At 53.7% G+C, this 57,671-nt stretch carries 52 protein-coding genes, 1 other RNA gene and 1 pseudogene (1 of these 54 running past the window's edge); 37 read left to right on the top strand and 17 right to left on the bottom strand.

Annotated features, from left to right (window positions below; translation table 11 throughout):
* From L6990_RS00260 to secA, 7 genes are all read left to right on the top strand, one after another.
* Window positions 1–285 carry the 3' portion of a hypothetical protein gene (locus tag L6990_RS00260; RefSeq protein ID WP_237202081.1) on the top strand. It extends 807 nt beyond the left edge of the window, so only the last 285 of its 1,092 coding nucleotides appear in the window; its start codon lies off the left edge, out of view; it ends in the stop codon at window positions 283–285.
* A 79-nt stretch (window positions 286–364) separates the two neighbouring features.
* The gene (gene mtrA / locus L6990_RS00255; RefSeq protein WP_237202080.1) at window positions 365–1,051 is read left to right on the top strand and encodes an MtrAB system response regulator MtrA; all 687 of its coding nucleotides are present in this window, start codon (window positions 365–367) and stop codon (window positions 1,049–1,051) included.
* Between the two features lie 84 nt (window positions 1,052–1,135).
* The gene (gene mtrB / locus L6990_RS00250; protein ID WP_237202079.1) at window positions 1,136–2,752 is read left to right on the top strand and encodes an MtrAB system histidine kinase MtrB; all 1,617 of its coding nucleotides are present in this window, start codon (window positions 1,136–1,138) and stop codon (window positions 2,750–2,752) included.
* Window positions 2,739–4,424 carry an LpqB family beta-propeller domain-containing protein gene (locus L6990_RS00245; protein WP_237202078.1) on the top strand — a complete coding sequence of 562 codons (1,686 nt, stop codon included), beginning with the start codon at window positions 2,739–2,741 and terminating at the stop codon, window positions 4,422–4,424. Before mtrB ends, L6990_RS00245 begins: the two co-directional genes overlap by 14 nt.
* A 108-nt stretch (window positions 4,425–4,532) precedes the next feature.
* Complete coding sequence (locus L6990_RS11970; protein WP_369127816.1) at window positions 4,533–5,366, top strand: ComF family protein; 834 nt, start codon at window positions 4,533–4,535, stop codon at window positions 5,364–5,366.
* Window positions 5,367–5,534: 168 nt separating this feature from the next.
* Window positions 5,535–6,179, top strand: a complete 645-nt coding sequence (hpf, locus tag L6990_RS00240) for a ribosome hibernation-promoting factor, HPF/YfiA family (protein ID WP_237202077.1) — start codon at window positions 5,535–5,537, stop codon at window positions 6,177–6,179.
* A gap of 208 nt (window positions 6,180–6,387) precedes the next feature.
* Window positions 6,388–9,030, top strand: a complete 2,643-nt coding sequence (gene secA / locus L6990_RS00235; protein ID WP_237202076.1) for a preprotein translocase subunit SecA — start codon at window positions 6,388–6,390, stop codon at window positions 9,028–9,030.
* Window positions 9,031–9,115: 85 nt separating this feature from the next.
* Here the strand turns inward: secA and L6990_RS00230 are convergent, their stop codons facing one another.
* Together L6990_RS00230 and L6990_RS00225 are read right to left on the bottom strand one after the other, a co-directional pair.
* The gene (locus L6990_RS00230) at window positions 9,116–9,616 is read right to left on the bottom strand and encodes an Rv3235 family protein (RefSeq protein ID WP_237202075.1); all 501 of its coding nucleotides are present in this window, start codon (window positions 9,614–9,616) and stop codon (window positions 9,116–9,118) included.
* Window positions 9,617–9,626: 10 nt separating this feature from the next.
* Window positions 9,627–10,475: a LysM peptidoglycan-binding domain-containing protein gene (locus tag L6990_RS00225; RefSeq protein WP_237202074.1), complete on the bottom strand. Its 849-nt coding sequence runs from the start codon at window positions 10,473–10,475 to the stop codon at window positions 9,627–9,629.
* 131 nt (window positions 10,476–10,606) lie between these two features.
* Here L6990_RS00225 and L6990_RS00220 point away from each other — a divergent pair, with 131 nt between their 5' ends.
* Window positions 10,607–11,158, top strand: a complete 552-nt coding sequence (locus tag L6990_RS00220; protein ID WP_237202073.1) for a hypothetical protein — start codon at window positions 10,607–10,609, stop codon at window positions 11,156–11,158.
* A 21-nt stretch (window positions 11,159–11,179) separates the two neighbouring features.
* Here the strand turns inward: L6990_RS00220 and L6990_RS00215 are convergent, their stop codons facing one another.
* On the bottom strand, window positions 11,180–11,407 hold the full coding sequence (locus tag L6990_RS00215) for a helix-turn-helix domain-containing protein (RefSeq protein WP_237202072.1): 228 nt from the start codon (window positions 11,405–11,407) through the stop codon (window positions 11,180–11,182).
* 208 nt (window positions 11,408–11,615) lie between these two features.
* Between L6990_RS00215 and L6990_RS00210 the strand changes: the two genes are divergently transcribed.
* From L6990_RS00210 to L6990_RS00200, 3 genes are read left to right on the top strand one after another with little or no spacing between them, the layout of a single operon-like run.
* The gene (locus L6990_RS00210) at window positions 11,616–12,254 is read left to right on the top strand and encodes a hypothetical protein (RefSeq protein ID WP_237202071.1); all 639 of its coding nucleotides are present in this window, start codon (window positions 11,616–11,618) and stop codon (window positions 12,252–12,254) included.
* Window positions 12,254–13,636, top strand: coding sequence for an AAA family ATPase (locus L6990_RS00205; RefSeq protein WP_237202070.1), 1,383 nt, complete (start codon window positions 12,254–12,256; stop codon window positions 13,634–13,636). Before L6990_RS00210 ends, L6990_RS00205 begins: the two co-directional genes overlap by 1 nt.
* A gap of 44 nt (window positions 13,637–13,680) precedes the next feature.
* On the top strand, window positions 13,681–15,225 hold the full coding sequence (locus L6990_RS00200; protein ID WP_237202069.1) for a sensor histidine kinase: 1,545 nt from the start codon (window positions 13,681–13,683) through the stop codon (window positions 15,223–15,225).
* A gap of 95 nt (window positions 15,226–15,320) precedes the next feature.
* Here L6990_RS00200 and L6990_RS00195 read toward each other — a convergent pair whose 3' ends face one another.
* Complete coding sequence (locus L6990_RS00195) at window positions 15,321–15,569, bottom strand: WhiB family transcriptional regulator (RefSeq protein ID WP_135013289.1); 249 nt, start codon at window positions 15,567–15,569, stop codon at window positions 15,321–15,323.
* Between the two features lie 283 nt (window positions 15,570–15,852).
* Between L6990_RS00195 and L6990_RS00190 the strand changes: the two genes are divergently transcribed.
* The gene (locus tag L6990_RS00190; protein WP_237202068.1) at window positions 15,853–16,224 is read left to right on the top strand and encodes a hypothetical protein; all 372 of its coding nucleotides are present in this window, start codon (window positions 15,853–15,855) and stop codon (window positions 16,222–16,224) included.
* Here L6990_RS00190 and L6990_RS00185 read toward each other — a convergent pair.
* On the bottom strand, window positions 16,184–19,930 hold the full coding sequence (locus tag L6990_RS00185) for an FtsK/SpoIIIE domain-containing protein (RefSeq protein WP_237202067.1): 3,747 nt from the start codon (window positions 19,928–19,930) through the stop codon (window positions 16,184–16,186). The genes L6990_RS00190 and L6990_RS00185 overlap by 41 nt on opposite strands.
* Before the next feature lie 233 nt (window positions 19,931–20,163).
* Here L6990_RS00185 and glf point away from each other — a divergent pair, with 233 nt between their 5' ends.
* The 15 genes from glf (at window position 20,164) to ssrA (ending at window position 32,900) form a co-directional block, all read left to right on the top strand.
* Window positions 20,164–21,351 carry a UDP-galactopyranose mutase gene (gene glf / locus L6990_RS00180; RefSeq protein ID WP_237202066.1) on the top strand — a complete coding sequence of 396 codons (1,188 nt, stop codon included), beginning with the start codon at window positions 20,164–20,166 and terminating at the stop codon, window positions 21,349–21,351.
* An 11-nt stretch (window positions 21,352–21,362) separates the two neighbouring features.
* Window positions 21,363–23,390, top strand: a complete 2,028-nt coding sequence (locus L6990_RS00175) for a glycosyltransferase (RefSeq protein WP_237202065.1) — start codon at window positions 21,363–21,365, stop codon at window positions 23,388–23,390.
* Complete coding sequence (locus L6990_RS00170; protein WP_237202064.1) at window positions 23,387–24,268, top strand: ABC transporter permease; 882 nt, start codon at window positions 23,387–23,389, stop codon at window positions 24,266–24,268. Before L6990_RS00175 ends, L6990_RS00170 begins: the two co-directional genes overlap by 4 nt.
* 21 nt (window positions 24,269–24,289) lie before the next feature.
* A complete protein-coding gene (locus L6990_RS00165) occupies window positions 24,290–25,048 on the top strand; it encodes an ABC transporter ATP-binding protein (protein ID WP_440480476.1) in 759 nt (252 codons plus the stop codon).
* A gap of 336 nt (window positions 25,049–25,384) precedes the next feature.
* Window positions 25,385–26,620 (top strand): CpaF family protein, encoded by a 1,236-nt coding sequence (locus L6990_RS00160; protein ID WP_237202415.1) that lies wholly within the window; start codon window positions 25,385–25,387, stop codon window positions 26,618–26,620.
* Window positions 26,620–27,477: a type II secretion system F family protein gene (locus L6990_RS00155; RefSeq protein ID WP_440480475.1), complete on the top strand. Its 858-nt coding sequence runs from the start codon at window positions 26,620–26,622 to the stop codon at window positions 27,475–27,477. The genes L6990_RS00160 and L6990_RS00155 overlap by 1 nt, the downstream gene beginning before the upstream one ends.
* Window positions 27,474–28,406 carry a type II secretion system F family protein gene (locus L6990_RS00150; RefSeq protein WP_237202061.1) on the top strand — a complete coding sequence of 311 codons (933 nt, stop codon included), beginning with the start codon at window positions 27,474–27,476 and terminating at the stop codon, window positions 28,404–28,406. The genes L6990_RS00155 and L6990_RS00150 overlap by 4 nt, the downstream gene beginning before the upstream one ends.
* 40 nt (window positions 28,407–28,446) lie before the next feature.
* A complete protein-coding gene (locus L6990_RS00145) occupies window positions 28,447–28,656 on the top strand; it encodes a hypothetical protein (RefSeq protein WP_237202436.1) in 210 nt (69 codons plus the stop codon).
* A 4-nt stretch (window positions 28,657–28,660) separates the two neighbouring features.
* Window positions 28,661–29,041, top strand: coding sequence for a TadE/TadG family type IV pilus assembly protein (locus tag L6990_RS00140; RefSeq protein ID WP_237202060.1), 381 nt, complete (start codon window positions 28,661–28,663; stop codon window positions 29,039–29,041).
* Window positions 29,022–29,522 (top strand): hypothetical protein, encoded by a 501-nt coding sequence (locus tag L6990_RS00135; protein WP_237202059.1) that lies wholly within the window; start codon window positions 29,022–29,024, stop codon window positions 29,520–29,522. The genes L6990_RS00140 and L6990_RS00135 overlap by 20 nt, the downstream gene beginning before the upstream one ends.
* Before the next feature lie 29 nt (window positions 29,523–29,551).
* Entirely contained in the window at window positions 29,552–30,019 is a 468-nt protein-coding gene (locus L6990_RS00130) for a pilus assembly protein TadG-related protein (RefSeq protein ID WP_237202058.1), read from the top strand.
* A 93-nt stretch (window positions 30,020–30,112) separates the two neighbouring features.
* Window positions 30,113–31,237, top strand: a complete 1,125-nt coding sequence (gene prfB, locus L6990_RS00125) for a peptide chain release factor 2 (protein WP_237202057.1) — start codon at window positions 30,113–30,115, stop codon at window positions 31,235–31,237.
* Between the two features lie 2 nt (window positions 31,238–31,239).
* Window positions 31,240–31,728 carry an SsrA-binding protein SmpB gene (gene smpB / locus L6990_RS00120; protein WP_237202056.1) on the top strand — a complete coding sequence of 163 codons (489 nt, stop codon included), beginning with the start codon at window positions 31,240–31,242 and terminating at the stop codon, window positions 31,726–31,728.
* 29 nt (window positions 31,729–31,757) lie between these two features.
* Entirely contained in the window at window positions 31,758–32,360 is a 603-nt protein-coding gene (locus tag L6990_RS00115; protein WP_237202055.1) for a DUF4190 domain-containing protein, read from the top strand.
* A 164-nt stretch (window positions 32,361–32,524) separates the two neighbouring features.
* Window positions 32,525–32,900: a transfer-messenger RNA gene (gene ssrA / locus L6990_RS00110) on the top strand.
* A gap of 100 nt (window positions 32,901–33,000) precedes the next feature.
* Here the strand turns inward: ssrA and L6990_RS00105 are convergent.
* A complete protein-coding gene (locus tag L6990_RS00105) occupies window positions 33,001–33,393 on the bottom strand; it encodes a hypothetical protein (protein ID WP_237202054.1) in 393 nt (130 codons plus the stop codon).
* Window positions 33,394–33,609: 216 nt separating this feature from the next.
* Between L6990_RS00105 and L6990_RS00100 the strand changes: the two genes are divergently transcribed.
* The gene (locus L6990_RS00100) at window positions 33,610–34,107 is read left to right on the top strand and encodes a DUF4190 domain-containing protein (protein WP_237202053.1); all 498 of its coding nucleotides are present in this window, start codon (window positions 33,610–33,612) and stop codon (window positions 34,105–34,107) included.
* 39 nt (window positions 34,108–34,146) lie between these two features.
* On the opposite strand, the gene hisN is transcribed toward L6990_RS00100, so the two are convergent.
* The 4 genes from hisN to L6990_RS00080 form a co-directional block, all read right to left on the bottom strand.
* On the bottom strand, window positions 34,147–34,947 hold the full coding sequence (gene hisN, locus L6990_RS00095) for a histidinol-phosphatase (protein ID WP_237202052.1): 801 nt from the start codon (window positions 34,945–34,947) through the stop codon (window positions 34,147–34,149).
* Between the two features lie 9 nt (window positions 34,948–34,956).
* The gene (gene rsgA / locus L6990_RS00090; protein WP_237202051.1) at window positions 34,957–36,045 is read right to left on the bottom strand and encodes a ribosome small subunit-dependent GTPase A; all 1,089 of its coding nucleotides are present in this window, start codon (window positions 36,043–36,045) and stop codon (window positions 34,957–34,959) included.
* Window positions 36,045–37,379, bottom strand: a complete 1,335-nt coding sequence (gene aroA, locus L6990_RS00085; RefSeq protein WP_440480474.1) for a 3-phosphoshikimate 1-carboxyvinyltransferase — start codon at window positions 37,377–37,379, stop codon at window positions 36,045–36,047. Before aroA ends, rsgA begins: the two co-directional genes overlap by 1 nt.
* A 157-nt stretch (window positions 37,380–37,536) precedes the next feature.
* Window positions 37,537–38,070: a DoxX family protein gene (locus L6990_RS00080; RefSeq protein WP_237202050.1), complete on the bottom strand. Its 534-nt coding sequence runs from the start codon at window positions 38,068–38,070 to the stop codon at window positions 37,537–37,539.
* A 233-nt stretch (window positions 38,071–38,303) separates the two neighbouring features.
* Between L6990_RS00080 and L6990_RS00075 the strand changes: the two genes are divergently transcribed.
* Together L6990_RS00075 and rsrA are read left to right on the top strand one after the other, a co-directional pair.
* Window positions 38,304–38,939 carry a sigma-70 family RNA polymerase sigma factor gene (locus tag L6990_RS00075; RefSeq protein ID WP_237202049.1) on the top strand — a complete coding sequence of 212 codons (636 nt, stop codon included), beginning with the start codon at window positions 38,304–38,306 and terminating at the stop codon, window positions 38,937–38,939.
* 25 nt (window positions 38,940–38,964) lie between these two features.
* Window positions 38,965–39,249 (top strand): mycothiol system anti-sigma-R factor, encoded by a 285-nt coding sequence (gene rsrA, locus L6990_RS00070; protein WP_237202048.1) that lies wholly within the window; start codon window positions 38,965–38,967, stop codon window positions 39,247–39,249.
* A 64-nt stretch (window positions 39,250–39,313) separates the two neighbouring features.
* Here rsrA and L6990_RS12045 read toward each other — a convergent pair whose 3' ends face one another.
* The 3 genes from L6990_RS12045 to L6990_RS00060 form a co-directional block, all read right to left on the bottom strand.
* Window positions 39,314–39,388 carry a 50S ribosomal protein bL37 gene (locus L6990_RS12045; protein ID WP_369796768.1) on the bottom strand — a complete coding sequence of 25 codons (75 nt, stop codon included), beginning with the start codon at window positions 39,386–39,388 and terminating at the stop codon, window positions 39,314–39,316.
* 171 nt (window positions 39,389–39,559) lie between these two features.
* Window positions 39,560–40,159 (bottom strand): GDSL-type esterase/lipase family protein, encoded by a 600-nt coding sequence (locus L6990_RS00065; protein ID WP_237202047.1) that lies wholly within the window; start codon window positions 40,157–40,159, stop codon window positions 39,560–39,562.
* Window positions 40,160–40,340: 181 nt separating this feature from the next.
* The gene (locus L6990_RS00060) at window positions 40,341–44,093 is read right to left on the bottom strand and encodes a multifunctional oxoglutarate decarboxylase/oxoglutarate dehydrogenase thiamine pyrophosphate-binding subunit/dihydrolipoyllysine-residue succinyltransferase subunit (protein WP_237202046.1); all 3,753 of its coding nucleotides are present in this window, start codon (window positions 44,091–44,093) and stop codon (window positions 40,341–40,343) included.
* A gap of 487 nt (window positions 44,094–44,580) precedes the next feature.
* On the opposite strand from L6990_RS00060, the gene L6990_RS00055 reads away from it, so the two are divergent.
* From L6990_RS00055 to L6990_RS00035, 5 genes are all read left to right on the top strand, one after another.
* Window positions 44,581–45,924 (top strand): hemolysin family protein, encoded by a 1,344-nt coding sequence (locus L6990_RS00055; RefSeq protein WP_237202045.1) that lies wholly within the window; start codon window positions 44,581–44,583, stop codon window positions 45,922–45,924.
* On the top strand, window positions 45,921–47,006 hold the full coding sequence (locus L6990_RS00050; RefSeq protein WP_237202044.1) for a hemolysin family protein: 1,086 nt from the start codon (window positions 45,921–45,923) through the stop codon (window positions 47,004–47,006). Before L6990_RS00055 ends, L6990_RS00050 begins: the two co-directional genes overlap by 4 nt.
* Before the next feature lie 149 nt (window positions 47,007–47,155).
* The gene (locus L6990_RS00045; protein WP_237202043.1) at window positions 47,156–48,112 is read left to right on the top strand and encodes a metal ABC transporter substrate-binding protein; all 957 of its coding nucleotides are present in this window, start codon (window positions 47,156–47,158) and stop codon (window positions 48,110–48,112) included.
* Between the two features lie 5 nt (window positions 48,113–48,117).
* Window positions 48,118–49,002, top strand: coding sequence for a metal ABC transporter ATP-binding protein (locus L6990_RS00040; RefSeq protein ID WP_237202042.1), 885 nt, complete (start codon window positions 48,118–48,120; stop codon window positions 49,000–49,002).
* Window positions 49,003–49,004: 2 nt separating this feature from the next.
* Window positions 49,005–49,913 carry a metal ABC transporter permease gene (locus L6990_RS00035; protein WP_237202041.1) on the top strand — a complete coding sequence of 303 codons (909 nt, stop codon included), beginning with the start codon at window positions 49,005–49,007 and terminating at the stop codon, window positions 49,911–49,913.
* Between the two features lie 44 nt (window positions 49,914–49,957).
* On the opposite strand, the gene L6990_RS00030 is transcribed toward L6990_RS00035, so the two are convergent.
* Complete coding sequence (locus L6990_RS00030; protein ID WP_237202040.1) at window positions 49,958–50,371, bottom strand: Fur family transcriptional regulator; 414 nt, start codon at window positions 50,369–50,371, stop codon at window positions 49,958–49,960.
* Between the two features lie 175 nt (window positions 50,372–50,546).
* Here L6990_RS00030 and L6990_RS00025 point away from each other — a divergent pair, with 175 nt between their 5' ends.
* Window positions 50,547–51,197 (top strand): MBL fold metallo-hydrolase, encoded by a 651-nt coding sequence (locus L6990_RS00025; RefSeq protein ID WP_237202039.1) that lies wholly within the window; start codon window positions 50,547–50,549, stop codon window positions 51,195–51,197.
* An 11-nt stretch (window positions 51,198–51,208) separates the two neighbouring features.
* On the top strand, window positions 51,209–51,634 hold the full coding sequence (locus L6990_RS00020) for an HIT family protein (RefSeq protein WP_237202038.1): 426 nt from the start codon (window positions 51,209–51,211) through the stop codon (window positions 51,632–51,634).
* Window positions 51,635–51,853: 219 nt separating this feature from the next.
* On the opposite strand, the gene hrpA is transcribed toward L6990_RS00020, so the two are convergent.
* The 3 genes and pseudogenes from hrpA to L6990_RS00005 all read right to left on the bottom strand — a co-directional run.
* Complete coding sequence (gene hrpA / locus L6990_RS00015) at window positions 51,854–56,251, bottom strand: ATP-dependent RNA helicase HrpA (protein ID WP_237202037.1); 4,398 nt, start codon at window positions 56,249–56,251, stop codon at window positions 51,854–51,856.
* 111 nt (window positions 56,252–56,362) lie between these two features.
* Window positions 56,363–57,076 (bottom strand): purine-nucleoside phosphorylase, encoded by a 714-nt coding sequence (gene deoD / locus L6990_RS00010; protein WP_237202036.1) that lies wholly within the window; start codon window positions 57,074–57,076, stop codon window positions 56,363–56,365.
* A gap of 176 nt (window positions 57,077–57,252) precedes the next feature.
* Window positions 57,253–57,671: pseudogene (locus L6990_RS00005) on the bottom strand (hypothetical protein); the annotation flags it as partial.

Genomic DNA, 57,671 nt, shown 5'->3' with positions numbered 1-57,671 from the left:
GGTCGCCCTACTCGTGACTGGGAGCAGGTAGCCAGGATGGTAGAAGCGGGAGCCCGCCCTCTCTTTGAGACCGTCTCACCGCATACCCGCCAGCCGGTGGGTCAGTTAGCGCGTGATTTCTGGGTTCGCTGGAGAGACGTTGGGTTAGCCAAGAACCTGCTGAGCAGTATCACCCTTACTGATTTACCAGGTTTGGAAGAACAGAGCCCAGAAATTGCCACAACCGTGCTGGGGCACCTAACGGAGACCGCCCGTGCCCTCTCAGAAATTGCCCAGGACGCTTAGGAGCTGGTCTACCGAGGCAGATGCGGAGACACCGGTTAGACTGGTAGCTGATCTATCTTGAATTTCGAAGGAGCGCACAGTGAACGCAACCATTCTCGTCGTTGATGATGATGATGCCCTGGCAGAGATGGTGGGAATCGTCCTAGCCCAGGAGGGTTACGACGCTGTCTTTTGTGACGCTGGTGATCGCGCCATCGAATCTTTCATCACTCATCAGCCTGATCTCATTCTTCTGGATTTTATGCTCCCCGGTATGGACGGAATTCAGGTCTGTACCCAAATTCGTGCTGAATCAGATGTCCCCATCATCATGCTGACCGCTAAGGGCGACACCGAAGACGTGGTCAAGGGCCTAGAAGCTGGTGCAGATGACTACATCACTAAACCCTTTAAGCCCGCTGAATTGTTGGCCCGCGTCCGTGCACGCCTTCGCCCGCGAGAAGACCGCTTCATTGAGCCGATCTGCGTCGGTTCCCTTCATATTGATCTCGCCGGCCATACCGTTTCCCGCGACGGTGAGAACATTTCCCTCACCCCGCTGGAGTTTGAGTTGCTAGCTAACCTTGCCCGCCAGCCGGGGCAGGTAATGACTCGTGAGACCCTGCTGAGGAATGTGTGGGGCTATGAGAAAACCGTAGATTCTCGTCTGGTTAATGTTCATATTCAGCGCCTGCGAGCCAAAATCGAAAAGGACCCGGAGAACCCCGAGATCGTGCTTACCGTGCGAGGCGTGGGCTACAAGGCCGCCGCAAACGGGGCACGCTAAACGGTGGCTCTCTCCCTGGGTACCTCGGGCGCTGAGCGGGGTCGCTTCCACTGGCTGGGGCGGCCCCTTCACCGTCTTAAAAAAATGTGGCAGCAATCCCTTCAGTTTCGCGCTGTGCTCACTGCTGCACTGCTGCTCCTTATCTCCTTCATGTTTGTTGGGTCCTTTATTTCCCACCAGATTGCTAACTCCCTGTTTCGAGGCAACCTGGAGCAAGCTTTAGAGGAATCATCGAGCGGCTTCAGCAACGTCCAAACCCTGCTAAATGCCTCTGACGCTACCGGCCGTACTGAAATCCAGCGGGACGTTGCCCGGTTCTTGACGGTGCTGGAAACCACCAGTGCGGATCGAAACCGTGAGTGGGTGCTTCTGCAAGACATCAACGCCACCACGCAGGGCTTCGTGTCGGAGCAGAGCCAATCAGGTAACACAACAGCCGCCGATATTCCAGAAGAACTAGCGCAAACGGTTAGCTCTGGGCGGGGTATTTACTGGCAGTCTTCGGCAAGTGTAGGGCCGGACGGAAGGACGGTTCCTACCCTGGTTGTGGGTACTAAGATTTCAATTCCTCAGAACCCTGATTACGCTTTCTACCTGGTCTACGATTTGTCTTCTTCCCAGAACACGGTGAATTACATCAACGTGGTGGTATGGATTGGTTTCGCCATCCTGCTTCTGGTGGTTCTTTCCATTGTGTGGGCCATTTCCCGAACCGTGATTCGTCCTATCAGTTCCACTGCAATCACGGCAGAAAAGCTTGCTGCTGGTGACTTGGATCAGCGTGTACTGGTACGCGGTGAACACGAAACTGCCAGGCTTGGTATGTCCTTCAACCGCATGGCTGACTCACTGCAGGATCAGATTTCCCGCCTTGAGACGCTGTCCACTATGCAGCAGCGATTCGTCTCCGATGTTTCCCATGAGCTTCGCACGCCGCTCACCACTGTGCGTATGGCGGCTGAGATGCTGCACGATAGCCGAGACAACATGGAACCCATTTATAAGCGTTCCACCGAGTTGCTCTATAACCAGGTGGATCGCTTTGATAACCTGCTGGCAGACTTGTTGGAGATTTCACGCTTTGATGCCGGCAGCCAGACTCTTGATCCGGTTTCGGTGGATTTCATGGCGGTCCTCAGCGAAGTGCTCAAGGCGGTCGAGCCGCACTTGCAGCGCACGGGCACCGAGTTGACCGTTCACACCAACTACTCTGAGATTATGGCGGATATGGATCATCGCCGTATCGAACGCGTTATGCGTAACCTCATCTTCAACGCTGTTGAGCACAGTGAGGGCAAGCCCATCGATATTTATATTGATGCTACCGACACTGCTTTGGGCGTTGCGGTGCGTGACCACGGTATAGGTCTGAGCTCGGAGGAAACGGAGCAGGTCTTTAATAGGTTCTGGCGAGCAGATACGTCCCGCAAGAGGACGCTGGGCGGAACTGGGCTGGGGTTATCGATTGCTGCCGAGGACGTCCGCCTGCACCAGGGAACCCTGGAGGCCTGGGGTATTAAGGGGCAGGGGGCCTGCTTCCGCATGACCATTCCCCTGAAGGAAGGCGGAGTAATGGGGGCTTCACCCGTCCTCATTAGCGGGCACCCCACCCCGTCACCCGTTGAAGTTGAGTTTGGTGCTGACACCTCCACCCATCGACTAGGAATAGAGCAGGAGCAACACCCAGATGCGACCTCTTAACCGTAGAGACCTCCTATCGGCGTCTTTGGTCTCAGCGGCAGCCGCTCTAACGGGCTGCGCTGCGATTCCGACCGATGGAGAAGTTAACCATTACGCTGACCCTCGGAATACAGCTTCACCTACCGAAGCCATCGATACTCCCGCTGGCCCTGTGCCGGGGGCGACACCCACTGAAATCATCGATGGGTTCCTGCACGCCGGTGTTGGGGCTAATGATGATTACAGTGTTGCTCGTCTTTTCCTCACCGAATCTCTGGCCCAGTCTTGGAGACCTGACGGGCAGACCCTCATCTACAACTCGTCGGTTACGACCGAAGAAACTGGGCAGGACACCTTCACGGTGACCGTCCCAACCTCCACTCTTGTCGACGGTAGGGGCCTTGCTACGTCCTATACCGAAGCTACAGAAAATGAACTTGAGTTTTCTCTTCGGCAGGTAGAGGGGGAGTGGCGTATTTCTACTGCTCCAGATGGAACTGTTTTGAGTAGAACTGAGTTCGGTGAGGTTTTCAGCCCTTTCACACTCTACTTCTACGATCCAACCTTTACTCAGGCTGTGCCTGATGTGCGCTGGTTCGTAGAACGCCCTACCGTCGCAACGTCTCTTGTGAGGGTCTTGCTTGAAGGCCCGGCACCTTATCTTGAAGGTGGCGTGATTACAGCGATCCCTCCTAACACCAGTTTGACCCGAAACTCAGTGACGGTGGAAAACGGCAGGGCGGACGTCCAGCTGTCGGGCGGCCCCTCTCTGCAGTCTGCGAGTGCACTCGACTTGGAACGTCTGCGTACGCAGCTCACCCAGACTCTCTCTAACTTAGCTTCTATTACCTCAACCCAGCTGAGCATTAATAATCAGGTAATTAATACTCAGGATCTTGAAAATTACCGGGAGCCAACAATTAATGCTGAGGTGCCTCCATTTGTGTTGGGGGTTGAGAATAACCGTTTGGTGATGCGCGATAATTTGTCTGCGAGTGAGAACCAGAGTTTTGTTTTTGCGCAAAGTGGTGTTGCCCCAGCCCAGCCTGCTATGAACTACAGCCGCACTTCCTTTAGCTTTACGGCTACTGACAGATCTGAGCTGTGGTTAGCTACGCTTTCTGAGGCCCACGTGGTGCACCGGGGGGTAGGCATTCTTCAGCCGAGCTATGATCATCAGAACTGGTTATGGATTGCTCAAGAGGACGGCAGTGTGCGGGCCTTAGCTGCGGGCCAGCGGGGAGCTGAACCCAGAGCGCTTGAAACGTGGCTGCACGGCCAGACGCTTTTGTCGTTAGCGGTAGCCCGTGACGGTGCCCGTGTTGCTTTGGTGACCTCAACAGATGGTGCTACTTCAGCTTGGATTTCAGCGATTCGACGCGCTGAAGACGGGGCGCCGCTGGAGTTGTTGGACCCAGTTCAGGTTGGCACCGTCATCAGCCCTGACGGTGTGGAGTGGGTGAGTGATGAAGACGTGATTCTTTGGAATACCACCACAGCTGAAACCGAGATGGTCTCTTTGACCGGTCAAAGCACCCGGTATGACAACCTGCCTGACATTGAGCATATTGTGACCGGTAGCGGTGTTGATCAGGTGGTTGCTACTAGTAAGACGGGCACGCTTTTCATCGTGGCTGGTAACGGTTGGACTCGCATTGAATCCAGCCTGTCGGCGCTTAACTATTCGGGCTAAGCGTTATTTAGTCCCAATGTGGCGGTAACCGGTTTATTGGTTCGCACCACTTATCCACTTTTCTAGCTGTCGCTTGTGGTTGAGGCCCTGGGGCGCCATTCTAGCGGTATGAAAAGTATTGATGCTTTAGCTGGCTGGGCTACCAGAGGTGGGCGGTCGCTTGATGAACTGGCAGAACTCTTCGCACCGCGGTTCTGCGCTGTGTGTAGGTCCTATGGGGAGCCTATGCGAGGAAGAAGGGCACTGTGCCCCAGGTGCTCGAGACTTTTGAATATAGCTACCTTGAATCTTGCGATGACGGAGCTGACCTACGCTCCCTGCCCGGTAGCAAGCTCCGGGGAGTACGAGTACGAGCTGGCTCATTGCCTCTTGAGTTTCAAAAATGCTGCGCGTACTGATCTGGTATCCCATCTGGGTTCTGCGCTAGCTAGGTCGCTGACTTTTCTGTGCCAGGAGGTTGGCCTTGCCCAGGTTGCGGGGAAGGCTGCATCGGTTTATCTCATCCCTATCCCCTCCAGCCGGCAGTCGGTAGGACGCCGGGGTTTCGCGCCTGCGTCCGAGCTCACGAGGGCTGCTAGCAAGCTTTTGCCTTCGACATATCCAGAGGTAAGTTTTACCGTTCTTGAAGCTTTACGCCCTCTTTACACTGGCGAAGGGGCTAAAGGACTAGCTGGTAGTGCTAAAGGTGCCCAGAAGCAATTGGGGCAGCAAGCAAGGTACTGGAGAATGCAGGGGAGCCTGCGAGTGCGCCAACCTATGCTGAGTTGGGCTGGGCGTTATCTGGATTTATCCGGCCGAATCTGCATTATCTGTGATGATGTTGCCACCACGGGTGCTTCTATCGCTGAAGCGTATAGGGTTCTATCGGAGGCTGGTGCTTGCGTGGTGGGTGCGGCCGCTGTTGCGAGAGTTCAACGACGTTCGGAGCTACTTGCGTCTTAGGTTGTCCCCAAAGAAATGAAAAAATGAAGAAAATTTCCCAAAAAGATCGCGGAGAATGACTTACGCCACAAACAGGCGTACAGTTAAAGCAAGGAATCAGCCAGACAAGATTCCCCGGATCGAAGCCTTCACAAGCTGAGATTCAACCCCCAGACCGTGGAGGGAATTGTGGAACTCAACGTACAAGGCCGCAACGTCAAAATTAGCGAACGCCTGCAAGAATACGTCGAAAGTCGAGTCGTCAAGTTCGAAACGCTCGGCGATAACGTTACTGACATCGAAGTCAAATTTACTAAAGAAGGCCATGGCGGCCCCCGCTCAATCCGTGTTGAAATCACTGTCATTGGTCGTGGACCCGTGCTTCGTGCAGAATCAGAGGGCGAAGACAAATTCGCTGTCTTTGACGATGCCTTTGGCAAACTTCTTGAGCGTTTACGCCGGGCTCGTGACCGTCGTAAAGACCGACGCGTAGGTGGCAAGCATCCTGTCTCGGTGGCTGAAGCTACCGGTTCCATCCCCGTAGTTGCTGAAGGTCAGGCGGTTGCGACCACTGAGATTCATGTTGACGATGTACCTGTCGAGGAGGCCGCATTCGCCGGTGAATACAACCTCACCGATGAGGTCTCTTCTCCCATCGAAATCCGTAAGAAGAGCTTCCCTGCTGATCGGCTAACTTCCGAAGAGGCCGTTGATCGCATGGAGCTGGTAGGTCATGATTTCTTCATCTATGTTGATAAAGAAACTGGCGCACCGTCCGCAGTCTACCGCCGTAAGGGCTGGTCCTACGGTGTCATTGCTCTCGACGCTGAGTAAGAACTCCTAGGTTATTTCAAAGCCTAAAATATATAGCTGGCCCCCAACCTCTAGGGTGGGGGTCAGCTTTTTAACCGGCAGAACACGCGGGCATCTCTAAGCGCTGGGCAAAAGCTCATCAGAACACCGGTGGTGCACTAGTATTATGTGAATGACTGTGTGCAGATTGTATGCAGCTGCCGGCCCACCTACCTAGGAGCAAACTTCAGTGGCATCTCTTCTGGAAAAGCTACTCCGCAGCGGAGACAAAAGAATCCTCAAGCAGCTGCGTGCTTACACCGATGCAGTAAATTCACTCGAAGATAGCTTTGTCGCCATGAGCGACGAAGAACTCCGCGCTGAAACAGACTCCTTCCGTCAGCGTGTTGAAAATGGGGAAAGTCTGGACCTTCTACTCCCAGAGGCTTTCGCTGTGGTTCGTGAGGCATCTAAGCGCACGCTGGGTAAACGTCATTATGATGTTCAGCTGATGGGCGGTGCTGCTCTCCACCTGGGCAACATCGCCGAAATGAAAACTGGTGAAGGCAAAACCCTGGTTGCCACCGCCCCTGCTTATCTCAATGCACTCTCAGGCAAGGGCGTTCACGTCATTACCGTTAACGATTACCTAGCTGAATACCAGGCGAACCTCATGGGTCGAGTTTTCCGATTCCTGGGAATGGAAACTGGCGTTATTCTTGCTAACCAGAGCCCCGAAGTGCGCCGAAAGCAGTACGAAGCTGACGTTACATACGGCACCAATAATGAATTTGGCTTCGATTACCTACGCGACAACATGGCGTGGACTAAAGAAGAGCAGGTGCAGCGCGGGCACAACTTTGCGATCGTCGATGAGGTTGACTCAATCCTGATCGATGAAGCTCGTACGCCGCTGATTATCTCCGGCCCAGCTATGGGCGAGGCTAACCGCTGGTACGGCGAATTTGCTCGCATCGCTAAGCGCCTTGTTCTTGATGAGGACTATGAGGTCGATGAAAAGAAGCGTACCGTTGGTGTACTCGAAAGCGGTATCGATAAGGTCGAAGACCACCTCGGTATCGAGAATCTTTATGAATCGCAGAATACCCCGCTCATCGGTTTTCTAAACAATGCCATCAAGGCTAAAGAGCTCTTTAAGGGCAACAAGGACTACGTTGTTATGAACGGCGAAGTCATGATTGTCGATGAGCACACCGGGCGTATTTTGGCGGGACGCCGATACAACGACGGTATCCACCAGGCAATTGAAGCCAAGGAAGATGTCGAGGTGAAGCCCGAGAACCAAACCATGGCGACCGTGACGCTTCAGAACTACTTCCGCATGTACGACAAACTCTCTGGCATGACCGGTACCGCAGAGACCGAAGCAGCTGAGTTTATGAATACCTATGAACTGGGTGTTGTTCCTATTCCCACCAATAAGAGCATCCAGCGTATTGACCAGCCTGATAAGGTCTACAAAAACGAAATCGCTAAGTTCAATGCGGTGGTTAAGGATATCCAGGAACGCCATGCAAGCGGTCAGCCTGTACTGGTGGGCACCACCAGCGTTGAAAAATCTGAATACCTGTCAAAACTCCTCGCTAAAGAGGGTATTCGTCACGAAGTTCTCAACGCTAAGAACAACGCGCGCGAAGCGTTAATCGTCGCTCAGGCAGGGCGCAAAGGTGCCGTTACCGTAGCTACTAACATGGCCGGTCGAGGTACCGACATTATGCTGGGCGGTAACCCCGAATTTGAAGCCGTTGAATCTATGAAGGCTCTGGGGCTTGATCCTCTTGAAAACGCTGAGGAATACGAGACCAAGTGGCCTGAGGTTCTTGAAGCGGCAGAACTGGCGTCGGCAGCAGAGCATGACGAGGTAACGGCTCTGGGCGGTCTTTATGTGCTGGGCACAGAACGTCACGAGTCGCGGCGAATCGATAATCAGCTGCGTGGCCGTTCAGGGCGTCAGGGCGATCCCGGGGAATCACGCTTCTACCTCTCTCTGTCTGATGACCTCATGCGACTGTTCAACGGCCAGGCCGCTTCACGTCTTATGGCTGGTGCGCCGGACGATACGGCGCTGGACTCAAAGCTAGTGTCTCGTGTTATTGCCTCAGCGCAGGGGCAGGTTGAAGCTCGTAACGCTGAACAGCGCAAAAATGTGCTCAAATATGATGATGTTCTGAACCGTCAGCGTGAAGCGATGTACAAGGACCGCGGCCAGATTCTTGACGGCAGCGACCTCAAGGATCAGATTCAGAAGTTCCGCGTTGAGGTTATTACTTCGGCTATTGACGCACACGTTGGTAGCGGGCACGCGGAGGACTGGGACTTTGATGCACTGTGGGAGTCACTAAAGACCGTTTTCCCTGTTTCTATCACTCCAGAAGATCTTTTCGAAGAGGCTGGGGATCGCACTAAGGTCACCCGTGATCTGCTGGTGACTGAGGTACTTGCCGACGCCGAAGTGCAGTACGAGGACCGCGAAGCTTCTGTTGGTGAGGATGCCATGCGCGAAATCGAGCGTCGAGTGGTACTTTCAGTAATAGGCAAACGATGGCCTGAACACCTCTACGAGATGGATTACCTCAAGGAAGGTATCGGCCTGCGTGCTATGGCTCAGCGTGATCCTCTGGTTGAGTACCAGAGGGAGGGCTACGCCATGTATCAAAGCATGATGGGAGCCATTCGCGAAGAGACGGTCTCAACCCTCTTCAGCTTGGATCTTTCAAAGCAGCGTACTCAAAATTCAAAGATTCAGTTGAAGATTCCTGCTCAGCCTAAGTTCTTGCAGTACTCGGCACCTACCGAAGGTGGTAAAACAGAGGTTCGTACTGAGCCTGCTCCAGAGCCTGAAAATGATGCCATTGAAGTAGAGAAAAAGTAAATATCCAGAGGGGGGAGGGGCCGGTCATCCTATGACCGAGCCCCTCACTTTTAGGCTTCACAGTTTCCTGTACGTGCGTGAGTGCTTAGGCAATATCAAGAGCCGTAATTTTCCACCGACGGTTGAGGAACTCAGCACGTAGGGCTACTGCTCGCGCTCTCTGCGCGTCCTGAACGATAAGGCAGGCCTCGTAGGCTTTGGGGGAAACCTTCTGCAGAATAATCCTGCGAGCCTTTACCGGGTGTACCTTGGGCTGGAGTGGGCCTGAAGACGCCGGTGGCTGGAAGGTGCGGTTGACCATCTCATGAACCTTCTGGACCTGTTGGTGAACCCTCCGGTAACAGGCCTGAGAAAGCCAAGGGGAAAGGTGGTGCATGGGGCGTAGACCCATAAAAGTTTCAACGGTGGCCAGCCCGATTGAAAGCGCCAGCTGTTCAACCGATTTTTCTTCTGCACTGATGTAGACAGGATCATTTTGTGGTTGCTTAACCTGTCGTTCGAAGTAGGGAGCGTAGTGCTCTTCGTATTCTGTTGCATCGATGATGCAGTAACGGTTGCGGTCATGTTCTGGGAATGCGGTTTTCATGGTTTTCTCCTCAGAAAGGTAGCGTGATGCTTTGCCCCGGGTAAATGAGACTTTCAAGTGTTGGAATATCTTTGGCGTTGGCAGATTGGATGTTGCGTACAAGGCTGAGCACTTCAGCACCGCTAGCTGTAGCGGGTAGCTGCTGTTCAGCAATGGACCAGAGAGTGTCGCCCTGCTGAATGATGTATACCCGTGGTGATACGTGCGCTACGGGGTCGCTATCCTGCGAAGATGCCCGTAGAGGTTCTACAGGCTTCCGGAGTCCGCCGAATAAAGGTGAGAGCTGAGTGTGCTGACTAGTCTTAGTAACCGTCACTTCGACCTGACCCCCTTCATTGCCAATTAATGTCGGGGATGGTGAATCTGAAAACAGGGGAGAGGTACCGGGGGAAGTGCCGAATGAATCATTAGAAGGAGGCAAGAAAAGACCTATCGGAAGCGGTTCTTCGTGTTGCTGAACCTGAGTAACCGAACTAAGGGGTTGAACAGTCGGGGTTGTTGAGGCTAATGCTGGGTTGTTCAGTAGCCCCAATCCAAATAGTCCGGTCACAGTAGCTTTTACAGCCGTCGGAGCCCAGGAAGGTAAGCTAACCTGCTCTCGCCCTTTGAGCCTAGCCTTGATAACAAGCATCGAGCTGACTGCCATACTGAGGAACCACCACAGAAAAACAATGGAGCAAATGGTGAACGCTACAGCACATGATAGAGCTTCCCACCACATCCCAGACTCCTGCGACTGACCCTGAGAAATAAGGTGGAATTTGTGCGTGAGAAGGCTGTAGCTAGCCAAGCTCCCCACCGAAGCGATGGCAGGAACAGCAACCACCGAGAAGATACTCACCATCTTGCTCTTCATCATCTGCTCCAATCCTGTTATTTGATGTAGTTAGATGAATAATCATCATAATAACCTCTTTTTAATTCTTTTCAAGGTCTTTCGTTGCTTTCGTGCGCATTTACATTTTTTGCCTCGGTGGATAGGCTCGATACATGAACAACTTGGACTTGCTTCTTCGTGATTATGAGATTCAACTAGATGAGAGTAAACGGCTCAACTATGAGGCAGATGCGGCAGAGGTTCGCCGATCGGAAGCCGCAAAAATTCATCTAGCAGACCGTCTCGCTGCTCAAATGGGTCAGCAACTTGTTGTTCACGGGTTGAACTCAGAGATGTGGCGCGGAACCCTCAAAAATATTGGACTGGGCTGGATTCAATTGGAATCAAGTGCAGGTGATCTCATTGTTCCCCTGGCAAGTCTCATGTGGTGGGAGGGTGGGGATAACAAATCCTTCACATCAGCCCAGGAGGTAAGCAGAAAGTTGACCCTGGGGTATGTTCTAAGGGCTCTAGCAGCTTCTCAACAGACCGTGTCAATTTCTCACGGTGGGCCAGATTCCCCGCTCACTGAGGGGCGGATTATTACGGTAGGTGCTGACTATTGCGAATTATTTGTGCAGAGAATAGAAGCAAAAGAGGGCACGCAAAAAAGTGAAGTGCGCGTTATACCCTTTGGGGCGATTGCAGCACTTCGTGCCAGGTAAATGCAAAAGAAAATAGGGAGCTTAGGCTTCTTGGTGGTCTAGCTGCTCAGCTTTGATGCTTTCTTCGGTCTTTTGATACATGGCCTGAATGTACTGTTCAAGCATCGAGCTTTCAACGCGCCACTGATTTCGACCACCAATCTGAATCCCCTTGAGTTCGCCGGTTCTCACCAGTGCGCGAGTCTGACTTAGGGAGATATTCAGAATTTCACTCACATCAGTCAGTGTTAGAAAACGCTGTTCGACCATGGGGCTTCCTTCGTATGGTGATCCAATCACTATCTTGATTTATTTTAGTGCATTTTGGTGTGGTTTGGAAGAAAAATGCCGCTATTGAGTCTTGTTAGCGCTTTGTGGCGTAATGTTTGGTCAGATGCTGGTGTTGATTTGGAAAGTTATTGTTTGATTAGTGAAAATTCTGATAGTAGTACCCAACTTGATGAAGGAAGCTCTGCCCATGCCATCTAAGCTGACACCGCGTTTCAAAAAGCCAGGAGCCACAGACCCACGGCTCCTTATCGGAGTTTTCATTGTGGTTCTTTCTCTGCTGGGGGTTCTGGGAATTATCCGAGCGACCAACCAAACAGAGCCTTTTTATGCCCTCACCGCTGATGTCGGCATTGGTGAAAATATCACGACCCAAAACCTAACTGTTGTTGACGCAAGGTTAGCCGGCTCTAGCGAACGATACATCTCTGCAGATCAGCCTATTGCCCCTGGAACTGTAGCTAAGCGTCCTCTAGTATCAGGAGAATTGCTAGCGGCTTCAGCGGTCACTACCGATCTCAAAGAAGGGCGCAGGCTGGTGACCCTTCTCAAAGATCAATACGCGGTTGCCGACTTCCAAGCGGGGGATCGAGTGGATATTTGGGTTGCCTCAAAGGCTGAAGGATCAAATACATACAATGAACCCAGAGTAATTGCGGAGGGAGCTGAAATTCATTCGGTGACTGCACAGGAGTCGATTATTGGTGGGACGGGTCAATCTGCTGTAGAGCTGTGGGTAGAGTCTGATCTTTTGAGCGCGGTTCTCGCAACTAGCAGCGATGGGTCGGTCATCAACATCGTGCCTTCAACCTATGGGGCAGGCCAGTAATGCAGATTCCAATTATTGTTGTTGGAGATATCTCCGGCAGGTATATTTCGGGAATTGAGTCTCAGCGCGGGGATATTAGCGTGGTACGCCACGTCCACGACCTTGGGGAAATGCTGGGAACCGCGCAGAGCGGGATAGCCCGTGCAGTTCTTTTGGTGACCCAATACGAGGATCTCACACAATCAATGCTCGCGGCGCTCTATGAACTTGATGTAGCTGTTTGCGCTGTAATCGACCCGGGTAGCAACCTGCCTTTCTCTGAAATTTACACTATTGATGCTCTGGCTGATATACCTGATGTACTTCAGGGGGTTCGCTTGGCTGTAGAGCGGCTTGAAGATTTTAGTGGCTCTGATGTTGGGGCCTACGACAAGCAGCTGAGTAATTCAACACTCGAAGTTGAATCTCCTGAAACCGAATTAGATCAGGCTGTTTCAGAAAAGACAGAAGAGCGTCTCGGCAAAGTGCTGGCTGTCTGGGGAGCCCAAGGATCTCCCGGTAGAACGACTTTTGCAGTGAATCTTTCAGGGCTAGCAGCAAACGCTGGGCACAAGGTTTGCTTGGTGGATGCAGATACCTATGGCGCCTCCGTAGGGGCTGTTTTAGGTTTGACTGATGACTATTCGAGTTTGGCTCAGATGTGCCATTTTGCCGATAGAGGTAATCTTGATGCGCAAAAGATTGATGAGCTGGTTAGCACGATTCAGCATAAATCCCACCAGCTGGATATCATTAGCGGCATCAACCGCCCTGATCGCTGGACCGAGATCAGGGGTAAAGCCCTGAGCCGAGTGATCAATATGCTGAGGGAAAAGTATGATGTGATCATCATTGACACCTCGTTTTGTATTGAGCAGGACGAAGCCGCGGCCTTTGATGGGTTGGCACCCTTGCGTAATGACGGTACATTGACAAGCATTCTTGAAGCAGACCATATTCTCGTTGTTGGCGCTGCAGATGTGGTGGGCGTACCCAGAACTGTCAAAGCTCTGGACAGCCTAAAAAACCTCCTGTCAGACACCATGATTGATGTACCTCGAAGCGTCTTCTTTAATAAGGTTCGGGCAGATGCCGTAGGCGCTAATCCCACCGTGGCAATAGAGCATGCTTGGGAACGCTTTGGTCCCTCAGAAAAAATCGATGGGTATGTGAGCGAGGATCGGGCAACTACAGATAAAGCTTGCCTCTCCGGTAAAACCATTATGGAGGCCGCACCGAAATCCAAGGTGGGACTTGAATTTGAAAGCGTTTTTATGCATATCTCTGATGTCCTAGCTTTGCGTCCTGCAGAAGATTTACCAGATGATGTATCAAATCTGCCTTCTGATAACGTGAGGGATAAACACAAGCTCGGGCCTTTAGCTCGGCTTTGGGGTAGGTAGAGTGCCGCTATTGGCCCTGATAGACAGTCCAAGGAAGAAATAGCATGCCATTAATCGACACGCTCTCTCGCAGCGGAGCTTTTGGTCCGGGCGATATTGAGTGGCTACATCTGCTCACTAATGAATGGCAAATCATCGCTGATACGGGGTACTGCGACATCCTTCTATGGGTTCCAGAAGCAGTTCTCGACGGCAATCACCACCTCCTTTCCCAGCCTCTTGAATCAGATGCAGGCTTTCTGTGCCTAGCCCAAATTCGTCCGTCCACCACTCACACGGTCTTTCATACCGACCGGGTAGGGCAGCAGCTTAGTGCCGGTCTTTTAGAGAGGGCTGTAGCCAGCTGGAACAGTCATACGCCTAAAGGGACTGACGACGAGCACACCATCAAAGACATAATTCTCGATACTGAATTTATCCCTCTCATCAGAAATGGACGTCCGGTGGCACTGCTCTCGGTACATCGAGAAAACCTGGGAACCAGGAAACGGCAGCAAGCAGAACGAGTGTATAGGGACGTTGCCCACCATTTACTACAAATGGTATCGAGGGGCGCCTGGCCAGAATTTTCGGCACCGGTAGGAACTGCTCACGGTAATCCGCGTGTCAGTGATGGCCTGCTCATGCTCGATACTGATGGCAGCGTACTCTATGCGTCCCCCAACGCCCTATCTATCTATAAACGTTTAGGGTTCAGCGGAGACATGGTAGGAGAGAGCCTGCTGCATCTCACCCGGTCTCTTCTTCCAGCCGGTGAAAAAGCAGATGAGACTCTACCTTTGGTGCTCACAGGTCGTATGCCCTGGCGAGCTGAAATTAAGGCTAAGCGGCAAAATGTTACTTTCCGGGCGATTCCTCTACGGCAATTCTCGCGACTAGGCGAAGAACGCTACGGAGCCTTATTACTCTGTAGAGACGTGACGGAGCTACGCCGCCGCGAGCTTGAGATGATGTCTAAGGATGCAACAATCCGCGAGATACATCATCGGGTGAAGAATAATCTCCAGACCGTTTCAGCCCTCCTACGTTTACAATCTCGACGCATGAACAGCGTTGAGGCTAAGGAAGGTCTAGAGCAGGCCATGCGCAGGGTTTCTACGATTGCGATGGTGCATGAAGCGCTTTCTCAAGGTCTGACTCAGGAGGTCAATTTCGATGACCTCATCGGCAGGCAATTCAACCTAGCTGCTGAGCTGGCGTCTCCAGATCAGCACGTCCATACGCGAATTGTTGGGTCCTTCGGTAAACTCCCCAGCCAAATTGCTACGCCCCTGGCACTGGTTATCAACGAGGTTGTGGCAAATGCTGTTGAGCACGGCTTAGCCGGACAAACTGGCGAGGTAACTCTAAGCTGCTCGCACGACTACAAACCCAACGGCGATCATATTATGGTGGTGAGCGTTGCTGATAATGGAGTTGGCCTCACCGATGAAACCAGGTTGATGTTGGAAAGCGGCGATTCATCCTCAGGTTTGGGCACACAAATTGTAAAGACACTTGTTTCAAGTGAATTGGGTGGCAGTATCCATTGGAGCTCGGTTAAACCTCACGGAACGCTTGTCACTATAGAAGTTTTGCTATCGGGCTAAGCGCAGCGATCGGCTTCGAAAAGCAGTGTTAAAGAAAAGAAGGAGAGCTTGAAAGCTCTCCTTCTTTTGCTATATCTGTGCAGTATGGTCTGACCTTAGGACGCACGCCGCGCGCGCGCTGCGCGTCGCTTCATAGCCCTTCGTTCGTCTTCACTCATACCGCCCCAAACACCTGAATCCTGGCCAGTTTCAATGGCCCACTGGAGGCAGGTATCCATCACAGTGCAAGAACGGCAGACGTTCTTAGCTTCTTCTATTTGAAGAAGCGCTGGTCCAGTATTTCCTACGGGGAAAAAGAGTTCGGGGTCTTTTTCAAGACAAGCAGCACGGCTTCGCCAATCCATTAGCATGCTCTCCTAGGTGTTACCGGAATAACTAAAGCTGAAAAGTTTTCAGCAACTAACTATAAAATTTGGCCCCTTATAGTAAGGAGCCAAAGCTGAACTCCACTAACTTTCCCACGTTATGGGTCTTCAGACAAGGGGGGTAGTGACGAAAATTGGCACCAACGGCTGAGTGAAATATCACAGGGCATACCTTGGGGGTGTTTCTGAGTGAGAACTGCCACGAAAGTGCCCTTAGGCTAGTAAAAGTGATATTAGAGAATGAGAAGAAAAGGCGCTAATAATGTCTCAGCAACCCTTACCTGCGGCGGTAAAGCTTACCGTTAGCCTTGTGGCGCTGGAGGTTCTAGCTCTGCTCTTTTTTACAGTGAGCGGTGTGATGACAGCGAATGATCTGAGAGGGGCATCAGTCGTAGGCTCATTTTTTCTACTGATTGCCTTATCTCTGGTTATCGGTGTGGTGGCGTTCTGGAAGCATCGCCCTTTTAGCCGCGCGCTCATTCTGGTGTGGCAATTCTTTGGTGTTGTGATTGGAGTTCAAACTGCTCTAAGCAACGCACCTTTATATGGTGTGCCGGTGGTATTGCTGAGTGGAGCAATTATCATCTTGATGTTTACTCAGCCATTGCTTCGTCATACTCGCCAGTTTTCCTAGGCACCGCTCTCAGTGGGACGTGAAAAGCAAGGGTCGTTCCATGATCGATGAGCACCCCTCTGCCAGGCGGAACCTTGCCATCAGTTTTTAGATCCCAGGGTAGGGCTGCTCCTGTGTAAAAGCTCAGATCAGATACCGAGGTGGGTGCTAATACCAGCCCAGTTTCTGTTCCGGACAGAGCAGACAGGATAGGAGAAGTACTCCATCTGGGCCATGGGGTGTAGGCCACGATAACTTTTGAAAAACTGTCTCTTTCCTGAAGGATGAACCTCTGTATCTCTTCGTTGAGAAGATGCAGATTATCAATACAGAGGATAGGAAGATCTTTATGGCCATCACAGCTACTGATAAGAGCGTCCTTAAACTGCTTCAGCGTTGATCCAGCTTCACCAGGTAGAAATATAGCTGATTGCTGTTTGTTCATTTCCATCAGGGACCGCAGAAAATTCGTTTTACCGCCTCCTTTCTTCCCAGAAACAGCTATAAAGTTGCCACCCAGCTTGGGCAGACCGACAGCGGATCCATTTCTTGTTATCCCGATGCGCCACCCATCTTTTTCAGTAAGCTCAGGTACATCCTTTAGCGACAGGTGAGTAGGGAGTTGGCCCAGTACTAGCTTTTTATCGACCTGTTGAATTATTGGACTAAATTCTGGGTCTGGAAGCGCAAGGCATACCACCCCGTTCTCTGCGGCGTCGCCCACCAACGATTGAACGGCGGTGCCCTCAACAGAAAACTGGCCTTCATGGGGTCGGTTGTATTCTTTGCGGTGGGACCTCAACGGATCTGTCTCAAGGTAGGAGGCCGAAAAGAGTACGTTAGCGAAAAGCTGCTGGAATTTGCCTCGGGGCAAGGATGAGGCCGTACATATCGTTTTCACAGTGCAGTGGCCCACTGGGGACAGAAGGTCTAATATTTGTGTCTCAAAATCTGGGTATCGTGCCATAGTGTCTTGGATTTGATCCAAACAATCTAAAACTAGCAGCGTTGGTGACCGTGTCGGTATAAGTGTTTCTACAGCACCTCGCACAAAATCGATGTCTTTCATAGAGTAGGCATAGCAGTTGGCAGCGGAGGCTGGGAATCGTGTTTTCACCCGATGAATGAATTGTTCTGATGGGGAGAAACAAAAGACAGACGAACCGTTACTTAGAGCTTGTTCCATCAGCGTAAAGACATGCTCATTGCGTTCAACCGGTGAAGCAAGGAAAAGAAGGCAGCCGTCATCTTCTTCCCACCACCATTGGTTCTGGATACCCGCATCAGGCACTTCGAGAACGCCAATGTTGAGGCTGAGCGGTGAAGCGCTAACACTGTATGGCCGGGGACTGAGAGAAGGGGCGATGGGTGTATAGCTCTTTTCAGCAAAAGATGGCTGCTTTGATAGAGCAGAGCACAGGGTAGTTAGCTCTTTATCTGTAAGAGCTTGAGCTGCTTGGCCTAGGCCATCATCGGTGCCCTGGCTACACACCGCTGAAATAGAAATAACCTCGGATTCTGTGGCCCCGTAGTAACCGTTGATGAGTGGTGCTTGAAATTTTATGAGGCGGTTTTCGGAGTCCTTTGCGTACCCAACCCCGGGGGAGCGGGCAGGAATGGACGCGGCGTCCTCCGTTGATATGACGTTGTAGGAGTCTTGCGTGGAACTAACTCTCAAGCAGAAAGCCGTGGCGATGTTTGCTCTGATTTCAGCAGATACGGCTCCCTGCGGACGCTGAGTAGCGAGAAAAAGATGGTATCCCAGCGAACGACCTATGGTGGCTATTCGCATAATTTCATTCATAATGATGGGGTGTTGGTCGACCAGCATTTTGAACTCATCGATACAAATCACAACTTCAGGAAAGTCTAGATCCGTTTCAGCGCCCAAGATCAAAGCACGGTAGTCCTTATGGGAGCTTACTCCGGCTTGGTGGAAGGCCTTTTCCCGCTTTTTCAAATCTGCGCGTAAGTATTTTAATGTACGGGAGAGTTGCGTGATATCGAGATCAGTGATGGAAGAAACGCAGTGGGGTAGAGTTGTTAGAGGGCCAAGACCTGCACCGCCCTTAAAATCAATCAGGATAAAGCTTAGGCGGGTGGGCGGGGCCGTTAGAGCCATGGACCAGAGCGCTGAGCGTAGGAACTGTGATTTCCCGGAGCCTGTGGTGCCTGCACACAGAAAGTGAGGGCCATGGGTATTTAAACCGTAGGTGAGCGTAGCCCCGGTTTCGGGTTCGATTCCGGCAAAGAAATGTACGTCTTCGGCGTCTTGGAATGGGTTCTCAGGGGGAGCGGCAAAATATTCGATGTCGCTGGTTCTTGAACCAGCAATAGAATGCCCTGCCTTGTTGAGTGCTTGAGTAGGTAGGGAACTAACTAGAGCCCGGTAGGTAGATTCACTAATGCCATCTACATTTACTCCTCTATCCCGCAAGCAAACACCGCTGTAGGTAGGGGCTTCGTCGCTCGAGAGAGAGAAAATTATCGCCTTCTGAGGTGATATGGCGGGCTTTCTTTCACAGATAATAATTCCCGTTGCCCCGGAATCAAGCCTCCTTATCAGATGGCTTGATGGGTGAGCCAGCAGAGGCTGTACTAATTGGTGATATGACCTGCTATCAGCCGGCGTCACCAAAATACTCACGTGACTACTCCCTGCCAACAGATGTACAAGAGCCAACCGTTGAGTATGAACTGGAAGGGTCGGCATGAGTTCAGCTGCCTGCCCAATGCTAACTATAAAGGGAGCTGCATCGATCAGTGGAGGGTTTGAGAGCTCTCGCTGTTTACTACGTATCTTAGTTTCACGCTGATGATGCCCTAGAACTATTTCTTGACCGATTGAAAGGGCACCGAACTGTCTAACATTGGCCAGATCACGTGCAGCTGCTTCCAACACAGCATTCCGGGTCTTTCGGCTTTCACCACGGTGAGAGATCATATGCAGCGCCATTAGCATTGATGAAGCTACCGACATAGCTAGAATCAACCATAAACCGGTGAAGAGAGCTATCGTCAGCCCTACGATGAGTGGCATGAGAATCATGGCAACCTGCAGCGCTTTGGGGCGAGGAGCAGGGAGTTCTATTTCTACATCGTCAGTATCCCTGAAGGAATCGGAGAATCTTCGCGGCTCACCTATCCTAAGCACGCTGTTGCCAATTTTGATGAGAGATTCAGTCTGTATAGCGTGGCTGTTTAGCTTTGAGCTGTAGGTAACCCCTGAATGGTCCACCCTCATATAACCTTCAATCGGGTGCATACTGGGGTCATTCAGGGTGATGTCGCAGTTATATCGGCCGATGCTCCACCGTCCTCGTGAAAGGGAAAATGCTTTTCTAGAGTCTGGGCCGTGCATGATCTCGGCACTGTAGATCGTTGATGCTCCTTCCACAGCACCTTTACCCCGATAAGATTCCACGATGGATCCGTTGAGTAGGGGAGGCTGCCCAACTAATAACTCCCTGATGGGGGTGCTGGCTATGGCCCATTCATGGCTTTCTGACCCGAAAAATTCTTGTAGTTTTTCTTGTAGCAGGACGCCAGAAACAGTGCCGGTGTACCGCAGATGCACAGCGGTGAACTCCGTTTTCGAGGGACTTTCAACCAACAATCTAATATCCATGCCGTCCATTACATTTCTGGAGAAGCGCCCTATCAAGGGCATATATCCGTGATGCAACTTTTCACGGTTGATTTTGAGCATGTGGTGATCGATCGCCAAATAATTTCTCCGGTGGCTTAGCCCACCACAATTAGTCAGCATCCCAGACCGGGGAATAATCACACTGACTTCTCAGCCAAATCGATGAGTAATAGACCACCTTTTCGGGTAGCTTTAGATATAACTCTGTTTACCTCAAAGAAGGTAGGCACATCATAGAGCTTCCCCTGTCACGGGAGGCAAATTATAGAGATGACGCTTTCCCAAGCATCATTCGTACACAAGGAGTATTAGTGAACGCTGATCTTGTAGTTGTGGGTTCAGGTCTCTTTGGCCTGACAATAGCTGAACAGGCTGCAACCGAGCTGGGGCTAAAGGTGGCTCTACTCGACCGACGTCATCACATCGGCGGCAATGCATACAGTGAGAACGAAGAACGTACTGGCATTGAAGTACATCGCTACGGCGCTCACCTCTTCCATACCTCCAATGAGCGAGTCTGGGAATACGTCAACCGTTTCACCGGTTTCACAAACTACACTCACCGTGTTTACACCAACCACAACGGCATTGTTTATCCCATGCCCATTAACCTAGGCACCATCAATCAGTTTTTCAATGCAGCGTACTCTCCGGCTGAAGCTAAGGCCCTCATCCAAGAGCAGGCGGGAGAGCTGGCAGGAACTGACCCGAAGAACCTCAACGATAAGGGTATTTCCCTCATCGGACGTCCGCTCTATGAAGCGTTCATCAAGCACTACACTGCCAAGCAGTGGCAGACTGACCCCGCTGATTTGCCGGCGTCCATCATTTCTCGCCTACCGGTGCGCTACAACTATGACAACCGCTACTTCAATGACAAGTATGAGGGTCTGCCCGTTGACGGCTACACTGCCTGGCTTGAGCGTATGGCAGCACATCCTAATATTGAGGTGCACCTCAACACTGACTTCTTCGAAGAAGGTCACGAGTACTCCCGCTCCAAGGTAATCGGCCAGGTGCCAGTTATTTATACCGGGCCTGTCGACCGCTACTTTGACTATGCCGAAGGCGACTTGTCCTGGCGCACCATTGATCTTGAAGAAGAAGTTCTCGAGATGGAAGATTTCCAGGGTTGCTCCGTGATGAATTACCCAGATGCCACCCACCCCTACACCCGTATTCACGAGTTCCGTCACTTCCACCCCGAGCGTGACTACACTAAGGATGCCACTGTCATCCACCGTGAGTACTCACGTTTTGCCGAGAAGGGTGATGAACCCTATTACCCGATCAATACCGGTGCTGACCGCGAAATGTTGCTAAAGTACCGAGACCTGGCTGCCGGTGAGCAGAATGTACTGTTCGGTGGGCGTCTGGGCACCTACAAGTATCTCGATATGCACATGGCAATTGGTGCGGCTCTATCGATGTTTGACAATAAGCTCCGCCCCCATTTTGAAAAGGGCCATCAGATCGCCTCCGGCGGAATCGACGCTTAAGGTAAGGAAACATGAGCACAACGACTACAACTGAGGTGGCCCCTCAGCGCGTACTTCAACGCGTTATTTTGCCTGAAGCTGTTCAAACTGACGTTATCCCGCTTTATATTGATGGTGGTAACGCTACAGGCGTGCACCTTCCCACACGACTGGACGGCAATGCAGCTGATACCATCGCTGCAGCCGCCGCTGCCCAAGAAAATGCAGCTACGAATTCTGCACTTTCCAAAGCCAACCAACCTGATGTCCTAGGTCGACGTTCAGCTCAGATCTCTGCGGGGAAAACTGTTTCTTTTGGAACATATTTCAATGCTTTCCCTGCATCATACTGGCGCCGTTGGACCTCACTTCAGTCTGTAACTCTTAGAGTTCATACTGAGGGCGAGGGCATGGTAGTTGTCTATAAATCTAACGCTCGAGGGGTAATCCAGCGCGTTGATGCTGCGGTTGTAGCGGGGGCTATGACCTCAAAGTTCAATCTAACTCTGGCGCCCTTTGGCGACGGCGGCTGGTACTGGTTTGACCTTTCCGCAACCAAGAGTGATGTCACTCTGGTCGAGGCTGAGTGGGCAGGCGCTATTACCCCCCGCCTAGGAGATGAAGGCGGCAAAGCTACCGTCCAGATCACCACCATGAACAAAGTCCAGTACTGCATCGATAACATTCGGTCACTGGGCGAGAACCTTGACGCCCTAGACAGCGTCAAAGAAATTCTCATCGTAGATCAGGGAACTGAAAAGGTTTCAGATCACCCTGATTTCGAAGAAGTGGTTGCACCTCTAGCCGGGAAGTTCCGGATTATTAACCAGGGCAACCTTGGCGGGTCCGGCGGCTTCGCTCGAGGCATGTACGAATCGGTTAATAACGGAAGTGACTATGTGTTGCTCCTGGATGACGATGTTGTGGTTGAACCCGAGTCCATCCTGAGAATGATCACTTTTGCCGATTACTGCAAGAACCCCACCATCGTGGGTGGCCATATGTTTGATATGTACGACCGCTCAGTTCTGCACGCTTATGGTGAGGTAGTTAACCCCTGGCGCACTTTCTACGATCGCCCACACGAAGACATGTCTTTGGGACACGACTTGGGAAAGATGAACTTGCGGAGCACCCACTGGATGCACCGCCGTGTAGATGTTGATTACAACGGCTGGTGGATGTGCCTCATCCCCACCGAGGTTATTAAGCAGATTGGTTTGTCACTACCCCTATTCCTCAAGTGGGACGACGCTGAATACGGGCTCCGAGCGAAAGAGGCCGGATTTGCTACCGTCTCCTTCCCCGGTGCTGCTCTGTGGCATGTCTCGTGGCAGGACAAAGATGATTCAGTAGGTTGGCAGGCCTACTTCCACGAACGCAACCGACTCATTACAGCACTGATTCATTCACCCTTCGATAAGGGCGGATCAGTTCTCAGAGAGTCCCTCTTCCTGGATGTCAAGCACGCGCTTTCTATGCAGTATTACACCGAAGAGGGCCGTTTGATGGCAATCGAGGATCTCCTATCGGGCCCTGAACATCTTCACCCCTCACTGAGTGAACGCCTGCCCGTTATTAGGGGCAAGGTTAAAGAGTTCCGGGACGCTCAGCTTAAGACCGATCTGGATGATTACCCCCAGCCTAAGACGAATAAGCCACCCTTCAAGGGAAGGCGGAATTTCAAGTCACCCGGTTACCAGAAGCTGATTCCCTGGGCTGTTTCTACCGTAGGGCGTCAGCTGTTTAAACCGGTGGACGACCTCGCTAAAAAGCACCCTCAGATTCAGTTGAATTACTCTGAAAACCGCTGGTGGACTGTTTCTAAGTTTGATTCAGTGCTGGTTACCAATGCTGAAGGTACTGGAGTTTTCTGGTATCAGCGCGATCCCCAGCAGTTGCGTGCCAACCTCGCAAGGGCAACAAAGCTTCATGCTCGTCTTTACCGCGAGTGGGCGTCCTTGCGCCAGCAGTATAGAGATGCTGCAGCACGCGTTGCTTCCTACGAAGCGTGGCAAGAAACATTCGATCAGCAAACAGAGTCTGAGCTCCGTCGATGAGTATTTCAACCCATTCCCCCCTGCTGCCTCCCGGTCGTGGCAGGGGGCTAAGGGACGTTCTCAAAAACCGGTACCTTCTTAAGCTTCTGGTCGACAAAGAAATTCAGGTTCGGTATCGCGGATCTGTTTTGGGCATCTTGTGGTCCTACATTAAACCCGGTGTTCAATTCGGTGTCTTCTATATCGCCATGGGTCTTTTTCTGGGCCTTGAGCGAGGTATGCAGAATTACGCGATTTACCTGTTCTCAGGAATGATTGTTATCAATTTCTTCTCTGAAGGTTTCAGTAATGGCGCTAAAGCCATGGTTGTAAATGGCGCTCTGATCAAGAAAATCTATCTGCCGCGCGAGCTATTTTCTGTCTCAACGATTTGGGTAGCACTCATCCATTTTGTTCCGCAGATTCTGGTCTTGCTGATTGCCTGTTTCTTCGCTGGGTGGAGCCCCGATATCAAGCAGTTGGGTGCTGCTTTTGTGGGAATGGCTATCATCATGCTATTTTCTGCAGGGCTAGGCCTCATCTTCGGTGTTGCTAATGTATTCTTCCGGGATTCTGAAAACATCGTAGATATGCTTCTAATGGTGGCGACCTGGTTCTCGCCGGTACTCTACTCCTGGACCATGGTGAGGGATACCCTTTACCCGTGGGTGATGACCGTTTATATGCTCAACCCGCTTACGGTTGCTGTAGAGCTGTTTCACTATGCTTTCTGGATTCCAACGCTGAGTGCCGAGGCTTTGACTCTACCCACCTCTCACATCCCTCCGAACCTTCTGACCTTCTGGGTGCCGATAGCTCTGCTGATCTCATTGGTGACACTGTGGATTGGCGATGCACTCTTCCGTAGGCTTGAGGGCAACTTTGCTCAGGAGCTCTGATACAGCGTGAAGATTGAAGAAATGAACCTGCCACCGGTTTCGCCGGACGCCGCAGTGGTGATTCGCGTTGACTCTCTGGTTAAACGTTTTGTGCTCCGCCATACTCGCTCTATGAAGGAAGCCTTTATCTGGCTCATTAAGGGGCGTAAGGGCGACCTGAACGAAAAGTTCAATGCACTGAACGGTGTAACGGTAGACGTGCGCGAGGGGGAGCGGGTAGCTCTACTCGGCTTTAACGGCTCTGGTAAATCAACTCTGCTCAAACTTATCTCTGGAGTAATGCACCCTGATGGGGGAGAAGTGCTGACGCGCGGCCGTATCGCTGGCCTGATCGAGGTTGGTGCGGGCTTCCACCCCGACCTCACTGGACGAGATAACGTCTATCTCAACGCTGCAATTCTCGGCATGGAGAAGGAACAGATTGAGGCTAAGTTTGACCAAATCGTTGAATTCTCAGAAATTGGTGAATTCATTGATACCGAGGTCAAATTTTATTCTTCAGGTATGTACCTGCGATTGGCGTTCGCGGTGGCTGTTCATACCGATCCAGAGATTTTCTTGGTGGATGAAATCCTCGCCGTAGGCGATGAACCCTTCCAGAAAAAATGTATTGGCAAGATTAGAGAGCTGTGTGCAGAAGGCAAGACCCTGGTGGTCGTGAGTCACGACCTTGACTTGGTCTCAAAGATTTGTGACCGCGGTGTGGTTTTGGAGAAAGGCAACCTTAGTTTTGATGGGCATATCGATGACGCTATCAAGGTACTGCGCGGAGAGATGTAGAGTAACCACTAGTTCTTACTAGTAGGGCACCCACTGAACATATCGTTCAGTGGGTGCCTTTTTAGAAGCTATGGTCGAAAATTGTGTCAATATGTTACGAATTTACAGTTCTATGTGTACATCTCTCACCCCAAGTCACCCCAAAATGAGGCTAAATCTATTCCTCCTAGTCAAAGGATGGCTACTGATTAGTAGCTAGATGCGTTCTGCTACTTCAAGTAGGAGGTTATCCACAGCCCGATGACTAGGTTTGGATATTTCGCCACATCAAGGCTATGTTTGTGCTTGTATCGGAGGGCTCGAGAGCTGGGATAAGGGGGAATGACAGTGTCCGTAATTGAAGCTGAACGACTGCTTGAGATGGACGTACGTGACCTCGTGCGTCAGAGCAATATTGATCCCCTGACCCAACCTGATGAGGCCAGAAAACTCATCACCAGAGCTATCGATTCCTACGAGCAGAGAATGCTCAGGGGGATTGTTCCTAGAGTCGATAACCTTGCGCCTCTTCACCACGTGCTTTTCGACAGAGTGTGTGGGTTTGGTGAAATCCAAAAGTTTCTTGATGATCCTGATATTGAAGAAATCTGGATCAATTCACCAACCGAGGTATTTGTCGCTCGGGGAGGAGAATCTGAGCTAACCGGTGTCTCTCTGGACGATCAACAAATTAGGGCGTTGGTTGAGCGAATGCTCAAAACCTCTGGGCGCCGTCTCGACCTTAGTACCCCTTTCGTCGACAGCTCCCTGCCTGATGGGTCCAGGCTGCACGTTGTAATCCCCGATATCACCAGGAAGCACTGGTCTGTGAACATCAGGAAGTTCATTGCCAGAGCAACCCGTCTCAACGATCTCGTGAAGCTAGGTTCACTCTCGCCAGAGGCTGCTCGCTTTCTTGATGCTGCCATTGCTAGTGGTCTTAACGTTCTTGTCTCGGGTGCTACGCAGGCTGGTAAAACCACCATGCTGAACTGTTTAGCAGCCTCCATTGGTATGCGGGAACGAGTTGTGACATGCGAAGAGATTTTTGAGCTCAAAATACCCTTAAGGGACGTCGTCAATATGCAATGCAGACAACCTAACCTTGAGGGACAGGGCGAAATTCCCCTGCGACGTCTTGTTAAGGAAGCGTTGCGTATGCGGCCTGACCGCCTCATCATCGGCGAAGTCCGCGAAGCAGAATCCCTTGATATGCTCATCGCTCTCAACTCTGGCTTACCCGGTCTGTGTACAATCCATGCCAACTCTGCCAGGGACGCAATAACCAAAATTTGCACCCTGCCCTTGCTCGCCGGTGACAATATCTCATCGGGCTTCGTGGTTCCGACCGTAGCATCATGCTTTGATCTTGTGGTTCACTGTACCCGTGACCTACACGGTAAACGGCGAGTAGAAGAAATCGTGGCTGTAGGTCACAGGGTCGAGAACGGAATAATTGAGACTTCGACCCTCTTCACTCAGCGTGAGGGCCGCCTTGTATGTATTGCCTCAGAAACACCTTCTCAGGATAAATTTAGGAGGGCGGGTTATTCCCCAGAGACCCTTCTCAGCCACACCGGGGATTCAGCATGATAAGCGTCATTATGGGTTTGATGATGGGAGTTGGGTTCCTCTTTATCTGGATGTCTTTTTGGCAGGAAACCCAGAATAAGCCCTTGAAGGTACGCAAGGCATCCAGCTTGCAGACTATGTTGCGGCAAGCTGATCTTGAGAAGATATCGGTTAAGTTATTCTTCGCGATGTCGCTAGTGGCTACTCTCTTCCTCATGATTATCGCATTGGCGCTCACAGGCATAGTTCCACTGGCGATCATTTGTGGTGTAATAGGAATCTTTTTACCCCGGACGGTGGTGCGTTACCGCGCAAAGCGTAGACAAGCTGTGTTACGGGATCTGTGGCCAGATGCGGTGGACCATCTAAGGTCTGCTATCAGAGCCGGAATGTCCCTTCCGGAAGCTCTGATGCAACTCAAACACCGCGGCCCCGAACCACTCAGGCCAGCTTTCGCAGCTTTTGCTTCAGACTATAGGGCTAGTGGCGAGTTTGTTCCTGCACTGGAACGTCTTAAGACGCGGCTCAGCGACCCTACAGCAGATAACATCATCGAAGCTCTTAAAGTAACGCGTGAGGTTGGTGGTACTGATTTAGGGCGACTATTAGGAACGCTGAGTATGTTCCTTCGAGAAAATACCAGAACCCGCTCTGAACTCGAGGCTCGTCAATCGTGGACAGTCAATGCAGCCCGCCTGGCCTGTGTTGCCCCATGGGTAGTTCTGGGCCTTATGGCGACTCAACCCAGCACCCTAAAAATCTATAACAGTGTGGCTGGATTCGTCGTTCTTGGTGGTGGCCTGCTCATTACAATTTTTGCTTACAGACTGATGATGAGAATAGGTGCGCTGCCTGAAGAAAAGCGGGTGCTGGCATGAATCTCGAAGTTATCTTGGCGTTGAGCTTAGCCTGCGGCCTTTGGCTTATTATTCTCAGCACGCTGGTACACCGAACCGAGGACTTTTCTGAGCGTATTGCCCCTCAACTTCGGGCAGCTGAACTAAGAAAAAATTCGGTGAGTGAGTTTCGCAGTTTACCCGAAGGTTTATACGGTGGGTTTACCGCTATGCTGGCACCGGCCATTGAGACAATGTACAAGACCCTGGGTAGGAGCAGCCTTGATACCGCTTCTCTGGAGAAACGTATTGAGCAGTTGGGAGGCGGACTCACCGTCTCTGAATACCGCGTGCAGCAAGTTCTGTGGAGCATTGGAGCTCTGACCCTAGCACTGTTTTTTGTGGTGATGGGTGCGGTAAGGGGACAGGTAGGAATAATAACCGGTCTGATTCTAGTACTACTGGCTGGCGCCTGCGGTTTCCTGGGTAGAGACTACTGGTTGACTCAGCAGATCAATAAGCGTGAGAAGGCAATGCTTGCCGAGTTCCCTGCGCTGGCTGAACTAATGGCACTGTCGGTAACAGCTGGTGAGTCAGCGATTGGTTCTCTTGAACGGGTGGTGCGCAGCTCAAACGGCGAGCTTTCAAAGGAATTCCGTAAGATTTTAGCCCTGACTCGTTCTGGAGAAAGTCTTCTGAGTGCCTTGCAGAGCTTTTCTCATAGAACTTCCGTCGCAGCTTTATCTCGATTCGTAGATGGTCTCATTGTGGCTATCGAGAGAGGAACGCCGTTAGCTGATGTCCTTCGAGCTCAAGCCCAGGACGTCAGGGATAACGCTAAACGAGAGCTTATGGAAACAGCTGGTAAGAAAGAAATCGGCATGATGACACCGGTTGTTTTCCTTATCTTGCCACTCACCGTGTTGTTTGCGATGTTCCCAGGTATCTCACTTCTCAATCTAAATTTTTGACCACCTACTTACATCTATATCGAAAAGAAGGAACCCCACTATGAAGAATCTTATGAACGAAGCCTACCTGAAAGTGATGCTGGCTCTTTTTGCCCCGCACCCCTCAGAAGACCACAGCGAGCGAGGGGATGTACCTGGCTGGGTCATGATTACCATGATGACCGCAATTCTGGTCGCTGCGATTCTTGTGGTTGCTCAAGATGCACTTGTCGGGATGTTCAATAACGCTATGTCGATGCTGAGCCGCTAAAGATATGATTCGCGAGGATCTTCAAAGAGGTAACGCTACCGCCGAGTTCGTCATGGTTTCGGCTATGGTGGTCTTACTCTTTTTGGGCGTCCTACAAATAGCGTTTGCTATGTTCACAAAAAATGTGGTGCAGGACGCCGCCTCGCAAGGCGCTCGGTACGGAGCGCTACTTGATCGACAGCCAGAAGATGGTGGCGCTAGAGCTACAGAGCTCCTATACAGTGTTCTGCCGGACTCCTACCAAGCAGATGTCACCACAGGAATTACTGACTGGCAGGGCGTACCTGCTGTTGAGGTACGTATTCAAGCACCTGTTCCCTTACTAGGTCCTTTTGGTTTTATCACTTCCTGGGAGGTGACCGGCCATGCCGTGGTTCAGCAGTGACGTGGCCAGGCTGATCAAACGCGCAGAATCTACTGGAGCTAAGGGGCAACCCTATGAACTGCCCTCTGCAGCGGTGGACCATCACGAAAGTGGAAATGCTCTGATTGAGTTCATAGTGCTGGGTACCATGCTAATGCTACCCACCATGTATTTTCTCATCTCCGTTTTCGCTCTCCAGTCTGGAGCTTTTGCAGCTTCCAATGCTAGTCAGCAGTCTCTTCAGTATTTGCAACAGGTGCAACCTGGCCTAAGAGGTCAGGGCGCTGCCCAATCAATTGCTGAGCGGGCGGCCAGTGACTACGGCGTGGACGCGAGCAAGGTCAGCACTCAGCTTGGGTGCGAAGATACCTGCGCCAACGGCGAGCGCCTAACGGTCAGTGTCTCAATCGAAGTGCAGTTGCCGCTTATACCCTGGCCAGGTGCCCCAACCATTGCAACGATGACTTCTCAAGCGATTAGCTGGGGAGGTCTCTACTCATAATGACTGCAGCCCGCCTAAAAGAAAGAACTTTGCTGACAAAGCCTAACAATAAAGTCACTGAAGACAGCGAGAAGGGCAGTATCCTACTGCTCATTGTGGGTCTCTGCCTCGTGCTTTTATTAGTAGCCTCCACGGTGGTGGCTGTGAGCTCAGTGTATCTGGAACGACACCGACTTCAGGCACTGGCCGATCAAAGTGCCAGCGCTGCTGCTCAGCGGGTAGAAGGCATCAGCTCTGCCGGAGCAGATGAGGCTGTGGCCCGGCTCAACCCTACAACGGTTAACTCAACGGTCCAAACCTTTATCGGGGAGAGCGGTGCAGCATCTGATTTTAATAATCTGGTCATTAACCCCGCTACAGGTGTTTCTAATTCCAATACTGCTGTAGTGGTACTGAACTCAACAGCCCACCCGCCCTTGCTGTCGGTGGTGGTTCCTGATGGCGTCCTCATCACCGTTACCGGTAGAGCCCGCGTTCAGACCACCCAGCAACAGTAGGGAAAACCTCCCCGCTGCTCTACTTTCTGCCCTTGAGTAAAACGTCGGTTAGAAACTCACAGAGCTTATGAATTTCAGATAGGCTTAATACCCATGGCATCCACAGACTTTTCAGCTGAAATCAGAGAACTTCGATCAACCTACACTTCTATCGCAGAGGTAAGCGACATCGAGGGTATGCGTCGTGCCATTGAAGAGCTTTCAGAACAAGCCGGTGCCCCCGAGCTTTGGGATGACCCTGAGAACGCCCAAAAAGTAACATCATCGCTCTCTCATAAACAAGCGGACCTAGCCCGCCTCCTCAAACTTGAAGAAGCGCTAGATGACCTTGAGATCATGGTTGAGCTCAGCGAAGAAGACAGCGATGCTGAAGCACTTGCAGATGCCGAAAAAGAGCTAGGCACTATTCGTGCCAAGCTGGCTGAGCTTGAAGTACTAACCCTGCTCTCTGGGGAGTACGACCAGCGTGATGCTGTAGTTACGATCCGCGCCGGCGCCGGTGGTGTTGATGCAGCTGACTTCGCTGAAATGCTACTGCGGATGTACACCCGCTGGGCTGAACGCAACGGGTTCGATGTTAGCATCTTGGATACCTCCTATGCTGAAGAAGCCGGACTCAAATCAGCGACCTTCGAGGTCAAAGCCCCCTTCGCCTTCGGACGTCTCTCTGTTGAAGCTGGTACACACCGGCTTGTTCGTATCTCACCCTTCAATAGCCAAGGGAAACGAATGACCAGTTTTGCGGCAGTTGAGGTCATACCCCTCATTGAGCAGACTGACCACGTAGATATCCCTGAGAACGAGTTAAAAATTGATGTGTTTAGGTCATCTGGACCAGGTGGTCAGTCAGTTAACACTACTGACTCAGCGGTTCGCATGACGCATATTCCCACCGGAATAGTTGTCTCGATGCAAAATGAAAAGTCTCAGATTCAAAACCGGGCAGCGGCCCTAAGAGTGCTTCAATCACGGCTCTTACTACTCCAAAAAGAGCAAGAAGACGCCCGGAAGAAAGAACTCGCCGGCGATGTTAAGGCAAGCTGGGGCGATCAAATGCGTTCATACGTACTAAACCCCTACCAGATGGTTAAAGATCTACGCACTAACCATGAGGAAGGCAACCCCAGCGCCGTCTTTGACGGAGGGTTGGATAGCTTTATTGATGCTGGGGTACGATGGCGAGCTGCTGCGCGAGCTGAAAGAAAAGACGAAGAGTAAGAATGGCTAAGAAAAAACCCGTTAAGGCTGACCCAAATAATAGTACCGTCGCCTCCAACCGCCGGGCTCGGCACAATTACAACATCATCGAAACGTGGGAGGCCGGCTTGGTGCTCCTAGGTACAGAGGTCAAATCCCTGCGAGATGGTGGAGCATCCCTGACCGATGGTTTCTGCCAGATGTACGGCGATGAACTATGGCTTGAGAATATCCATATCGCAGAGTATGGCCGCGGTTCATGGACTAACCATGCAGCCCGCCGCCGGCGTAAACTGCTGTTGCACCGCAGTGAACTTAATAGAATTGCCCAGAAACTACGCGAAAGTGGCTACACAGTAGTGCCGCTCAAGCTTTATTTCACGAAGGGTAAAGCCAAGGTAGAAATCGCGCTAGTCACCGGTAAACGCGATTACGATAAGCGCCAAGCACTTCGTGAGCGACAGGATAACCTTGAAGCTCACAGGGCTATGCGCTATAAGAACCTTGGCTAAGACACAACCAAACACTCAAGGAGTAAACAATGACCACCGGCAATAACAACGAAAATCCTTACGGCGAATACGTACCCGGGCAGTACTCTGCTGCAGGAAACAAGGACGGCCAGCCTGAGTCAACTAGCCAGGCTGGATCACAGGCAGCTGCTGATAGCACCCCAACTGACTATTCAACAAATGCCCCTTCCTACAACGGAACTCAGCAGCAAGGCTACAACCAGCCTGCCACTGACTACTCACAGGGCTACCAGCAGCCAACCTACGGAGCTAACGGTTACAACACTTACCAGCAGCCTAAGCCGAAGGGCCTGGCTATTGCAGCGCTGGTGCTAGGTATTCTTGCCTTCCTCAGCGGCTGGACCGTTATTGGTGGTACTTTTGGCCTGATTGGTCTGATTCTTGGTATCGTGGCTCTGGTAAAAGCTAACAAGGGGCAGGCAGACGGTAAGGGCATGGCTATTACCGGCATCGTCCTCAGCACTCTGGGCATCATCGCCGCTATCGCTATGGGCGTTTTCTTTGGCTGGGTAGGTAGTGCTGCTTTTGAATGTGCTGATTACACTGATGATCAGGTTGCATTTGAGCAGTGCGTCGATCAGCAGATGGGAATTAGCACCTCCAATAAATAACCCAGGTGGTCTTTCAGACGGTTCGCTTGCCTTCTACCTTTACACGGGTAGAGGGCAAGTGTAAACTGGGATATCCGAGTAATTACGGGCTGGCATTTTCACACGAGTACATCTCGAGAGGCTGCTGGATAACGTTTTATTCGGGTTCTTTGATAAAAGAATATGGGGATGATCGGTTTCGACGATGTGAGTTGAAATGGATGAAGCGTGCCGAGGACGCAGGGTTATCTCGTTAACGCCCTCTGCAAAAAAATAAGTGCAGAATCTAAGCGCACTGACTTCGCACTCGCTGCCTAATTAACCCAGCGATGCAGTCTGGTAGCCTGAGCATGCCTTTGGCTCAGTTCCTACCATCAGTTTAAAAGGCCACTGCTGTTTGCTTTGTTCACAGGAGTAAACGGGACTTTTATGTGGATAGGTTAGGCCCTGTAAGTGTTTGCGCAAGCAGGGTAGCCGAAAACACCGCTTTCACAAACTGCGCACGGAGAAGACCCGTTGACGCCATATCGGACCGGGGTTCGATTCCCCGCATCTCCACAGACAGCCTCCTGTCCCTTGAAATATAGGGGCAGGGGGCATTTTTGTGCCCGAAAAATACACAGACAGGCAGACAGCCTCGAACAGAAAAACCTGTGTGGATCTAGTTAGCAGCCTCGCCGACTTCCTGAACCCACACACGCCAATTAGCGCCCAAGAGCTCATCCACGAGTTGGCGAGTGCCCTCATCGACCATCTCGGGAGGGTAAACATCTCGGTGCGCCAGCATTCGATAGGAAGAAACAATCAATGTTCTGAGCCTCGTATTAAAAATCATGCCCTTGGTTACTGCCGGGTCGTCGTTGAGAGCGCTCACAACCCTAAAGGCGAGCCGCGAAGCACATTTGTGTGCCCCAGAACTCCTCGCGGCACCAGCCCCCTCTGCGGCAAATGCAGAAACGTAGGCATCCTGTTCACCGCTGGTGCGATCGAATCGGACGCTGAGCAAATCCTCGGTTTTAGCGCCAGTTAGAGCGAGTTCAAATGTTTTCAACACTGGGTCGTCAGAAGGGTGTTTGAACGCCATAAGATTGAGTTTATCAGCCGAGTCACGGGTTACTGGCGGAGATTTTCTTATCCACCTCGCTGAGCACGGTGGCTTTGCACCTGGTACTTGAGTGAACTGATAACCTAGCCTATAGAGACTTAGAGAACGTACAAGAGCGGAAAGCGAGAAGCCGTGACCCAGATTCAGCAGCCACCGAGAGCGCCCATGGCTGGAGCGCCCGGCGTTCAGCCTTACTCTGGGCCACCACAGGCTGCCCCCTATGATCTTTCGACCCCCGGCGAACCCGAAGCCTACCGTGTTCCAGTAGCCTACCGCCGCCCCTACGGCCAAGTAACCCGCGATAAGCGCGGGCGCGCTTACTTCACCGCATTTATGTCAGTCATGTGCGCCGCTGCCGCCTATATGACGGTTTTTCTTGCCGGCGGCTTGGCACTACTGGCTATGATTCCCGCAGTCACAGCACTAGTTCTTGGAATTGTAGCCCTGCGGCAAAAGTCCGCCGGTCAAAGAACACAGTTCACCGGCAGAACAAGCGGAATGGCCTGGGGCGGTATCATCGCCGGAGCTCTTTGTGTTCCCCTAGCTATTGGCATGCTGCTGGTGACCTCTTGGTTCATGAGCGTCGCCGAGCAAGCTAACTGCGAGGTCTTATATTCTGGTAATGAAGAGGCAATCGCAGAATGCGTCGCTGAGAATTCTTAATAAAGAAACTGCCGGGGCAAGTTGCCCCGGCAGTGTTCTTTAAGCAATGGTTTTTTCGGTTCCTAGGTAGTTCAGAACGTCCTGGTGAAGTTTTCCATTGGAGGCAAGGGCGTTACCTCCGTGGGGGCCGTCTACTCCTGCTAGAGAGGTGAAGGTTCCGCCTGCCTCTTTGATAATGGGCACAAGAGCAGCCATATCGTGAAGGTTTAGCTCTGGTTCAGCAGCGAAGTCAACGGAACCTTCAGCGACCATGCAGTAGGACCAGAAGTCACCGTAGGCACGCGTCCGCCATACCTTATCGGTAAGGTCGATCAAGCTGTCCCGCAGACCCAGTTCTTTCCAGCCGCTGAGCGATGAATAAGAAAAAGAAGCGTCCTCTAGCCGGTTAACCGCTGAAACGCTGATACGTTTTGCCTTGGCAAGTGAGCGGCCGGTATAGGCACCCGTGCCCTCTGCAGCCCACCAGCGTCGTTGCAATGCCGGTGCGGAAACCACACCTACCACCGGTTTGCCGTGCTCCAACAGAGCAATGAGGGTAGCCCAGACCGGGACGCCGCGTACAAAGTTTTTGGTTCCGTCAATAGGATCGATAACCCACTGACGAGGGGAAGTGCCGGTGGAACCAAATTCTTCGCCTAATACCGAGTCACGGGTGCGCACCCGTGAGAGCTGAGAGCGGATGAGCTGTTCTGCTTCACGGTCAGCGTCTGTGACGGGGGTGAGGTCTGGCTTGGTCTCAACTGTAAAATCATGGGCGTTGAATTTAGTCAGGGTCAGCCGGTCAACGGTATCCGCCATAATGTGCGCCAGGCGCAGGTCATCGGTGTGGTTAGTATTCATAGTTGCTCGTTAGTGTTCTAAATTGCCAAGTTCTTTTTCGGTATCGCCTTCTTGCTCATCTACCCGTAGCAGTTTGCGGAGCGATTCGAGACGTTCTGTGCCGGCTTCTCCGGCGAGACCTGCCTCCACGTAGGCTTGAAGGCCACAGTTAGGGGCGGTAAGAGAGTGAGTACAGCCCTTGGAGCAGTCTAACGCGCCGGGAGCTAGGTCGGTAAAAGCTGATACCAGGTTTTCAACGGGTACGTGAGCCAGCCCGAAGGAACGGATTCCGGGGGTATCAATAATCCAGGTACCGGCTTTACTGTCTCGGGGCTGCAGAGCCAGAGCTGAAGAGGACGTATGCCGGCCTCTACCCGTCACCGCGTTGACGTGCCCCGTGGCTCGCTCAGCGCCGGTCAGCGCATTGACGAGGGTTGATTTACCCACACCTGAGTGGCCCAGAAGCACCGAGACTGACCCGTCCAAAATGGTGTGGAGCTGTTCAACCAGAGACACATCTAGCCCCTCGGAGCCCTGTTCACTGGGTGCCCTGCCGTCCGCTGCCTTGGAGAGCAGGATGGTCAGGTCAACATCCCGGTAGTAATCCAGCAACCACTGGGGGTGCTTAAGATCGGTTTTGGTGATACAGAGAATGGGCTTAAGACCGGCATCAAAGGCAGCTACCAGGGACCGGTCGATGAACCCTGTGCGCGGTTCAGGGTTTTCGGCGGCTACCACGATAACTAGGTAGTCAGCGTTGGCAACTACAACACGCTCGACCGGATCGGTATCGTCGGCACTTCGGCGAAGGAGGTTGGCGCGTTCTTCGATGCGGATGAGACGGGCCAGTGTATCGGGTTTGCCGCTGATATCGCCTACAAGCCCCACCTTGTCTCCAGCAACGATGGGGGAGCGGCGCAGTTCCTTAGCGCGGACTGCTGTGACTGCGCGTTCCTGATCGGTTCCTTCATCTACTACCGCTGTGTAGCGGCCCCGGTCCACGGTAATAATTCTGCCAATGGTGGCCTCTTTATAGGCAGGGCGATCCTTGGTACGGGGGCGTGAGCCTTTTTTGTTGGGGCGAATCTTGACATCGCTTTCATCCCAGTGACGGCGCATTACTGAGCCTCCTTCCACTGGTCCAGCATGTTCTGCCATAAACCGGTAAACCCCGGTAGGGTCTTGGCTGTGGTCTCTACATTTTCCACCACGACGCCGGGAACCTGCAGCCCGATAACGGCTGCTGCAGTCGCCATACGGTGGTCATCGTAGGTTCTGAAGAAATCACCGTGCTGCACCGGTGCCTCAATGCGAATGCCGTCAGCAGTTTCTTGAGCCTGACCGCCAAGCCTATTAATCTCTTGGGTAAGAGCGGCTAACCGATCTGTCTCGTGGCCTCGAAGGTGGGCAATACCCGAAAGGACGCTGGGGGTGCTGGCTAGGGCGCAGATAGCGGCAACGGTCGGCGCTAATTCGCCGGCTTCTGATAAATCCCGTGTCAGGCCGGGGTACTGGGAGGAGGCTCCCGCAGCAGGGCCAGTTACGGTTAGCTCACTATCCGCAAGGGTTACAGCGGCACCGAAGGCCGGGAGAATCTCAAGCCAGTGATTACCGCCCTGAGTTGTTTCTTGCGGCCAGCGGGGAATGACAACGGTATTACCGGTGACTACGGCAGCTGCCAGGAAGGGGCCAGCATTTGAGAGGTCGGGTTCTATCGTCACCTCAAAGCCAGGGAACCGGGAGGCTGCAACCTGCCAGGTGTTCTGGCCATCGTAAGAAACGTCAATGCCCACCTGGCGCATGGTCTCGAGAGTCATTTCGACGTGCGGCATGGAAGGAATAGGTGAGCCTATATGGCGAAGAGTCAGGCCGTTTTCAAAACGGCAGGCAGCTAGCAGGACGGCTGAAGCAAACTGAGATGAAGCGGAAGCATCGATTTCTAGCTCGCTGGCAACAATCGAACCATCACTGACAACGGTAAAAGGAAGTGCACCTAAACCGGCATCTTCCACCTGGACACCCAGGGCACGAAGCGAATCGATAACGGGGCCCATAGGACGCTGACGGGCATGGGGGTCCCCATCGAAAGCAAAAGAGCCTGAAAGCAGAGCCGCAACCGGTGGAACGAACCGCATCACGGTTCCTGCCAGACCAACATCAATTGAAACCGAGCGTTCAGGAGCCGAAAAATCAATGGGGTGAACCCTAAGATCAGGCCCAAAAGGGGAGTTTGTTGGAATCTCTTCGAATCTGGCACCAAGCTGGGTAAGAGCTTGGACCATGAGCTGAGAATCCCGAGAATGCAGGGGCGCGTGAATCAAGGAAGGGGTTTCAGCTAGAGCGGCTAGAAGTAGATAGCGATTGGTCAGGGACTTAGATCCCGGAATCTCCACCAGAGCTGAGGTACCTGCGGCTCCACTCAGAGTTGGTGCCTCCCAGTTGCCAGATGCCATCGCTGAATTATTCACGCTCACTACGCCAATACCTGCTTCCGTTCTACTTCGTTTCACAGTGTACTCACCATTTTAGAGCCCCTCGATAGACAGCCGAAAACCCCGCACCGATAGGGTACGGGGTTTCTCGAACTATGAACGCCTAGATGAGCCTTCGTTAGGAGGCAAAGAGGCTCTCAACCTTCTTATGGGCATCGTTGCTGGCATCCTTAACGTCACCAGCCAGCTGCGATGATTTCTTAGCTACCTGCTGACCTAGCTTGTTCGCACGCCAGGCAAGCGAGGGGTTACCATCGGTGTCTACTGAAGCGATAGCTACAGCACCCAGCAGCGATGCGTTACGGACGGTTGACTGGCGGCGGGCTGACTTTTGCTCTGCAGTCTGAGCCTCAGAAGCCTGGTGCTCAACGTAGGCATTGATCGCGCCAGTAACGAGCAGGACAGTCGATGAGAAACGCGGTAGCTTACCGAGAGCAAATAGGGTGCCAGCAGCAACCTGTGAACCTGCTAAAGCCTGACCGACCAGCTTCTCCTGACCTTCAAGTGCACGAAGCTGAGGTGCGGCCTTGCTCGCTAGGCCGATTGCCTTGGACAGGTGCTTAGTTGAATCTGGGTCACGCAAACGTTCTACCCCTGAAACAATAAAGCTTGAAGCCAACATAGGGCGAGCCAAACGGCGTACCAGTGACATGAGTTCCTCCTCATTGGGATGCTTTTCCCTCGCGCGGGAATCGGCAGTTTCTACCTATCACTAAGCTTACATAATAAATACATCTCACCGGTGCGCTCTGCAAAACATCTACTGAAAAAACAGCGTCTGGGAATAAAAGCTATCTGCAGTCCCTTGAACCTGATAGGACGTTCGTGCCACAACGTCCTCACCGGTAGAGTTGAAAATCAGCGAAAGAAGACAATTGGAGGGCAATGACCACCACAACCTCACCCGTGGCAGGCAGACCTGAAGCTGCGGAAGGTGCCTCCAGCGGCGCACCGGAAACCGACGCTGAACGAAAGCTACGTTTTGAGCGCGAAGCATTGCAGTACGTAGACCAGCTCTACGCTGCAGCACTGCGCATGGCCCGCAACCCCGCGGATGCTGAAGACCTGGTACAAGAGGCCTATATGAAAGCCTTTTCAGCCTTTCATCAGTACAAGCCCGGGACCAACTTGAAAGCCTGGCTTTACCGCATTCTGACGAATACCTACATCAATGTCTACCGCAAGCGGCAACGTGAACCGCAGCAAGCGAATACTGACACTGTAGAAGATTGGCAATTGGCTCAAGCCGGAGCACACGATTCCAAGGGCCTAGAATCAGCCGAAACAGAGGCCCTGTCTCATTTACCTGACTCCAATATCAAAGAGGCCCTGCAAGCCATCCCAGAGGATTTCCGCATGGCAGTCTACTACTCAGATGTTGAAGGGTTCTCCTATAAGGAAATCTCAGAGATCATGGACACCCCTATCGGAACGGTGATGTCCAGGCTTCACCGGGGGCGTAAGCTCCTACGAGATTTATTGTCCGACTACGCCACTGACCGCGGTATCACCGGTATCTAAATAAGACTAAGGAAAGGAGCGTCAAATGAATGAGACCCGCACCAACACCGCAGACAAGCCTTGCGCTGAACGACTCGCCAGTATTTACGAATACCTTGATGACCCCATCAGCTGCCAGGATTTAGAAGAACTGCAAGCACACCTGGCGGAATGTAGTCACTGCGCTAAAGAATATGATCTTGAGTGCATCATCCGGCAAGCGATACGCCGAACCTGCACTGAGACAGCCCCCACCAGCCTCACCTCTAAAATCCGGGCTCGCATAGATGAGCTTCACGCTGAAGGTCACCACGAAAGCCCTAGTGCTTAGCCGCATGAGGTAAATTTGCCCATGAAAGAGGGCCCTCACCGAAGTGAGGGCCCTCTTTTTAGCCTTATGAATTAGGGCGCTTACCGTGGTTCGCGCCGTTCTTACGGCGATCCTTACGCTTACGACCGCGCTTGCTCATATGAGCCTCCTTGATAAAGGTCAAACTGCAGTACCGGAGTAGTGCAGCTAATGGTCGGTAGCACCATTAAATGGCACTTCTGCCTATTCTCGCATATCTTGGCACGCTTTGCATTCTCACGAGCATGGTTGGGAACGTGAGCTGGGCGAAAGGAGTGCCTGAATCCAGTGTTTAAACAGGTTCTGAAATCTGCAACCAGTTGTACCAGCCGCGGTGCAACACCAGCCATGCGATGAGGCCGTAGCCCGACTGGCCAGGGCGCCCGTCATTAGCGGCTAGATCGTTGCGCCACTGCTCGTGATGCAGAAGCGGGTTGAAGGTATCAACGTAGACATGATTACGGCGGGTAACCACATCCGCGTAAGCTGCTGAAAGGTCAGCAATTTTGCGGTTACGCTCTGCATCGAGTGTGGGGGGCGGGCCCACAACAAGAACCTTGATGTTATTCTGGGATGCCATATCCACCATGTTGGCAAGGTTGAGGCGTGAGCGGGCACTGGTCATACCCAAATCAATGTCATAGCTAGAAGGCGCAATGACCAGACGGTTTTCATGCCCCTGCGCGAAACGACGAGATGCCTCTTCAAACCAGCGGTTGTTGAGCATCTCGCTACCTTCACCAGGAGCAGCCAGATTGTAAGCAGCAATCGAAGCTGAGGTCTGAGGGGTGCGCGCCATGACTCGACCGAACCACCCGAGGGTGCGGGGATCCCCGACGCCTGCGAGCAGATCATCGCCAACGGCTACAAGACGAATTTTTCGCTGATCCACGTGTATCTTTCTGGTCAGTTGGCGCCTAGCGGCACCGCTGTGAATATGTACAGTTCTTACCAAGTCTAAACCCTCCTGCACCTTCAGTGCACACCGTGACATCACTCAACACTGCACAAGAGACAGAAAACGGGCGGCCAACTCATAAAGGCTGGCCGCCCGTCCTCTGATTTGCCTGGCTTTAGCGGTCGAAGACCTCTGAAATGAGGTTGTCGAGCTCGCGCTGGTGGCGCTTACCGGTACCAGCCGCGGGGGAAGCCGCGGCAGGACGCGAGATAAGACGCATCTTGTAATCCACCTGAGGCATGAGGTTCAGCGCCATGAAAGGCCACTGACCTTGGTTGGCAGGTTCATCCTGCGCCCAGACAACCTCTGCGTTGGGGTAGTTTGCAATCTGTTCTTTAATCTCTGCTACCGGTAGCGGGTAGAGCTGCTCTACGCGTACCAGAGCGGTGCTCTGGTCCTTACGCTTGGCTCGTTCTGCTTCCAGATCGTAGTAGAGGCGGCCCGAAACGAAGACCAGGTTAGTTACCTCGTTCGGGGACAGGTTTGCCTGATCCTCAATCACGGGCTTGAAGCTGCCCTCAGTGAAATCTTCCACAGACGAAGCCGCTGCCTTGAGACGCAGAAGCTGCTTAGGAGTGATCACAATAAGGGGCTTGTGGGGGCGTGAGTGTGCCTGACGGCGCAACAGATGGAAGTAGGATGCTGGGGTGGAAGGCACAGCTACCGTCATGTTGTTCTCTGCACACAGCTGCAGGTAACGCTCCATGCGTGCAGATGAGTGGTCAGGGCCCTGGCCCTCAAAGCCGTGGGGGAGGAGCAGCACTAGGGATGAGCGCTGAGCCCACTTCTGCTCTGCCGATGAGATGAACTCATCAACGATGGTCTGCGCACCATTGGCGAAGTCACCGAACTGAGCTTCCCAGAGCACCAATGAGTCGGGACGTTCAACGGAGTAGCCGTACTCGAAGCCCATCACACCGTATTCCGAGAGGAAGGAGTTGTAGATGGCGTACTTACCCTGGGTGGGTGAGAGGTTCTGCAGCGGGTTCCACTCTTCATCGGTCACGCTATCGTGCAGGACAGAGTGACGCTGCACGAAGGTGCCGCGCTGGACGTCCTGACCGGTCAAACGCACGTTCTTACCTTCAAGAAGCAGGGAAGCAAAGGCAGCAAGCTCACCAAAGCCCCAGTTGATGCCACCTTCAGTAGACATGGCTACGCGCTGTTCAAGGAGCTTCTTAAGCTTCTTGTGCACGGTAAAGCCTTCAGGAGCATTGCTGAAAGCCTGACCGATCTGTGCGAGAACTTCAGGTGAAATTGCCGTCGAACCGGCCACCTGCACGGAGTCTTCATTCTGCTGGGCAGCAGGGCGCTCAATGTTTGAAACAGCAGCGGCGTCAGCGGTCACTAGGGGAGCAGAAGAGGACTGAGCCTCGTGGGTCTCGGTAAAGATCTGCTCCAAGCGTCCCTGGTAGTCACGCAGTACGCGCTCAGCTTCTTCCTTGGTGATGTCACCACGGCCAACCAGAGCCTCGGTGTAAATCTTGCGGGTAGAGGGAAGCTGCTCAATCTGCTGGTACATCTTGGGCTGGGTCATCGAGGGATCATCGGCTTCGTTGTGACCGCGGCGGCGGTAGCACACCAGGTCAATGACGACATCCTTATTGAAGGCCTGGCGGTACTCAAAAGCGATGGCGCCTGCGCGGACGACAGCCTCGGGGTCATCTGCATTGACATGCAGCACCGGTGCCTGAACCATACGAGCGATATCGGTGGAATAGGTGGCTGTGCGTCCTTCACGGGGAGTGGTGGTGAAGCCAACCTGGTTGTTAACCACGATGTGAACGGTACCGCCGGTGGTGAAACCTTCTAGCTTGGACATCTGCAGGGTTTCCATGACGATGCCCTGGCCGGCAAAGGCCGCATCGCCGTGAACCAGGATGGGAAGAACGGGGTAGCCGCCCACACCCTGCTCAGCCAGAGTGTCCTGCTTAGCGCGGACGATGCCCTCAAGCACGGTGTTGACCGCTTCGAGGTGGGAGGGATTAGCTGCCAGGTAGACCTGAGTCTGGTTGCCGTTATGGGAGGTGAAGAGGCCTTCGGTGCCCAGGTGGTACTTCACATCGCCGGAGCCGCCGGTGAGGCGGGGGTCCATCTGGCCCTCGAACTCACGGAAAATCTGGGCGTAAGACTTACCGGCAATGTTGGTCAACACGTTGAGACGACCTCGGTGAGCCATGCCAATACCAACACCGTTGAGACCAGCGTCCGCTGCCTCGGAAATCACCGAATCCAGAAGAGGAATCAGGGATTCGCCGCCCTCCAGTGAGAAACGCTTCTGGCCCAGGTATTTGGTCTGCAAGAAGGTCTCGAAGGCCTCAGCAGCGTTGAGGGTGCCAAGAACACGGAACTGCTCATCACGGCTGGGCTTGGTGTAGCCGTGTTCCAGGCGCTCCTGGAACCAGGCACGCTCCGCTGGGGTTTCGATGTGCATGTACTCCACACCCAGAGTGCGGGTGTAGGCCTCACGCAGTAGCTCCAAGATGGTGCGTAGAGCCAGGGTTTCCTTCTCGCCGAAGCCACCGGTGGGCCAGTGGCGATCCAGATCCCAGAGAGTAAGGCCGTAGTTTTCTAGGCGAAGGTCGGGGTGGGAGAGCATCTCGTAGCCGATGGGGTTGGTCTGGGCGACCAGGTGACCGCGCACGCGGTAGGCGTGAATCAGCTGCTGGATGCGGGCAACCTTGGAGACCTCGGACTCAGGGTTAACCTGGTTATCACGGGCCCAGCGGACCGGCTCAAAGGGGATACGAAGATCCTGGAAAATCTGGTCGTAGAAGCCATCTCCACCCAAGAGGTAGTGCTCAACGATCTTGAGGAATTCACCCGAGCCAGCACCCTGAATGACGCGGTGATCATAGGTGGAGGTGAGAGTCAGAATCTTGGAGACGCCATTGCGGGCAACGACCTTCTCTGAGGTGCCGCGGTATTCAGCGGGGTAGTCCAAAGCACCTGCGCCGATGATCGCGGCTTGACCCTTTGAAAGGCGGGGGACCGAGTGAACGGTACCGATACCGCCGGGATTAGTCAGTGAAACAGTGGTGCCCTTGAAGTCTTCGACGCCCAGCTCACCGTTGCGCCCGCGCTTAACGATGTCGTTGTATTCATTCCAGAATTCTGAGAAGGAAAGCTTCTCAGCTCCCTTGATGTTGGGAACGACCAGGTTGCGGGAACCGTCAGGGCGAGGAAGGTCAATTGCCAGACCAAAGTTGACGTGAGCGTGCTGGATAGCAGCAGGCTTGCCCTTGGCGTCCTCGCCGTAACTGACATTCATGGAGGGGAAGTTCGCCAGGGCACGAATGATGGCGTACCCGATGATGTGGGTAAAGGAAACCTTGCCGCCACGAGTTCTGGTGAGGTAGCTGTTAATCTCAGTGCGGTTATCGATCAGAAGCTTGGCGGGAATAGCGCGCACCGTGGTGGCGGTGGGTACGCTCAGGGACTCATCCATATTGGTGGCTACAGCCTTAGCGGGGCCGCGAAGGGTGACGACCTTATGCTCTTCCGGTGCTTCTGGCGTCTTCGCAGACTTCTGAGAAGCTTCATTGGAGGGGGCAGGGGTGGGCTTTGCTGCCGGCTGCTTAGCGGCAGGCTTAGATTCCTGAGCCGCAGGAAGAACCGTTGAACCAGACTTTTCGGCCTTGGCTACGGTTTCTGGGCCGGGGGAAACAGTATCGGGTGTCTGCTCTGTAGAGGCTGACTTCTGATTGGTTTCAGAGCTAGCGCCGGTGCCAGCCCACTGATCAAAGAGGGGCCACCACTTTTCATCGACCGAGTTGCGGTCTGTCTCGAACTTCTCAAAGAGCTCTTCGACAAGCCATTCGTTACCCGCGAACTCTTCGGGTACTGTGCGCTCTGACTGGTTTGGCACTGGACTTACGCCTCTTCCATCTCTTGTGATTACTGTTAACGCACCGACTGGCGCGCCTGCGAGTTCATCGCACACTCCATTGGGTGCGTGATGTAACGCATATCTTTGTACAGTTTAGAAGCGATAAGGCCATACGTCCAACACAGCGAACAGTATGTGACACGTAGTGTGCAATATTTTCAGGTGAAAGCTTTGCCAACTTGGGGTCAAAATGACCCATAGGCTACCTTTGGGGTGCATTTTAATGGAAACTCAACTGGTGCAGAGTCGCTCATCTAACACCTTTCGCAGGCTGAGAACTTGGCTCTTGGCCGTGCCCCCTCTACAAGTTTTAGCTAGAATAAGACACTATGGACGATCCTTATAGTTGCCGCCCTGATATGCGGCCTTACGAGGTTAGAGCCTTCACGCTCACCTCCCAGCCCCTGACCGCTTCGAGGTCTACATCCACTCTAAGGATGACCGAAACTCAAGGGGTGGCAATCTAGTGGAATGGCTACTTCTCATCTTCGGTCTTCTGCTCATCCTGGGCACCGGTTTTTTCGTAGCTGTCGAATTTGCCCTGGTTGCACTGGATCAAAGCAAGGTTCAACAGGAAATTGACCGCGGTGATAAAGCGGGATCTAAGGTACTAGCCTGCCTCAAGTCCCTGTCGACTCAGCTATCCAGCTGTCAGCTCGGTATCACCATCACAACCCTGCTGACCGGTTATACCCTGGACAGCGCACTGCAGTCTCTGACGACTGACACTATCTCCTCGTGGGGTTTCTCCGAGAGTACGGCTCGGTTGATCTCGCTGGTGGGTGCAATGGTCTTTGCAACCCTGCTCTCCATGATTATCGGTGAGCTGATCCCCAAAAACCTCGCTATCGCTGAAGCCTATCGCGTAGCGAGGGTGCTGGCGCCCGCCCAGTTGCTCTTCACCAAGATCATGGGCCCTATCGTCCGTTCAGCTAACGGCTCGGCTAACTGGATTCTTCACCGCTTCGGCATGGAGGCCAAAGAGGAACTGTCTGCCGCCCGCTCACCTGAGGAACTATCATCCATGGTGCGTCGCTCAGCAGACCTCGGCACTCTGGACTCAGATACCGCCCGATTCGTAGATAAAACCCTTTCCTTCTCCGAGCTAACCGCAGCAGACGTGATGACTCCTCGCCGCAAGGTCATCATGCTTGAAGACATAGCCCCGGTCAGCGATGTTATTGACCTAGCGCGCACCACCGGGCATTCCCGCTTTCCTCTCTACCGCGAAGACCAGGACAACATCGTAGGTGTAGTGCACGTCAAAAAAGCGGTCGGCGTGCCCGTAGAACGCCGCGACGCTCTAGAAGCTGGCGCTCTCATGGAAGACGTTCTACAAGTGCCTGAAACAGTCCACCTCGACTCCCTGATTGTTCAGTTACGCGAAGGTGCTCTGCAGCTGGCTGTGGTCCTCGATGAATATGGTGGAACCGCCGGCATCACTACCCTCGAAGATCTAGTAGAAGAAATCGTCGGCGAGGTGTCCGATGAACACGACACCAACTCGCTAGACGACCGACCTCTCAGAGTAGGAAACGGCGACTACCTCTTCTCTGGACTATTGAGACCGGATGAAATCAACGAGTACATCAACGTTCTAGACATTGAAGACGACCCCGCTTACGAAACCATGGGTGGCTTCATGATGGACAGACTGGGCCGGGTCCCCGAGACCGGGGATGTGCTACCCATCGACGGTGGAACGCTCAAAATTGAAAAGATGGAACAGCGCCGCGTCGACCGCATCCGCTACACCCCCCACCCGGCTGAAAACCTCGCCGATACTGACCGAAAGAAGGCGCAGGCATGAACGACTGGGTAGCAATAGCCTTACTCTTTGTACTACTAGCAGGTAATGCCTATTTCGTGGGTGCGGAGTTCGCCATCATGGCCACCAGGCGCTCGCAAATAGAACCGTTAGCGGCTGCAGGAAACAAGCGCGCAGTCAAAGTGCTCTACGCACTTGAAAATGTATCCCTCATGCTGGCAACCTGCCAGCTGGGTATCACCCTCTGCTCGCTGCTCATTCTGAATGTTTCAGAACCGGCTATCCATCACCTGGTAGCTGGCCCTCTTGAGAATATGGGCATTCCCTATGAACTAGCCAGCGGTTTGGCTTTTGCCTTCGCTCTCATTTTGGTGACCTACCTCCACGTTATTTTCGGTGAGATGGTGCCCAAAAACATGGCAGTCTCGATGGCCGCCCAAGGCAGTGCTCTATGGATCGCACCTTCCTTGGTATCTCTTTCTCGTCTGCTCAAGCCCCTCGTTGGTTTGCTGAACTGGATTGCTGACCACGCCCTGAGGCTGATGAAGGTGGAACCTAAAGCTGAAGTGTCATCAACTTTTACCCTGGATGAGTTGCAAAGCATCGTGGCTCAGTCCACCGCTGAAGGCACCGTTGATGATGGTTCGGGCGTACTTTCTGGTGCGCTAGAGTTCAGTACAAAATCCGTGGAAGAAATTATGGTGGGGCGCGATCGTCTCATCACCATGAACTTCCCCTGCACTCCGCTGGATCTTGAAAAGGCTGTGGCTCAGACTGGCTACTCCCGATTCGTCATGCAAGATCCCGCAGACGGCACCTACATGGGCTACCTGCACATTAAGGACGCCCTTGCCTACGACGGTGAGAGGGTAAGCCAGCCTATTGCCTGGAGCAAACTACGCCCCATGTCCATTGTGAAGCCTGAAACTGAGATTGACGACGCACTGGCCACCATGCAGCGTAACCGCGCCCACGTATCCCATGTGGTCGATGCCCAAGGCATGAGTGTGGGTGTGATCTTCCTTGAAGATGTGCTCGAGGAGCTGGTTGGTGAAATTAAGGACACCACCCAGGACCACGTGCGTCGCAGGGAAGAGGCAGCATCACGCCGTGCTGGTGACTAAATAATATCCCTACCGGAAAAGGTGGTAAGACCGTGTTGAGCGGTGGTGCCACCTTTTCTGTGGTCTAAAGTACCCGCCATTCGTTTGCGAATGATTCGCATTTACTCTAGGGTGAATTACAACAAGCTAACGTAGAAGACGAGGAAACGATGAAAAAGGCTCTAGGCGCAATCTCCCTGCTATCAGCAGCAACTTTGATGCTTTCAGCATGCGGGGCCGGCGACAGCACCACTGCCGATGACGGCACCCTCAAAGTTGTTACCACCACCGATGTTTATGCTGACCTCGTCACCCAAATAGCCGGTGATCACGTAGAAGTAACCCCCATCATTGCCTCAACCGCAGTAGACCCCCACTCCTACGAGGCAACCAGCTCTGACCGTCTCACCGTGAAAGACGCTGACCTGGTGGTGCTCAATGGCGGTGGGTATGACACCTTCCTTGAAGAGATGGCAGGCTCCGATAACAAAGAGCAGACCATCGTAAATGCAGTGGAAGTGTCCGAGCTTTTTGATGAAGAAGAGCTGGCACACATCAACGAAGAACATGCTCATCACGACGGTGAAGAAGCGGAACACGACCACGTGCACACCTACAATGAGCACGTCTGGTATGACCTGGACACCATGATTAAGGTGACCAACCAGGTAGCAGAAGACCTCGCAACCCTTGACGCTGAAAATGCCCAGACCTACCGGGATGCGGCGTCCGAGTTTGTTACTGAACTAGAAGGGTTGCTGGAGCGAACCCAGGCACTAGCCACTCAAGAGCGTAACTACCTGGCAACAGAGCCTGTACCGGGTTACCTCCTTGAGGACGCTGGCTACACCGACGTCACCCCCGATGATTTGGTAGCAGCCATTGAAACCGACAGCGATATCGCCCCGCTCACTATGCAGGAAGCAAAAGACGTGCTGACCGGTCAACAGGCTGACCTACTGGCCTTCAACGAACAGACCCAGACAGCTCAGACCAAAGAAATCTTGGACTTTGCAACTAGCGTGCAGGTACCCACCGCCTCCTTCTCAGAAACTTTGCCCGAGGGCCAAAACTATGTGCAGTGGATGACAGCCAACATTGAAAACATTGAAAAGGCAGTAGCATAAAACCTATGTCTTCTACTCCGTCTAAGCTCGCCCCTGCCATCAAGATCCGCGGGGGCGGGCTTTCGTTTGGCCACCGAGCCCTCTGGCAAAATCTTGACCTTGAGATCCAACAGGGGGAGTACTTTGCAGTGCTCGGACCCAATGGGTCGGGCAAATCCACGTTCATCAAGACAGTCTTGGGACTGACTACCCTGAGCTCGGGGAGCATGACGGTGCTCGGTAAACCTGCGCACCTTGGAAACCCGGGGATTGGCTACGTGCCTCAGCAACGAGCAATCGGCTCTGAGACACCGCTACGGTCTAGAGATTTTGTGGGGCTCGGGGTGGACGGTCACCGTTGGGGCTTCCGCCTGACTCGAAAGAATTACCGGGCGAAAGTGGATGAACTGCTGGAAGCTGTGGGAGCCACTGAGTACGCTAATGTGCCCATCGGCCTTCTCTCGGGAGGTGAGCAACAGCGTTTGCGGATAGCCCAGTCTCTTGCCAATGACCCCCAGATTCTGTTGGCTGATGAGGCCTTGCTGTCTTTGGACCTCAACCACCAGTACGCTGTTTCTGAGCTCATCCACCGCTACAACCGTGAAAACAATGCCACGGTTATCTTTGTGACCCATGAAATTAACCCGATTATTGAACACGTTGACCGGGTTCTTTACCTGGCTGGCGGGCGCTTCACCGTGGGAACCGTTGAAGAGGTCATGCGCTCTGAGGTGCTCACCGATCTTTACCAAACACCTGTTTCTGTCATCCACACCAATGGACGCTATGTTGTGGTGGGCGGGGAACACTCCGAAAAAGACCATCACTGCAGTATCCAGGGCCAAGACCTGATCCACGGGCCTCACGTTGATGAAATCCACCGCCCCTACACCTCCGATCGGAGTGCATAGCCGTGCAACTCAACATTACTTTTACAGATTTCCTCTCTGAAGTCTTTGTCTTCGATCGCTACGGTGAGCTGGTGGCACTGCTGCACCAGTCGATTTTTGCCGGTGCAGTGCTGGGCGTTATCGGTGGCTTTGTGGGTATCTTTGTGATGATGCGCCGGCATGCTTTCGCCGTTCACGCCATCGCAGAGATGTCTTTTGCTGGTGCTGCGCTGTTTCTCTTATTGGGCTATAACGTGGTCACCGGGTCCCTGGTGGGATCCATCGCCTCAGCTCTACTGATCGCTCTCATGGGGTCCAAAGCCCACGAAAATGATTCTGTGATTGGCGCTCTCATGCCTTTTGGGTTGGGACTGGGCATCCTTTTCCTCTCCCTCTACTCAGGCCGAGCCGCCAACAAATTCTCACTGCTGACCGGTCAAATTGTTTCGGTAGATTCCGCACAGCTCACCACCATGATCATTGGTGCAATCGTCATTGTTGGTGCCTTGGCCCTCATATGGCGTCCCCTCATGTTCGCTTCGCTTGATCCGGTGGTAGCTCGGGCAAAAGGCGTTCCGCTTCGCACGCTTTCTCTTGCCTTCATGATTGTTCTGGGTATCGCCACCGCTCTATCGGTCCAGGTAGTGGGCTCCCTGCTGGTTCTTGCCCTTTTGATTACTCCCGCCGCAGCTGCTCTGCAGGTAACGGCGTCCCCCCTCAAAGCCCTGATTCTTTCGGTGATTTTCGCTGAGATTGCAATGGTGGGTGGCATCATGCTGGCACTGGCAGGGTCCCTTCCCATTAGCCCCTACGTCACCAGCATTTCCTTCTTCATCTTCGTGGTCTGCAGAGTAATCCGCGCCGTACGTCAGCGCCACAGCGCCTCAGGACGTGCACAGACCAAAGAACTAGAGCACGTCCCCGCCGCATAAGGGTACGAAAAAAGCCCGCTCATTGTAGAGCGGGCTTTTGATATCTAACTAGCAGAACAGTTGCCACACACGCCGGTAATCTCGATGATGTGGTTGACCTCGGTGTAGCCGTGTTCGCCTGCGATTTTCAGGGTCCAATCCTCAAGCTGGGGGACCTCAAACTCAACCGCCGCACCGCATACCCGGCAGAGCAAATGGTGGTGATGGTGCTCAGACTCGCAACGGCGGTAGATGGCCTCACCCTCTTCGGTCTTGAGGGACTCTACCTCGCCAGCAGAAAGCATAGACTGCAGAATTCTGTAGGTTGTCGCAAGAGAAACCGCGTCCCCCCTGGAGACCATCAGCTGGTGCAAATCCTGAGCTGAAATAAAATCTTCGAGAGTATCGAGGGTAGCGGTCAACGCGCGTCGTTGCTTTGTATTGCGCACCTCGGTAGTTTTCTGCGCGGTGGTCGCCATTGGCTCCTCTTTCATCGGAAGTCAGCTTGCTCTACAGTCCATAATAACCTTGCCGAGCCATCCAAGCTGCGGCGTTCACCGGCAGGGGAGGGAAGCCCCGTTCACCCGAAGATAAAATGACGCTGGCAGGCACCCACAGCTGTTGTGTAACCGGCTAAACTACTAGGGTAGAGATATGAAACTTACCAAATACACCCACTCCTGCGTCCGTCTCGAAGATCACAATACCGTGCTGGTGCTTGACCCCGGTGGCTTCTCCGAAGTAGAAGAAGCTCTAGAAGGTGCCCAGCACATCCTCATCACCCACGTTCACCCCGACCACTTTGATGAAGAGAAGGTGCTCGCCTTTCTCAAAAAGAACCCCGAGGTAACCCTGCACGCGCCAGCCGCTGTTGTCGATACCGTCAAAAAAGCTCTACCCGACGCCGCGGCAACCGCCGTAACCGCTGACGGTCAGCTAGAGCTGTCGGGCTTCACCATCAAGACCTTTGGTGGGCAGCACGCGGTTATTCACCCGCTCCTACCGGTGATTGACAACGTAGGTTACCTCATCGACGACAACCTCTTTCACCCGGGCGACTCCTTCGTTGTTCCTCATGGCATCGAGGTCAAGACCCTGCTGGTACCCATCCATGCGCCCTGGAATAAGATTTCTGAGGTAATCGACTTCATCATCGCTGTGCGTGCACAGAAGGCATTCCAGATCCATGACTCGCTGCTTGCTGAGAACGGCAGGAATATGATTGTTGGTCACGCCACCAACTTCGGCAAAAAATATGGCACCGAATTCGAGTACCTGCCCGCGGGTACCTCAGTCGATATCTAGAAAGGGCAGCCATGAGCACCGTTTTTACCATGATTATGAAGGGCGAAATCCCCGGCCGCATGATTTGGCAGGACGAAAAGGCCGTTGCCTTCTTCACCATCGAACCCTTCCAGTACGGTCACACCCTGGTGGTTCCCCGCGAGGAAATCGACCACTGGGTTGATATGCCCCAGGATCTCGCCACCCACGTCTTTGGCGTAGCCCACAAGGTCTCTGAGGGGCTGCAGAAGGCCTTCGAGCCCCAGAGGGTTGGCATGATTATCGCGGGCTTCGACGTGCCCCACACTCACATCCACGTCTGGCCCTCCCAACACCAAAGTGAATTCACCTTTGAACAGGCCAACCGTAACCCGGACGCCGCTGCAATGGACGACGCCGCGGTAAAGCTCCGCGAGGCTCTGCGCGAGCTAGGCTACGGCGAGTTCGTAACTGACTAAGCAAACAGACTTATAAGGGCATAGCGGATGTGCTCGTAGCCGACTGGCTGGGGCTGGGTAGTTGCGCTAGGCGCCCTCCTGCTAGCTGACCCTACTCACGACGCGCTCATCGCTGGATAGCATACCTAATCCAAGATGAAGAGCGCGCCGTGATTCACGCCAGCCCCGAGCCAGCTAGCAGGAGGGCGCCTAGCCGCAACCAGCTTTGTAGCGGGCAGTTTAGCTGTTCTTCATGGCGTCCAGGGCTTCGCGCAGCGCCTTGGAGATTCGCTTCTCCGAGACCGTGTAGGCGGTGCCCAAATCCTGGGCGAAGAAGCTGACGCGTAGCTCCTCAATCATCCAGCCCACCTGCTCCAGCTCGGGGCTGGGGGATAGCCCAGCGGGTAGGGCCTTAATCGCCTTGTCGTAGGAATCCTCAAGGTTCTGCACAGTGAGCATCAGCTGGTTATCGCGGTTGACGTTGGGCCCTAACTTTTCGATGCGTTTGCGCATAGCGGTCAGGTAGCGGGGCAGATGGTGCAGTTGGGCTGCACCGGTAGCCGCTACGAAACCGGGGTAAATCAGGTGCTCAAGTTGGCCCTTCATATCACCCATAGCGTGAATAACCGCCAGCGATGTGCTCTTCTTGATGAGCTTGCGAACGGCGGCTGCCTCGCTGAGAATGTCTGCCACCAGCTTGGTAATGATGAAGACCGTATCAATCAGTTCAGCCCGCACCGTGTTGAAGAGCTCCGTGTACTCACTCTTGGTAAAGGGAGGGTTTGCCGGGGTCAGCTGGTCAATGGCGGCAACCGTGCAGTCACTAATCAGCTCATCGATGGAACCGTGGGGGTTTTGTGTGAAGATGAGCTTCTCACGATTATTGAGGTGATCACTCACATACCGTTCGGGCGACGGGGTACCCAGCTTGAGCAGACGAATCACACCACCGCGCTGGGCGCGCAAGGCCTCAGCCTCGGTGGGAAAGATGCGAACCGCAACACTGCTGCCTTCATCGACGAGAGCGGGGTAGCCTGCCACCGTCTGAGTGGCGATGACCCGCTCAATTTTGCGGGGGAGGTCTGCCTCCGGCCAGCTGGTTAGCCCGGAGACTTCGCGGACTGCATGAGTCTTAGCCCCGGACGTACTGCCCCCGCTACTCATTCCCTGGGCTGGGGAGCTAGAACGCGGCGTCCCCTGAGCAGAGGCCTTACCCGGTGTAGCCTTCCTCTTTCCGCCCGCCATCGCTTGCATGGTTCCAAGAGTTTCGGGGGATGCCCCCAGTGACGCCGCCAGAGCCGAACGAATCTCCGTGTGCAGATTTGCCTGCAGGTCTTTGAGGTTCTTGCCCTCACCCAAAATTTTATTGTTGTGGTTGCGCACCTGGAAGGTGAAGCGAAGGTGCTCAGGCACAGCGTCCCAGTCGAAGTCTGCCGGGTCAACCACGTGCCCGCGTAGACGGCGCAAAGCTAGTGCAAGTGCCTCGGTGAGACTATCGTTGAGCGGTGAAAATTCTTCGGTCAGCTTTTCAACCGCCTGACGGGCGACGTCCGGGGCCGGCACAAAGTTTTTACGGACCTGTTTGGGTAGGGACTTGATGAGGGCAGTGACGAGCTCCTCGCGTAGACCCGGAATCAGCCATTCAAAGGGCGCAGGCTCAAGCTGGCCCAAAAAGAGCACCGGCACCTGAACTGCGATGCCGTCAGTCTGTGCTTGTGAAGAACGGACCCCACCAATCGAAACTGAGGGCGCAAACTCATACCTCAGGTCAAGAGAAAGCTCTCCACCGCTGGTAGCTACCTGCCATGTGCGGGGGAAGAGAGACTCATCGTAATCTGCTGCCTCTTCATCAATGAGATTCTCTGGATTGAAGTCGAGGAGGTGCTCGTTCTTGGTACGCTCTTCCTTCCACCAGCGGTCAAAGTGTCGTTCTGACACCACATCAGCGGGGATGCGGGCATCGTAGAAATCAAAGAGAGTCTGGTCATCCACTCGCAGGTCGCGGCGGCGCAGACGAGCCTCCAGCTCTTCAACCTCGGCCAGGGCCTTCTGATTGCGGGCGAAGAACCGGTGGCGGGTAGACCAGTCACCTTCAACTAAAGCTGCACGGATGAACATTTCGCGGGCAGCTACCGGGTCAATACGCCAGTACTGAACCCGGCGGTCAGCGATAACGGGAACTCCAAAGAGAGTGACCTTCTCATGAGCCAGAACCGCACCCTGCTTAGCAGACCAATGGGGGTCAGAATACTGTCGCTTGACCAGATGGGCCGCTAATTCTTCAACCCATTCCGGCTGGATTTCAGCGTTGACACGCGCCCAGAGACGGCTGGTTTCAACCAGTTCCGCTGAGACAAGCCACTCCGGGTTTTTCTTAAAGAGACCGGAACCAGGGAAAATTGCGAAACGGGTTCCGCGAGCGCCGCGGTATTCGTGCCGGTTAGTTTCATCTTGCATACCGATGTGGGAGAGCAGACCGGTGAGCAGGGACTTGTGCACGGCCTCCTCACGAGAAGCGGGGTCGATTTCTCGCCCGCCACTGACACTGATACCGGCTCCGCGCCCAATTTCACGCAGCTGAGCAAAAAGATCCTGCCACTCCCTGATACGCAGATAGTTGAGGAACTCTCGGTGACACATCTTGCGGAACTGGCTAGAAGATAGCTCATCCTGCTTCTCATTGATATGTTGCCAGAGCAACAAGAAGCTAGAAAAGTCAGATTTCTCATCCTGGTAACGCTTGTGCAGGGCATCAGCTTCGCCGCGTTTATCAGCCGGGCGCTCGCGGGGGTCCTGGATGGTCAGGGCAGCGGCCAGCACCATCATTTCTTTAGCTACCCCGCGCTTGGACGCCTCAACGATCATACGGGCAAGCCTTGGGTCAACGGGCAGGGCAGCCATGGCCCGCCCTGCTGCGGTCAGCGGTGAACCGGAGCCACGGCGTCCGCGCCCCCTATCAGTCTGAGCTCCAGCTTCACGAAGAGCACCCAGCTCACGCAGAAGGTTGACGCCGTCATTGATAGCGCGGCTTTCGGGAGGCTGTACGAAGGGGAACAGCGAGATATCTGCGGGGGTCTTGACCACGCCGATGGCGGTCATCTGCAGTATGACAGCTGCCAGGTTAGTGCGCAGAATTTCAGGATCGGTGAACTCGGAGCGAGCTGCGAAATCCTCTTCAGAGTAAAGACGAATAGCGATACCGTCAGAGACACGACCACAGCGGCCAGAACGCTGGTTGGCGCTGGCCTGAGAGATACGTTCAATGGGTAGGCGCTGCACCTTGGTACGCGCCGAGTAGCGCGATACGCGGGCTGTGCCGGTATCAATCACGTACTTGATGCCGGGAACCGTCAGTGAGGTCTCAGCGACGTTGGTAGCGAGGACGATGCGTGGCCTGCCAGCGGGGCGGAAAACCCGGTGCTGCTCAGCCATTGAAAGCCGGGCATAGAGGGGAAGAACCTCGTAGTCCCGCAGGCGGCGGGTGGTGCGTACCATGTCATTGATCGCGTCCTCAGCGTCGCGGATCTCGCGTTCACCCGAGAAGAAAATCAAGATATCGCCAGGTGCCTCTTCAGAGAGCTCGCGAATAGCATCCAGGACGCCGTCCAGCGGGTCGCGGTCTTCGTCCTCTAAGCCGTCACCGGCGTCCATATCGTCTTCGCCGCCGTCCCCGGTGCGGGTGCCCTCTAGAGGGCGGTAGCGGATCTCAACGGGGTAGGTGCGCCCCGAAACCTCGATGATGGGCGGGGCGTCATCAGGCAGGGTTGCTTCAGCTATTTCTTTTTCTTCGGCGCTCAGCGACTCATCAACAATGCCTACGGCGGGCATGAAGCTGGGGGAGAAGTGGCGGGCAAAGCGCTCGGGGTCGATGGTTGCCGAGGTGATGATGATTTTGAGGTCCGGGCGCTGAGGCATAATGCGCTTGAGGTAGCCCAGAATAAAGTCAATATTGAGGCTACGCTCGTGAGCCTCATCGATGATGATGGCCGAGTACTTGCTCAGGAGCTTATCGTGCTGAATCTCAGCCAGCAGAATACCGTCAGTCATGAGCTTGATCGCTGAATTCTGGCCTACCTCAGAGGTGAAACGCACCTGGTAGCCCACGGTTTCACCGATTTTCTGGCCCAGTTCTTCGGCAATACGTTCAGCGACGGAGCGGGCGGCCAGACGGCGGGGCTGGGTGTGCCCGATGAGGCCCTTTTCTGCCAGCCCCAGATCCAGGAGCATCTTGGGGAGCTGGGTGGTTTTACCGGAGCCTGTTTCACCGGCAACGATGGTCACCTGGTGCTTGGCGATAGCCTCCATGATGTCGTCCCTGCGGGCAGAGACGGGCAGGGACTCGGGGTAGGTGATGGTGCTGGGCAGGGCGGCAAGAACCTTGGCGATATCGCGGGGCTTTTCTCGTCTGCCCTGCTGGCCGTTGCGCTTCTGGCGTGCGTCGGAACCCTGGGGCGTCCGGCCCTGCCCCGTTCGCCGGTTGGGGCGGCCCCTGCGGGGGGTGCGGGGCTGGTCCTTGGCCTGCTCGGTATTGGCCTCCTGGGCCGGGGACGTGGCGCGGTCGGGGGCCGCGTGCATGGCGGCGGCCAGGGCCCCGAAGTTCTGGGTGGGCTTCTTGCTGGATTCTGCTGGTGTAGACATACTGAACCCTATTTTAGGGCAGGATGCTGGGGTGCGGGGAGGAGCGCGCTGGCTGCAGATTTTTGGTCTGCAGCCCGCTCTTGTCTGGGGACTCGGTGAGATTGAGCTGTCTTAGGCTGCAGCTGCTACGGGCAGAACGAGTTCCATCATGGCGGTGAAGGCGGTCTGGCGTTCTTCGGCGCTGGTTTCGGTGCCCTTGAAGAGGTGGTCAGAAACAGTGAAGACAGCCAGGGCCTCTACGCCTGCGGCGGCCGCTACGGCGTAGATGCCGGCGCTTTCCATCTCAACGGCCAGAACGCCCATGTCTGCCCACTTCTTGGCGTCGCTGGCATCCGCCCGGTAGAAGACGTCGGAGGAGAGGACGTTGCCCACGTTGAGGGTGAGGCCCTGTCGGTCTGCTTCCTGGGCGACGGCGGAGAGGAGGGACCAGGAGGCGGTGGGGGCGTAGGTGCCGGGGAGTTTGTAGTGGTGCAGGAAATTGGAGTCGGTGGAGGCAGAGGCGGCTACCACGATGTCGAAGAGGTCTACGCCCTCAGAGAGGCCGCCGCAGGTGCCGATGCGGATGAGGCGCTTGACGCCGAAGGTGTGGATGAGTTCGTGGGTGTAGAGGCTGGCGGAGGGGATGCCCATGCCGGTGCCCATGACGGAGATACGCTGGCCCTTGAAGTCGCCGGTGTAGCCGAACATATTGCGGACGGTGTTAAACTGGACGACGTTTTCCAGGTAGGTGTCGGCAATGAACTTGGCGCGTAGGGGGTCGCCGGGTAGGAGGATGGTTTCTGCGATTTCTGCGCCGTTGGGGGCGATGTGGGGGGTGTTGGTCACGGTCTTTCTCTTTTCTGGTGCGGTGGCTTTTCTTTCGCCCCTAGTTTACCTGGCTGAGCTGGTGCCTGAGCGCGGTGTTTTTCTTGTGCCGGTTGGGGCCTGGGCTGGAACTGAAAATCCCGCCCTTTCTGCATGCTTGGATGGTTGACGGCAGAAAGGGCGGGATACGAGGGGGGCTAGTTCTTGCTGGGGGACTTTTCGCGTTTCTGTTTGAGGGCTAGGGTGCCGATCGTGCAGAGAACAAGGGCTAGAGCCAGAAGGGGAACCAGGCCACTGGCACCGGTGGAGGCCAGGAAACTTCCCTTGGAGTTGGCCTGGGGAGTCCCTGCCTGCTGGTTATCGGTGCCCGCTGGGGTGCCCTGGCTGGAACCAGGCTGGGCCTGCTGGCTGGCATCGGTGGAACTGGGCTGGCTACTGGGTCGCTGGCCTGGGTGCTCGTTGATTCGGGGAGTGGCGCTCCTGCTCGGGGCCGGAAGAAGATGCCTTTCCAAGCAGTCGCTAGCATCCTCAACCGTAGCAATAGGCGGTAACTGCCGGTCCAGGTCAGGGGTTGCCCGGTAAATCTCAAAAAGACGGGCAGAGTCAGTAACTGCCC

This window comes from Rothia endophytica (assembly GCF_928381505.1).
In the GTDB taxonomy this organism is placed as follows: Bacteria; Actinomycetota; Actinomycetes; order Actinomycetales; family Micrococcaceae; genus Rothia; species Rothia endophytica_A.
This window is presented reverse-complemented; position numbering and strand designations above follow the sequence as displayed.

Coding starts and splice junctions, on each gene's coding strand:
- mtrB (WP_237202079.1), top strand. CDS start 1,136: ATGTGGCAGCAATCCCTTCAGTTTCGCGCTGTGCTCACTGCTGCACTG.
- L6990_RS00245 (WP_237202078.1), top strand. CDS start 2,739: ATGCGACCTCTTAACCGTAGAGACCTCCTATCGGCGTCTTTGGTCTCA.
- L6990_RS11970 (WP_369127816.1), top strand. CDS start 4,533: ATGAAAAGTATTGATGCTTTAGCTGGCTGGGCTACCAGAGGTGGGCGG.
- L6990_RS00230 (WP_237202075.1), bottom strand. CDS start 9,616: ATGAAAACCGCATTCCCAGAACATGACCGCAACCGTTACTGCATCATC.
- L6990_RS00225 (WP_237202074.1), bottom strand. CDS start 10,475: ATGATGAAGAGCAAGATGGTGAGTATCTTCTCGGTGGTTGCTGTTCCT.
- L6990_RS00220 (WP_237202073.1), top strand. CDS start 10,607: ATGAACAACTTGGACTTGCTTCTTCGTGATTATGAGATTCAACTAGAT.
- L6990_RS00215 (WP_237202072.1), bottom strand. CDS start 11,407: ATGGTCGAACAGCGTTTTCTAACACTGACTGATGTGAGTGAAATTCTG.
- L6990_RS00210 (WP_237202071.1), top strand. CDS start 11,616: ATGCCATCTAAGCTGACACCGCGTTTCAAAAAGCCAGGAGCCACAGAC.
- L6990_RS00205 (WP_237202070.1), top strand. CDS start 12,254: ATGCAGATTCCAATTATTGTTGTTGGAGATATCTCCGGCAGGTATATT.
- L6990_RS00200 (WP_237202069.1), top strand. CDS start 13,681: ATGCCATTAATCGACACGCTCTCTCGCAGCGGAGCTTTTGGTCCGGGC.
- L6990_RS00195 (WP_135013289.1), bottom strand. CDS start 15,569: ATGGATTGGCGAAGCCGTGCTGCTTGTCTTGAAAAAGACCCCGAACTC.
- L6990_RS00190 (WP_237202068.1), top strand. CDS start 15,853: ATGTCTCAGCAACCCTTACCTGCGGCGGTAAAGCTTACCGTTAGCCTT.
- L6990_RS00175 (WP_237202065.1), top strand. CDS start 21,363: ATGAGCACAACGACTACAACTGAGGTGGCCCCTCAGCGCGTACTTCAA.
- L6990_RS00170 (WP_237202064.1), top strand. CDS start 23,387: ATGAGTATTTCAACCCATTCCCCCCTGCTGCCTCCCGGTCGTGGCAGG.
- L6990_RS00165 (WP_440480476.1), top strand. CDS start 24,290: ATGAACCTGCCACCGGTTTCGCCGGACGCCGCAGTGGTGATTCGCGTT.
- L6990_RS00150 (WP_237202061.1), top strand. CDS start 27,474: ATGAATCTCGAAGTTATCTTGGCGTTGAGCTTAGCCTGCGGCCTTTGG.
- L6990_RS00145 (WP_237202436.1), top strand. CDS start 28,447: ATGAAGAATCTTATGAACGAAGCCTACCTGAAAGTGATGCTGGCTCTT.
- L6990_RS00140 (WP_237202060.1), top strand. CDS start 28,661: ATGATTCGCGAGGATCTTCAAAGAGGTAACGCTACCGCCGAGTTCGTC.
- L6990_RS00135 (WP_237202059.1), top strand. CDS start 29,022: ATGCCGTGGTTCAGCAGTGACGTGGCCAGGCTGATCAAACGCGCAGAA.
- prfB (WP_237202057.1), top strand. CDS start 30,113: ATGGCATCCACAGACTTTTCAGCTGAAATCAGAGAACTTCGATCAACC.
- smpB (WP_237202056.1), top strand. CDS start 31,240: ATGGCTAAGAAAAAACCCGTTAAGGCTGACCCAAATAATAGTACCGTC.
- L6990_RS00115 (WP_237202055.1), top strand. CDS start 31,758: ATGACCACCGGCAATAACAACGAAAATCCTTACGGCGAATACGTACCC.
- L6990_RS00100 (WP_237202053.1), top strand. CDS start 33,610: ATGGCTGGAGCGCCCGGCGTTCAGCCTTACTCTGGGCCACCACAGGCT.
- hisN (WP_237202052.1), bottom strand. CDS start 34,947: ATGAATACTAACCACACCGATGACCTGCGCCTGGCGCACATTATGGCG.
- rsgA (WP_237202051.1), bottom strand. CDS start 36,045: ATGCGCCGTCACTGGGATGAAAGCGATGTCAAGATTCGCCCCAACAAA.
- aroA (WP_440480474.1), bottom strand. CDS start 37,379: ATGGCATCTGGCAACTGGGAGGCACCAACTCTGAGTGGAGCCGCAGGT.
- L6990_RS00080 (WP_237202050.1), bottom strand. CDS start 38,070: ATGTCACTGGTACGCCGTTTGGCTCGCCCTATGTTGGCTTCAAGCTTT.
- L6990_RS00075 (WP_237202049.1), top strand. CDS start 38,304: ATGACCACCACAACCTCACCCGTGGCAGGCAGACCTGAAGCTGCGGAA.
- rsrA (WP_237202048.1), top strand. CDS start 38,965: ATGAATGAGACCCGCACCAACACCGCAGACAAGCCTTGCGCTGAACGA.
- L6990_RS00050 (WP_237202044.1), top strand. CDS start 45,921: ATGAACGACTGGGTAGCAATAGCCTTACTCTTTGTACTACTAGCAGGT.
- L6990_RS00045 (WP_237202043.1), top strand. CDS start 47,156: ATGAAAAAGGCTCTAGGCGCAATCTCCCTGCTATCAGCAGCAACTTTG.
- L6990_RS00040 (WP_237202042.1), top strand. CDS start 48,118: ATGTCTTCTACTCCGTCTAAGCTCGCCCCTGCCATCAAGATCCGCGGG.
- L6990_RS00030 (WP_237202040.1), bottom strand. CDS start 50,371: ATGGCGACCACCGCGCAGAAAACTACCGAGGTGCGCAATACAAAGCAA.
- L6990_RS00025 (WP_237202039.1), top strand. CDS start 50,547: ATGAAACTTACCAAATACACCCACTCCTGCGTCCGTCTCGAAGATCAC.
- L6990_RS00020 (WP_237202038.1), top strand. CDS start 51,209: ATGAGCACCGTTTTTACCATGATTATGAAGGGCGAAATCCCCGGCCGC.
- hrpA (WP_237202037.1), bottom strand. CDS start 56,251: ATGTCTACACCAGCAGAATCCAGCAAGAAGCCCACCCAGAACTTCGGG.